The following is a 54,674-nucleotide window of genomic DNA, read 5'->3' as shown; positions in this document are numbered from 1 at the left end:
GCGGCGGGTAGTGATCATGGTTCTCCCCTTGGTGACGGGGTCGTGACGGGGTCTGTCGGCTGTCGTCTCTCACAGCCAGCCGAGGGGGCCCGCGGCCTTGACGTTGATCCGGACCGCGGGCTCGTGAAGGTAGGACAGGGGTGTCTCGGTGATCTCGATGATCTGCACTGTTTTGGGGTCGGCCCCAGCCTGGATGGCTCGCCGTGTCGCCTTCTCGCCGGCCTCCTCGATCGCCTTGCGCCTGCCGGCTCCGGCTGGTGCGAGAGTCTCCCACCTGCCGCTGACCAGCGCGATGGCGGCACCCACGGCGTTGGCCACGTCGGCGTGGTCGGGGCGCAGCACCTTGGCCGCCCCGGCGAGCCGGTCGGGCACCAGGAACGCTCCACCGCCGACGGCGACGACGGGCCGGTCCTTCCTGCCGAGCGACATCTGGTCGACCGCGTCCGCGATGATGCCGTCGGCGACGTCGATCGCCGACCTCAGCAGCGCGCGGATCCCGGAGTCGGGGGGCGGCGCCGTCCCCAGCGCGGCCCGGTCGGCCAGCACGGCCGCGTCGGTGAGTGTGGGCGTGGCGCCGCCGAAGGCCAGCGCCTCCGAGGCGATGCGGAAGCCCACCGAGACGGGGCCGACCGAGGGAGCCTGGGGCGAGCCGCCGACGATCGTGCCGCCGCCGACCGCGACGCTGAGGATGTCCGGCATCCGGAAGTTGGTCCGTACGCCGCCGATGTCGGTGGCGAAGGACGACTCCCGCGGGAAGCCGCGGACCAGCACGCCCAGGTCGGTGGAGGTGCCACCGACGTCGAGGACGATGGCCTCGTCCACCCCGGACAGGAACGCGGCGCCGCGGATCGAGTTGGCCGGGCCGGAGCCGATGGTCAGCACCGGGTAGCGGGAGGCGTAGTCGAGCGCCATCAGCGTGCCGTCGTTCTGCGCGAAGAAGGCCGCGACCTCCAGCCCGCGCTCGGCGAGTACGGCGTCCAGGGCCTGCGTCACCTCGCCCGCCGCCCGGTACAGGGCCGCGTTCAGCACGGTCGCGTTCTCGCGTTCCAGCAGGCCGAGCGAGCCGATCTCGTGGCTCATGGAGACCGCGACGCCGCTGCCCAGTTCGTGCCTGACCAGCTCGGCGACCTCCTGCTCCTGGTCACCGGACGCCGGGCTGAAGATGCCCGTGACGGCCACCGCCTCGGCCAGGCCGGCGACCGAGCCGAGAAAGCGGCGGATGGCCTCCCGGTCCAGCGGCGCGATGGCCGAGCCGTCCACGAAGTGGCCCCCGCCGACCATGATCGATCCGGCGGAGACGGCCGCGACGAGATCCGTGGGCCAGGCCGTCAGCGGGGGGACGGCGGTGCCGGCAGGTGCGCCGAGCCGGACGACGGCCACGCGTCCCAGCCCGCGCCGCTGCAGCACGGCGTTGGTGGCGTGGGTGGTGCCGAGCATGATCCGGCCCACCCGGCGCTCGTCCTCGCCCAGCTCGCCGAGGACGGCCGACAGGGCCTGCCCGACTCCGGTCCTGACGTCGGCGGTGGTCGGCTGCTTGGTGCGGGCGACGATGGTGTCGGCCCGGTCGAGCACGACCGCGTCGGTGTTCGTGCCGCCGACGTCGATACCGATCTTCAGGTCGCGTTCGAGATCAGAGGCCGACATGGGCGAGCTCCTCAACGGGTCGGTAGTCCAGGTGGTAGCCGAAGGCCCGGGGCCCGACGACGGCCAGGCCCTCCGGCGCCCGCCAGAGCGGGTGACACGCCCAGGCCAGCACGGCGACGCGCTGCCCGTAGCGGAGCGTCTCGGTCGAGATCGCCTCGGCGGTCTGCGCGTCGACGACCGTGATCAGATCGGGCACGCTCGCGCGGACCTCGCCGGACTCGAAGACCACCAGGTTCTCGTTCTGGATCTCGATGCGGACCATCCGGCCGCCGTCTGCGCCCGTGCCGTCGACCACGACCGAGCCGCGCACGAAGCCGCCGCCGGTGTTCCGCTCGACCTCGACGATCTTGCCGTCGATGAGGCGCCGCGCGTCGAGCCAGGTGGCCAGGGCCGCCACCGGGTCGCCCACGCCGGCGGCGGTGCTCCGCCCGATGGCCAGGGCGGTGGAGATGCTGCCGTCGATGACGGCGTCGCGGGCCTGGGCGGCGGTCATCAGGTAGTTGGCCATCATCGAGCTGGCGCCGCTGGCGATGCAGACCGCCCGCGCCTGCCGTTCGGCCCACATCGCGTCGATCGGCCGGAGCACCGTGACGTTGCCGACGACGTCGGCCATGACCACGACATCGGAGGTCAGGCCACGCACATGCATGGAGACCATCTGGAGCTCGGGGAAGGCCCGCCCCATGCCGTCCGCGTCGAGCAGGGGCAGGCCCAGGTGAGCCGCCCAGGCGACGGGTTCGACGCCGTTGCTGCCGCCGATCTCGCCGGCCATGATCGCCGCGATCGGCCGCCCGGCGATGCGCTCGACCTCGTCGCGCAGCCGCTTGGGCTGCTCCGCGCTCGCCAGCATCTCGTGCCCCACGGTCGGGGCGCCGATGCTCGACATGGAGACGATCAGCGCGTCGTCCTCCAGGTCGGTCACGCGGACGACCCGGACCGGGCCGTGCTCGCGCAGCGCCTGGAGGGCGCTGGGGATGGCGGTCTCGACCGAGCCGCCGCCACCTGTGCCGAGGATCGCACATCCTCGGGCGAGGGCCGGAAGGTCGTCCTCTGTCAACGGTTCCGGACTGTCACTGGCTGACTGCATGGGTAGATTGTGCGGGTCTGCCCAGCGAATAGCCCATATGGCGCCGCCATAAGAATGTGCCGCAAACTGTCGCCATGCCACAAACCGTTGCCGGGCTGTTGCGCCACCACCTCAGATTCGGCCTCAGACTCCTGGCCGGACCCACCACCGAGACGCCGATCCGGCACGTCGCCGCCGCCGACACGCTGGCCGACCTCGGCCAGGTCCTGCCCGAGAGCCTGATCGTCGTCCTCGGCGCCACGACGGAGCCCATCCCCCACTACGAGATCGACGTGGCGATCCGCCAGGCGACCACCCGCGACGCGGCGGGCCTGGTGTTCGCCGGGCTGCGGAGCCTGCCGCTCACCGCCGTCCGGCTCGCCGAGCGTGCGCACCTGCCGGTCCTCGGGCCGGACACCGGCCGGCAAGCGGGCGAGCTGCTGCTCGACATCGATCGCTTCGTGCGGGGCGGGGCATCGGACACACTGGCCCGCGCCACGTCGGCGATCCGCGCGGTGCTGCGAGCCGCCGACCTGGACGGGCCGGACCCGGTGCGCTCCCTGCTCGACGCGGCGGCCGAGGCGCTGGGCTGCCGGGTCGCCCTGGAAGAGACAGGACCGGTCGACCAGGCCGATCCCGGTGCGGTGATCGTCGGGCGGCACCCGGTGGCGAGGCTGGTGACCGGTCTCGACGATGAGGCGACCCAGGTGGCCATCCCGGCCATCGCCGCCGTCGTCTCCCGGATGCGGCAGCGCGAGCTCAACCACCGCTTCGCGCCCGCGCTCACCCGCGCCGGGCTCATCGTGCAGATGGTGCTGTGCGACCGGGCCCAGCTTCCGCAGCTGGTCGAGCAGGCCTTCCAGCTCGACTTCGAGGTGGAGCAGACGCACGTCGTGGCCTGGCTCAGGATCGAGGACGCGGCGGCGCCGGACGGAGCCTCGCTGGCACGCTCCAGGCAGCTGCTGGAGGAGGCGGAGCTGTCCGCGCTGCAGATCCTGCACTCCCGGCCCGGCACGTGGCACGTGGCGAGGCTGGGCGGTGACCTGGTCATCGTCGGCACGGGGCAGTCGGGCACGCCGCTCCACCGGCAGATGCGCTCAGAGGTCGGGCGGCTGATCGACATCCTGTGCGGGCGCGGGGACATGCTCGTCACCGGCGGGCTCGGCACGCCGCAGGCCGGGCCCGACGGCCTGCGGCACTCGGCGGCGGAGGCCAGGGTGGCCGCCGGCTCGGGAGGCGCCCACGAGCGGCGGGGCACTCTCGTCGAGACCGACGCCACCGGGCTGCGGCGGGTGCTCGCCGACCTCTACTCATCGCCGCTCAGCCGCAGCCTGCTCACCGAGATCCTGGCTCCGCTGGACGCTCTCGGCACGGCCCGCGCACAGGTGGGGGTGACCACGCTGGCGGCCTACTTCGACGCCCAGGGATCGCCCACCCGTGCCGCCGAGGCGCTCCACCTGCACCCCAACGCGGTCGCCTACCGGTTGCGATGGGTCACCGAGGCACTCGGGGTCGACCTCGCCGACCCGGACACGCGCTTCGCCCTGCAGATGGCGTGCCGCATGCGGCTGTTCAACCGTTGAGAGGTACGGCCGGCTCCAGCGGGTCGGTGCACGGGCCGGCCGCGTCCGTCAGCGCTCGTGGACGAACTCCCCGCCCACCATCGTGGCGAGCACCGGCACGTCCGCGATGCGGTCGGCGGGCACGCGCCGCGGGTCCTCACCGAGAACCGTCAGGTCCGCGAGCTTCCCGGCGGTCACGCTGCCCAGCCGGTCGTCCACGCCGCAGGCGCGTGCCCCGCCCATGGTGTAGGCGCGGAGCGCCTCCTCCACGGTGATCGCCTCGTCCGGCCCGACGAGCGCCCCGCCCGAAGAGCGGCGCTCGACCATGAACTGCATGGCACGCAGCGGCGCCCCCACGGTGACCGGGCGGTCCGAACTGCCCGCCAGGGCGACGCCGTGGTCGAGGAACCCCCGGCCCCGGTACATCCACGGGCTGCGCTTCTCACCCATGACACGCGCGTAGTCGTCACCGAAGAAGTAGAGGAAGCTCGGCTGGATCACGGCAGTGAGACCGGCCGCCGCCATGCGGGGCAGTTGGTCGGGCCGCACCAGACCGGCGTGCTCGATCCGGTGCCTGGCCTCGGGGCGGGGCCGGGCGAGCTGGGCGGCCTCCACGATGTCGAGGGCGGCGTCGACGGCGCTGTCGCCGATGGCGTGGATCGCCAGTTGCCATCCCGCGACGTGCGCCCCGATCAGCAGTTCGCGTAGCTCGTCGAGGTCCTCCGCCAGCGCGCCCGCCGTGTCGGTGCCCTCGTAGGGCTCCGTGAGAGCGGCCGTACGTGCCATCATGCCGCCGTCGAGCCAGGCCTTCACAGCGCCCAGCGACAGCCGATCTCCGCCGAAGCCCGAGCGCAGCCCCAGATCGAGCCCTGTCGTGATCCCGTCGGCGGCGTGGTCGGCCAGCGGGTGCAGCACCTCCGATGACACCATCAGCTGCACACGCAGCGGCAGGCGGCCGGTCTCCCACGCCTGCTGGTAGGCGGCCAGCTCGACCGGCGAGAAGGTGCCCAGGCCGGCGCCGATGCCCGCCTCGGCGCAGAAGGTGACGCCCTCGGCGAGGGCCTGCGCGGCGCTGATCTCCAGTGCGTCGACCAGCTCGGAGACGGGGTACGGCAGGCGGGCGTCGCGGGCGACGGCCATGGCGGCCTCCTCCAGCAGGCCGGTGGGCCGCCCGCCCGCATCCCGCACCACGCCGGGGCCGGCCGCCGCGAGCTTCTCGGGCGGCGTGCCGTCCAGGACGGCGCCGGAGACGACGCAGACGTGGCCGGACACATGGCGGACGTAGACCAGGCGTCCGGGCGCCACGCGATCGAGATCGTCCCGAGTGAGATGCGCGCCCAGCGGGCGGTGATCGTAGCCTGTCACGTCGATCCATGCGCCCGGCGCGGCGGCGCCCGCGGCCCGCTCGATCACCTCAAGGATTCCCTCGCGTGTCGTGACGCCGCCGACGTCCGTGGAGCGCATCGCGGTGCCGGTCCACAGCAGGTGCGTGTGGGCGTCCACGAAGCCGGGGAGCACCGTCCTGCCCGCCAGGTCGATCGTGCGGCGGGCCGGGAGCCCCTCGATCCCGGCGTCGACTCCGACGATCCGGCCCTGCCAGATGCCGACGCTGGAGGCGGTCGGGTGGTGGCCGTCCATGGTGAGGACGGTGCCTCCGGTGAGCTTGAGATCCAGTTCCATAGACGCTCCAGGTGTACTGTTACAGTTGCTTGATTGTATCAACACACCTCTCCGCCGGAAAGGGAGCCGATCGTGTGGACCCCGCCCGAATTTCGCCCGGACAGTCCTGCCCGGACCGCCAGGCTCATCCGTGAGAACCCCTTCGCCGTCATGACCAGCATGGGCGACGGCGTCCCCCTGGCCACGCACGTCCCCGTCATCCGACGCCCGGGCCCCGACGGCCCGCCCGCCGACGAGGTGCCTGTGGACGGGTCGATCCTGTACGGGCACATGGCCCGCGCCAACGCGCACTGGCACAGCCTCATCCGGTCCCCCTCCGCGCTGGTCGTCTTCTCCGGGCCGAACGGCTACGTCTCGCCGACCACCTACGGCGTGACACCGGCGGCCCCGACGTGGAACTACGCCGCCGTGCACGTCACCGGGCGGGTGCGGGTCATCGACGACGCCGACGCCACGATGGAGGTCATCCGGGCCACGGTGGCGGCCCTGGAGCGGGGGCGAGAGCCGCAGTGGGACCTCGGCCCCTCCCTGGGTTACGCCCGGCGCATCCTGCCCGGCGTCGTCGCGTTCGAGATCGATGTGCTGGAGGTGCGGGCCACCTTCAAGCTCAGTCAGGACAAGCCGGCCGAGCTGCGCGAGCGGGTGATCGCCGAGTTCGCCGCCAGCGGGCGGGGCACCGAGTCCGAACTCGCCGCTCTGATGACCGAGGTGGCGGGATGACCGAGGTGGCGGGATGACCGAGGTGGCGGGATGACCGAGGTGGCGGGATGACCGAGGTGGCCGGGGTGGGCCTGCCACGGTGACGGCGGGCGGACTCTCAGGCCAGGCGGCTGCGCCGCTCGGGCGCCAAGGACTCGGCGAGGTCGGCCGCGAGCCGTACGGCCTCCGCCGGGCTGAGGGCCGCGGTGGTGATGCGCACGAACGGCGGGCTGTCCATCCGGTGGGGCTCTCCCGGCCCCAGCTCCCAGCCCGCCTCGCGGAGCGTGCGCAGCACCATGGCCTCCTCCCGGACCGGGACGACCACGTTGAAGCCCGAACGCCCGAACGCCCGCACCCCCGCGACCGCCAGGGCCGCCACCATGGCCTCCCTGCGCTCGGCATACGCCGCGGACGCGCGGTCGATGAGCGCCCGCGTGCCCGGATCGGCCCACAGGCCGGCGACGAGCCCCTGGAGCAGGTGGCTCACCCACCCCGCGCCGAGCCGCTGCCGCCCCTCCACCCTGCTCGCCGTCCGCCGGTCGGCGGCCAGCAGCGCCACCCTCAGATCAGGCCCGAGGAACTTGCTCACCGAGCGGAGAACCGCCCACGACCGACGGCCACGAGTGAGCGTCACATAGTCGGCGCCTGAGATCAGCGAAGCATGGTCGTTCTCGACGACCAGGACGTCGGGGTGGCGCGCGAGATGACGACCGAGGTCGCGAGCCCGGTCGGCCGACAGCGCGGCCCCGGTGGGGTTCTGCGCGCGGGGCATCACCACGCAGGCCGCCACCCCTCGATCCAGGGCGCCGGACAACGACTCCGGCAGCACGCCGTGCTCGTCCACGCGGACGGGCAGCGGCACGAAACCCATCGCCCTGACCAGATCGAGCACGCCCGTGTGGCCCGGATCCTCCACGGCCACCCGGTCGCCGGGGCGCAGGTGCGCGGCCAGCACGCGCTCCATGCCGTCCATCGCGCCGCTCACCACGGCGATATGGTCGTCCGACACCTCCAGGTCGGCGAACAGTTGCAGGGCGACCTCGACCAGTTCGGGAAGGATCGTGGGCGCGCCGTACAGCGACTGGCCGGGTTCGAGGCGGTGGACGGCGGCGTGCAGCGAGGGCAGCAGGGCCGGGTCGGGGTTGCCGGAGGCCAGGTCCCGCACCCCTGCGCCGGCCCGCGTCGCCGACCGGGTGACCAGCGGCGGCCGCCACACGACGCGCGTGCCCCGCCCGGCCTCGGTCGAGACGACGCCTCGCTGCCGCAGCTCGCGGTAGGCCGTGCTCACCGTCGTGGGGCTCACGCCGAGCCGGGCCGCCAGCCCGCGGACCGACGGCAGCGTCGCCCCCGGGTCCAGCGCGCCGGACTCGACAGCCTCCTCGACACTGGTGGTGATCTCGCGGGCGGTGGACCCCGTGATGATCAGTTCCCTCGACATATGGCCTATCGTATGCGCCGCCGATCATCCGGTCCGGCGCCATGGCGGCGGCCGATGGGCACGATCAGCGTGGGCCGCTCACCGGGTCGGCGGTCACGGCGCCGTTCCGCCGATGTCGGGATCTAACGCTCGTCGTGGACGACGTCGCGGTGGATGCGCGACGGTGGCACGCCGTCGATCTGCAGCCGCCGCACCGTCTCGTGCACCATGGCGGACGGCCCGCACACGTACACCTCGTGCTCGGCCCAGGAGTGGAAGCGCTGCGTCACCTCCGGCAGGCGGCCGCGCATCCCGTCGTAGGCCGGCTCGTGCGACACCACGGGCACCACCCGCAGCCACGGGAACGACGCCGCCATCCGGAACAGGTCGGGCAGGTCGTACAGCTCGGCCGAGGTGCGCGCCCCGTACAGCAGATGGACGTGGTTGCGCCGGCCCGAGGCGATGATCTGCTCGATGACGGCCTTGAGCGGCGCCAGCCCGGTGCCGCCGGCCACGCACAGCACGTCGCGGTCGGCGTCGTCCGGCGGGGCCATGGTGCCCATCGGCGGGCCGATCATGATCGTGTCGCCGATGCGGGTGTCGCGGGTCAGCGCGGTCGAGACCCACCCGCCCGGGACGGAACGGACGTGCAGGCGGATGGTGTTGTCGGGGCGGGGCGCGTTCGCGATGGAGAACGTCCGCCACACGCGCGGCCAGCGCGCGGTCTGCACGGTCACGTACTGGCCCGCCGTGTACGGCAGGCGCTGCGAGGGCCGGAGCGTGATGACGGCGATGTCCTCGGTGCGCCGTTCGTGGTCGATGACGTCGGCCAGCCACCACGCGGGCATGACGGTGGCGGCCGAGTCGGCGGCCTCGATCATCATGTCGGCGGCGGTCCGGTAGGCCGACACCCAGGCGGCCTCGATCTCGTCGTCCCAGACGGCGGCGGCGAACCTGCGGACGGTGGCGAGCAGCGCGGCCCCGACCGCGTCGTAGTGGGCGGCGGTGACGCCGTACTTGCGGTGGTCGCGGCCGAGCTGGCCCAGGAAGGCCGCCATGCTGTCCGGGCTGTCCAGGCTCCAGACGATGCGGGTCAGGGCGCGGAACAGCCGGTCTCGCTGCCCATCCATGGCCGGCGGGAACATCCCGCGCAGGTGCGGGTTCGCGGCGAACAGCCGGCCGTAGAAATAGGCGGCCGCCTTGTCGGCCACGGGTTCGATGACGGAGAAACTCTCTTTTACCAGGCGCGGATTCAACGGCATTGCCTCATCAACCTCACCCTGTTGACCGGAATGGTATTCCGGTCGCTTCGTTCCACCTCCCTGACGGCTCCGGGTCGTGAGCGGACGGCGGGCCCCGGCACATCCGAACGCTCGAAATCGAGTCTTACACCACTACCTGGGCGTCACAACCGATTCACCCCACTAGGGGGCTAACTCGAACTATGCGTGACAGTAATGTGATGTGTGGGTACGACGGGGTCCTGATTTACGGTCACAAAAGATGAATAAGTCTTTTATTCGCGTTCATGGCATGAAGTGGTAAGGAGTAGTCGTGGTGAGCGGGACGAATCCGAGCCGGCGCAGGATCGGGCGGCTCTGGTCGGAGGCGTCCACGTGGAGGTAGCGGTGACCGCGCTCGGCGGCGATCCGCGCGCGGAAGCCGACCAGGGCCCGGTAGAGGCCCCTCCCGCGCTGGTCCGGGACCGTGCCGCCGCCCCACAGGCCCGCGAAGTCGGTGCCCGGCCGCAGTTCCATCCGCGCCGCGCTGACCGCCCGCCCGCCCGCCACGGCGACCACGGCGACCACCGCGACCACCGCGACCACCCCGGCCCCCAGTCCCGGCGACGTGCCCGGCGGTGGGCCCACCCCCAGGCCCGGCGACGTGCCGGGCCGGGCTCCCGGCCGCCGTCCCGGCTCCTCCGCCAGCAGCGCGAGCAGCCGGCTCCTGACCGCGTCGCGGCCGGTGCCGAACGCGTGCTCGTGCACCTCCGCCAGCAGTTCCACCCCGGCCGCGTCGGTCACCGGCACCAGTCGCACGTCACCGGGCGGGCGCCCCGCCTCGCCGTCGAGGGCCCGCACGACCGTCGCCGTCTCGGCCACCATGAGCGTCTCGGCGGGCTCCGGCTCGAATCCGGCCGCCAGCAGCCGCCGCCCCAGGTCACGCGGGCGGTCGTGGGCGTACAGCTTCCACTCGAACGCCAGCCCGCGCGCCGTGTAGTGCCGCACCTGCTCCGCGATGACGGCCTCCACCTCTCCTTCGCCGTACCCCTCCAGGTCCGACCAGAGCACCCCGTTCCAGTCGCCGGCCGTGCCCGTCTGCCGCACCACCCGCCCGGCCCGCTCCACCCGCGCGCCGGGCCCGTCAGGACGGGCCTCGCGCCGCATCTGGCGGTCGTACGTCGCCAGCGCCTCGTCGTGTTCCATCCCGCCAGCCCAGCACTGCCGTACCCCGCCCGGCAACGGCTTTTCCCGGGGGCCGGCGGCGTTCCGGGGCGTCTCGGGACGTCCCGGACGCCCGGGCGGGCAGGCGATCCGTGCGAGGGCTCCCACGGGCCGAAAGGTGTGCGCCATGATGGGGGCCAGTGGCCGCCGCCCGCGCCTCGCGGGCGGCGCGCGCCGCCCGCACGCCTGTGGAGGCCGCATGTCCCGACCGCTGATCGGCATCACCGCCTACTTCGAGGCCGCCCGCTGGAGCGACTGGGTGCGCGAGGCGGTGCTGTCGCCCCCGGCCTACGCCAAGGCCGTCGGCAAGGCGGGGGGCGCCCCCGTGCTGCTCCCTCCGCTCGACCCGCACGCCGCCGCCGACTACGTGCGCGGCCTGCGGGGGCTGGTGCTGGCCGGCGGCGTCGAGGTGGGCGCCGCGGCCTACGGCGGCGAGCAGGACGAGCGGGTGCCCGGCGCGCAGGACCACCGCGACCGCTTCGAGCTGGCCCTGGCACGCGCCGCCGTCGAGGCCGACGTGCCGATCCTGGCCATCGCCCGCGGCATGCACGTGCTCAACGTCGCCCAGGGCGGCACGCTCATCCCGTGGCTGCCCGGCTCGCTCGGCCACGACCGGCACGGCCGGGCCGGCGCCGAGCACGTCATCCAGGTCAGCGTGTCCAGCAGACTCGGCAAGGCGGTGGGCGACCGCGTCGAGGTGGTCGCGCCGCACGTCCAGTCGGTGCGGCGGCTCGGCGGCGGGCTGCTCGCCGTCGCCTGGGCCGACGACCAGATCGTCGAGGGCGTCGAGCTGCAGGGGCACCGGTTCGCGGTGGGCGTGCAGTGGCACCCCGAACGCGGCACCGGCGCCGCCCTCTTCGACGCCCTCGTGGACGCCGCCCGCTGATCACCAGCCGCGCGGGGGGCCACCAGCCGCGTCCGTCCGGCCGACTGCCGCCGGACCTTCCCGGCCGCCGGACCCTCCCGGCCGGCGGCTCGCACCGCTAGGCTCCCGCCATGCCGCTGCATCCCCAGGCGCGCGACCACGTCGCCCGCTACCCCTCGGACCTCGGCATCGACCCGGCCACGCTCGACCTGGAGCGGATCCGCGAGATGCGGGCCACCGACGGGCTGGCCGTCCACCGGGGCCCGCTCACCCGCCTGCCGTCCATCCGCGACGAGAGCGCCGAGGGCGTGCCGATCCGCGTCTACCGCGCCGACCCGGGCGACGGGCCGCTCCCGGTCCTGGTCTACCTCCACGGCGGCGGCTGGGTGTTCGGCAGCGTCCGGCGCAACGACGCGGCCGCTCGTGACCTGGCCGTCCGCACCGGCGCGGTCGTCGTGTCCGTCGACTACCGGCTGGCGCCCGAGCACCCCTTCCCGGCCGCGGCCGACGACGCCTGGGCCGTCGTCCGCGACGTGTTCGCCAGGCCCGCGTTCTACCAGTGCGACGGCTCCGTCGCGGTGATCGGCGACAGCGCCGGCGGCAACCTCGCCGCCGTGGCCGCCTGGCAGGCCCGCGACGCCGGCCTCACCCTGGCCCACCAGGCCCTCGTCTACCCGGTGCTCGACGTGGCGATGGACACGCCCAGCTACGCCGAGTTCGCCACCGGGTTCGGGCTGGACGCCAGGGAGATGGCGTGGTTCGTCGAGCAGTACGCCGCGCACGCCGACCCCGCCGACCCGCGCCTGTCACCGCTGCGGCTGCCGTCCGTCGAGGGGCTGCCGCCCGCCACCATCGTCACCGCCGGCTGCGACGTGCTGCGCGACGAGGGCGAGCGCTACGGCGCGCGCCTGGCGGAGGCCGGGGTGCCCGTCGAGGTGCGCAGGTTCGACGGCGCGGTCCACAGCTTCTTCGGCCTGCCCGGCCTGTTCGACCAGGCCGGCGAGGCCCGCGCCTTCCTCGCCCGCCGCCTGCGGGCCGACCTGGGGCTAGACGCCCGTGACCGGGGCGCGTCGTGACGGACAGGTGAGAGCCCCGCCCGCATGGGTAGGCGCAGGCCCATGGCAGACAAGGATGTCGCGGACCCGCCGTCGCGCCGGTGCGAGCGGATCACGGGCCTGGCCGGAGAGGCCGAGAACGCCGCCCCGACGGCCACGCCCCGACCCGCTCGGGCCCCGCGCCGGCGCCACGGCGCCGGGATCGCCAAGGAGGACCTGCTGCCCGGACCGTCAACCGCGGTCATGGACCGGACGCGGCCCGTGATCCACCGGTACCGGGCGAGCGGGGGTGAAGGGCGCCGACAACGGGGCCCCGGGCACCCGGCAGGCGGGGGAGTTGAGACCTAGCTCGTCCACCCCGGGTGCGCCCTTCACCTCTGAGCCGAGCCGTCCGGACGGGGGCGACGCGCGTGGAAGACGAACGCCGGCGGCGCGTTCCGCCACACCGTGCGGCTCGGCACCACCTCCTCGAACCGCTCGCCCAGCAGGGCCCGGAACCGCCGTGCCGAGCCCAGCGGGATGGCGTGCACGTACGAGAACGTGGTGAACGCGCCGGCCGGGCTCATCGCCGTGCACACCGCGCCGAGCAGGTGGCGCTGCGCGTCGGCCGGGAAGGCGGCCCACGGCAGCCCGCTGACCACCACGTCGGCCCGCCCGAGGCCGCGCTCGGTGAGCAGCGCCGTCAGGTCGGCGGCGTCGCCGTGCACCACGTCCACACCGGGGAAACGCCGCGCGAGCAGCGCGGCCATGGGGCCGTTGAGCTCCACGGCCAGATGGTGACCACGCCCGGCCAGCCGTCGCTGGATCTCCTCGGTGAACGGCCCCGTACCGGGGCCCAGCTCGACCACGGTGGGCTCCCCGCGCTCGGGCAGGGGCGTGCAGACCGACGCGGCCAGGCGGCGCGAGCTGGGCGCGAACGCCCCCACCGTCGCGGGAGCGCGCAGGAACTGGCCGAGGAACAACGCGGCGTCATTGGGCATGCTGCCACCGTAGGGACCGCCCCGGGGTCGGAAGATCGGCCGAGCGGCCAGTGGTCCGGCCACTTGGAGGAGGCGGAGTCATCCGCACGGAGGATCGGGAAAGTCCCGTTGTCCGGATAACGTGCCGTTATGCGATGGCGTGGTATGCCGCTCGACGTCCTGTTGGCCGTCTCCGGAACCGGACTGGACCTCCTGCTGTCGGGCAAGTCGGGGGGCGGGGCGCTCCTGCCCGCGTTCATGACCGTCCCGATGGCGTTGCTCGTGGGCGTGCCGCTCGCGTTCCTGCGCCGGTGGCCGTTGCCGGTGACCCTCTACCTGGCCGGGCTGCTGGTCTTCGCCGACATGGTCGGGTCGTTCACCTGCAACACCGCGCAGATGCTGCTGTGCGTGGCGATCGGCGTCGTGGCCCACCAGTACGACCGGTGGGCCGTCGGCGTGGCCCTGCTGGCCGCGGTGCCCGCCACCGTCGTCAACCTCCTGGACCCCGGTGTCTCGATCACCGTCAACACCTGGACGTTCTCCTTGCTCGTACCCCTCCTCCCGGTCCTCGTCGGCGTCTCCCTGCGCGGCCCCGCCGGGCGGCTGGACAACGGCGACCTCACTCCCGACCTGCTGCTGGCCGGCGCGGGCGTGGCCAGCGCGGTGCTGGGGACATGGACCGACTGGGACAGCGGCTCCATGCCGGTCTGGGTGGTGGGGCTGATCGCCGTCGCCGGCGGGCTGTCGCTCGGCGTGGCGCGCAGGCTGCCCGGGATGGTGTTCGTGCTGCAGGGGGCGCTGCTGCTGGTCGCCGACACCTACCGGCAGGAGGCGGTCAACACCTGCCTGATCCTCACCATGATCGCGCTGGCCGTGTTCGCCCTGCGGGTCGGCTCCTGGGTGTGGACGCTGGTCGCCTACCTGGCGGGCTGCCTACTGGCCGGCGCCGCCGTCGTCGTGCCCGGCACCGACGTCACGCCGTTCCGGGTGATCGTGCTGATGGCGCTGGTGATCACCCCCATCGCCATCGGCCGCTACCTCGGCGTCCGCCAGGCCGCGGCCCGCGCCGAGCGGCTGCGCGCCCGCGAGTCGGCGCGGCTGGCGGTGGCGCAGGTCCGCGCCGACCAGCTCGCCGAACGCGAGCGGATCGCCCGCGACGTGCACGACATCGTGGCCCACCACGTGGGCGCCATGGTGCTGCGGGCCGGCGCCGCCCGCTACGCCGCCCCGGAGGGGCCGGTCGCCGACGCCCTCGGCGACATCCGTGACACCGGCCACCAGGTGCTGGAGGACCTGCGGGGCCTGCTCGACGTGCTGTGCGCCCCGGAGTACACGCCCCCGTACGCCGCCTCCGACGAACCCGCGGGCACCCGCGCCGCCCCGGGGGCCGCCGGGCGGCCCGCCCCGGCCACGGGCCCGGACCGGCTTCCCGTCCCGTCGGTTCCGGCGGTGTCGTCGGCTCTCGTCGTGCCGTCGGCTCCCGCCGTCGCGTCCGCGGGGTTCGCGCGTCGTACCGGGATGCTCGCGGACCCCGCCGACGTCATGCGCGAGTCCGCCGAACGGGTGTCCGCCGCCGGGCTCGCCGTCGACCTCCGTCTCGACCCGGCCGCCGACCGCTCGCCGCTCGTCGCCCGCGCCTCCGCCGCGCGCATCGTCCAGGAAGGCCTCACGAACGTGCTGAAACACGCCGGACCCGGCACCGAGGTCCGCGTCGCACTGGCCGTCACGGACAGGGGCATGACCATCGAGATCCACAACGGCCGCCCGCCGGGCCACGTCGAACGGCTCCCGTCCTCCGGCCGCGGGCTGGCGGGCATGCGGGACCGGATCCGGGCGCTCGGCGGCACCCTCGCGGCCGGGCCGGACGGGGACGGCGGCTGGCGGCTGGCCGCGTTCCTGCCGGTGGCCAGGAGCGCCACGGCCCTGAGCCCGGCCCCCGGCGGTGACCTGGTGGGCAGGGACGCGGGCAGGGACGTGGGCAGGGACGCGGGCAGGGACGGGGGCGCCGCCGTCACGGTCGGCGGGGCCGGGGACGCCCGATGATCCGCGTCCTCGTCGCCGACGACCAGGCGCTCGTCCGGGCCGGGGTGCGGATGCTGCTGCAGGCCGCCGGGGACATGGAGGTCGTCGCCGAGGCCGAGGACGGCGCGGAGGCGGTCCGGCTCGCCCAACGGCACCTGCCGGACGTGATCCTCATGGACCTGCGCATGCCTCGCGTCGACGGCCTGGAGGCGATCAGGCGCGTCCTCGCCGCCCGGCCGGCGAGCCGGATCGTCGTGCTCACCACGTTCGCCGAGGACGCCAACGTGCACGCCGCGCTGCGCGCCGGCGCGGTCGGCTTCCTGGTCAAGGACGACGAGCCGGAACGCATGGTCGACGCCGTGCGCCGCGCCTCGGCGGGGGAGCAGCTGCTCGCCCCGTCCGTGCTGCGCCGGGTCGTGGAGGGGTTCCTCGCCGCCGGGGAGCGGCCCGCCGTGCCCGCTCCCACCGGGCTCACCGAACGGGAGCTGGAGGTCCTCGCCCTGGTCGGCACCGGCCTGTCGAACGCCGAGATCGCCGAGGAACTGCACGTCGGGGTGACCACGGTCAAGACCCACGTCGCCGCCGCGATGGACAAGCTGGGCCTGCGCAACCGCATCCAGGCCGCCGTCGTCGCGCACCGCAGCGGACTCGTGGACGCCGCGTTCCGGCCGGTGCGGCCCCAGCAGCATCCGCGCCGCTCCCTGGACTGAGGCCGGTACGCGAAGAGCCCAGGTGAGCCCGAAGCCGTCCTGGTGTCAGCCCGGAGTGAGCGCCGGCGGGGCCCGGTGTCATCCCCACGGTGGACCCGCGGATAAGCCGCCGGGCTGACGACCGGACCCGCCTCCGGCGACGACCATGTGGTCCTCCGTCACCTCTGGAAGGACCACACCATGCGCGACTCCGGCCGCGACATCTCGCACAACGCCGCCTACCACGCCGGCGCCGCCGACACCGCCCAGCAGGCGGGCACGCACGCGACCGCGGCCCCGCGGGACGGCGCCGCCCCGGCGCGGGCCGGTCAGGTGCCGTCCGGGCTGCTGTACGGGCTGCGCATCGCGGTCGTCGCGCACGCCGCCGCCCTGGTCGTGGCCGCCTCGCTGGCCGGCCAGGCGGTGCAGGCGGGCGGCGGCGCCATGGCCGAGAGCCACGTGATGGCCGGGATGCTGTCCCACCTGGTGGCGATCGTCCAGGTCGTCATCGCCGTGCTCGTCTGGCGTCCCGGGCGCGGCGCCGGCTGGCCCGCCCTGGCCAGCGTCGTGCTGCTGGTCGCCGAGATGGCCCAGCACGTCACGTGGGAGTCGCTGGGGGCCCACCTGCCGAACGGGGTCGTCATGTTCGGCCTGACCGTCGCCGTCCTCGTCTGGGCCTGGTCACCGGGAGCCGCCCGCCGCCGCTAACCTCGACCGTGTGTACGTCAAGATCTGCGGGCTGAGCGAGCCCGAGCACGTGACCGCCGCCGTGGAGGCGGGCGCCGACGCCATCGGGTTCGTGCTGACCGACAGCCCCCGCCGGATCGCGCCGGATCGGGCCGCCGCGCTCGCCGCCCTGGTGCCCGGCCACGTGCTGACCGTGGGGGTGTTCCGCGGCGAGGACCCGGCGACCGTCCGGGCGGCGGCGGTCGCCGCCGGTGTGCGGGCCGTCCAGTTGCACGGCCGTCACCCGCACGCCGACTTCACGGCGCTGAAGGACCTGGGCCGCACCCTGGTCAGAGCGGTCGACTCCAGCGCCGACCTGCGCTGTGGCGCCTTCGACGAGGACCTGCTCATCGTGGACGCGCCCCGGCCGGGCTCCGGCCTGCCCTGGGACTGGGCGGCCGTGCGCGGCAGGCCCACCGGCCGCTGGATGCTCGCGGGCGGCCTCAGCCCGGCGAACGTGGCCGAGGCCGTCGCCGCCGCCGCGCCGTGGGGGGTCGACGTGTCGAGCGGCGTCGAGGTGGCGCCCGGGGTGAAGGACTCCGCCCTCATCCGCTCCTTCCTTGAGCAGGCGCGCCGTGCCGCCTGAGCTGGCCAGGATCATCGCCTTCGAGCACGGCTTCGCCCAACGCCGGGCGGGCCGGGTCGTGGCGGTGCCCGGTGGTTTCGCCGTGCTCAACGACCGCTATCCCGGCTCGTACGACGACAACAGGCTGATCATCCGCCCGCCGGGCCTGCCGGACCCCTCCCCGGCCGCCGGCGGGGAGGTGCGGCCGGGCCCGGCGCCGCGGGCCGGTGAGGTGCTGCGGGCGGCGGACGAGGTGCTGGACGGCCGCGCCCACCGGCACGTGTGCGTGGACGACGACGAGCTCGGCGCCGCCTACGCGCCCGCTTTCGCCGCGGCCGGCTACACCCACGACATCAACCTGATCATGGTGTTCCGCGGCACGCCGCCGCGGGACCCGCGGCCGGCCGACCACCTCACCCTGGACGAGTTGCTGCCGGTGCTGCGCGACGACTGGCGCGAGACGCTGCCCGACGCGGACGAAGGCGTCGTCGAGGAGCTCGCCCGGCGTGTGGCCGAGCGGCTGCGCGGCGCCGACGTGGTGCAGTTCCGGGGCGTGCGCGAGGCGGACGGCCGGATCGCCGCCCGGGCCGACCTGTACGCGCACGACGGGGTCGCCCAGATCGAGAGCGTGTACACCGGCGCCCGTCACCGGGGCCGCGGGCACGCGCGCGCACTCATGACGGCCCTCCTGGCGGACGCCGCGGGCAACGACCCGATCTTCCTGGTGGCCGACGACGCCGACTGGCCCAAGGACTTCTACCGGCGTCTCGGGTTCGAGCCGCTGGCCCGCACCCACTCCTTCCTGCGTGTCTGACCGGGCGCGTCTGACCGGGCGCGCCGGGAGGGCCGCACAGGGAGGGCCGCGCAGGCGCGGCGGGCACGGCGCCAGACGGCCTGGCCGGGGCCGCTTGGAGTCACAGGTGACGCAGTAGGGTCTGCTGCGTGAGCGAAACTTCCGCCGAGGACCGGATCTGGACGGTTCCCAACCTGCTGAGCTTCCTTCGACTCCTCGGCGTGCCCGTCTTCCTCTGGCTCGTCCTCGGACCGAAGGCGGACGGCTGGGCGATCGCCGTGCTGGCGGTCGCGGGATTCACCGACTGGCTCGACGGCAAGATCGCCCGTGCCTTCGACCAGACCAGCAGGCTCGGCCGGATCATCGACCCGGCAGCCGACAAGCTCTACGTCTTCGCCACGATCCTGGCGCTGCTCGTCCGCGACGTCATCCCGTGGTGGCTGGTGGCCGTCATCCTCGGCCGCGAACTGTTCGTCGCCTGCTTCATCCCCGTCCTCCGCCGGCACGGATACCGGGCACTCCAGGTGCATTTCCTGGGCAAGGCCGCCATGTTCAACCTCATGTACGCCTTCCCGCTGCTCTTCCTCGCCTCCCACGCCGGCTGGTACGCCGACCTGGCGCGCGTCACGGGATGGGCCTTCGCTCTGTGGGGAACAGGTCTGTACTGGTGGGCGGGCGCGCTGTATGTGGTACAGGTACGCCGGCTCGTGACAGCGACCACAAGGGAGTGATCGTGTGAAGGCCGTCGTCATGGCGGGAGGCGAGGGCACTCGGCTGCGGCCGATGACAGCCAACCAGCCCAAACCGCTGCTCCCGGTGGCCAACCGCCCGATCATGGAACATGTGCTGCGCCTGCTCAAGCGGCACGGCGTCACCGAGACGGTCGTGACCCTGCAGTTCCTCGCCGCGCTCGTGCGCAACTACTTCGGCGACGGCGACGAGCTTGGCATGAGCCTGCAGTACGCCACCGAGGACATCCCGCTCGGCACCGCCGGCAGCGTGAAGAACGCCGCCGACCGGCTGCGCGACGACCCCTTCCTCGTCATCTCCGGCGACGCGCTGACCGACATCGACCTGACGGACATGGTCCGCTTCCACCGCGAGACCTCGGCCCTGGTCACCATCGGGCTCAAACGCGTCCCCAACCCCCTGGAATTCGGCATCGTCATCGTCGACGAGGCCGGGCGGGTGCAGCGCTTCCTGGAGAAGCCCACCTGGGGGCAGGTGTTCTCCGACACCGTCAACACCGGCGTGTACGTCATGGAGCCCGAGGTCCTCGACCACGTCGCCGGCGGCGAGCCGGTCGACTGGTCGGCCGACGTCTTCCCGCGCCTGCTCGACGCCGGCGCCCCCATCCACGGCTACGTCGCCGACGGCTACTGGGAGGACGTCGGCACCCACGAGAGCTACCACAAGGCCCAGGCCGACGCCCTGTCGGGGCGGGTCCGGCTGGACATCGGCGGCTTCGAGCTCTCGCCCGGCGTCTGGGTGGCCGAGTCGGCCTCGGTGGACCCCGACGCGGTGCTCAAGGGGCCGCTGCTGATCGGCGACTACGCCAAGGTGGAGGCCGGCGCGGAGCTGCGGGAGTTCACCGTGCTGGGCAACAACGCGGTGGTGCGCGAGGGCGCCTTCCTGCACCGGGCGGTCGTGCACGACAACGTCTACCTCGGCCCGGGCGCCCACCTGCGCGGCTGCGTCATCGGCAAGAACACCGACGTGATGTCCGGAGCCCGCATCGAGGAGGGCGCCGTCATCGGCGACGAGTGCGTCATCGAGCCCGAGGCGTACGTCTCCAGCGGCGTGAAGGTCTACCCGTTCAAGACCATCGAGGCCGGGGCGGTGGTCAACACCAGCGTCATCTGGGAGTCGCGCGGCCAGCGCAGCCTGTTCGGCCCGCGCGGGGTCAGCGGCCTGGTCAACGTCGAGATCACCCCCGAGCTGTGCGTACGGCTGGCCAGCGCGTACGCCACCACTTTGAAGAAGGGGGCCCATGTCGTCACCTCCCGCGACTCCTCGCTGGCCGCCAGGGCGCTCAAGCGGGCGGTGATCAGCGCGCTGACCGCCGGCGCCATCAACGTCCTGGACCTGGAGGCCGCCCCGCTGCCGGTGGCCCGGTTCCACACCGCCCGCGAGTCCGTCGCCGGCGGCATCGCGCTGCGCACCACCGCCGGCGACCCGCAGAGCGTCGACATCGTGATCATGGACGACCGGGGCGCCGACCTGCCCGCCGCCGCGCAGCGCAAGCTGGAGCGGGTCTTCTCCCGCCAGGAGTTCCGCCGCGCCTTCCCCGGCGAGATCGCCGAGCTCAACTACCCCGCCCGCGTCGTGGAGGACTACACCCACGAACTGCTGCGCCGCGTGGACATGACCGGCATCGACGGCATGAAGGTCGTCGTCGACTGCGCCGGCGGCACCTCCTCGCTCGTCCTGCCGACGCTGCTCGGCCGGGTCGGCGTGGACGTGCTCACCGTCAACGCCCGCCTCGACGACACCTCGCCCACCGAGACGCTGGCCGAGCGCCGCCGCGACCTGCAACGCCTGTCGGAGCTGGTCAGCTCCTCGCGGGCGGCGTTCGGCGTCCGGTTCGACCCCGTGGGGGAGCGGCTCGCGCTGGTGGACGAGATGGGCCAGCTCATCGGCGAGGAACGCGCCCTGCTCGTGGTCCTCGACCTGGTGGCCGCCGAGCGCCGGGCCGGCCGGGTCGCGCTGCCCGTCACCACCACCCGGGTCGCCGAGCAGGTCTGCCGCTTCCACGGCGTCCAGGTGCAGTGGACGCCGACCGCGCTCGACGCGCTCACCTCGGCCGCCGCGGGCCACGACATGATCTTCGCGGGTGACGGCAGGGGCGGCTTCGTGGTGCCGGAGTTCTCGCCGGCGATCGACGGGCTGGCGGCGTTCGTGCGGCTGCTCGGCCTGGTCGCCCGCACCCGCCTGTCGCTCAGCCAGATCGACGCCCGCATCCCCGTCGCCCGGCTGCTGAAGCGCACCGTGCCGACCCGGTGGGCCGCCAAGGGGGCCGTCATGCGCTCGGTCATCGAGGCCGTCGAGGCGGCCGCGGAGGGGCACCGGGTCGACACGACCGACGGGGTGCGGGTGGCGGGCGACGACGGAAGCTGGGTGCTCATCCTGCCCGCCGCCACCGAGCCCGTCACTGACCTGTGGGCCGAGGCGCAGGACGTCGACACCGCCCAGGCGCTCCTCGAACGCTGGGCCCGCGTGGTCGAGCGGGCGGCCGGCTGAGCCCTGAGAGGAATGTCACCCTCCGTGACGGGCCGCTGGGGTTCGCATAGAACCGTGCAAGATCGTATCGTGTAAGGGCGCGGCGGCATGGACCTGCGGGCTAGGGCGGCGGTAACTTTGTCACCGTCCGAACCTGTCGTCCAGCGCCCCGCCTTGACCTTTGCCGTTCAGCAGCGTAAGTTGCGGCATTCGCAAACTTGAAGAGCGAAGCGAGGCGCGCCCCGAGCACCGTCGCCGCGTCTTCGCGGTAGGAGGCCGAGCCGATCGATGCCGAGCGTCTACTGCACGCAGTGCGGGCACGCCAACCCCGAGGATGCCCGTTTCTGTTCCCGTTGTGGGTCACCGCTGACCAGACATGAGGTCGGCGCCGACACGACATCGACGATCTCCGTCGCGGGAATCGAGGCGTACGAGGCTGAGACCGGCAACATGCTGCTGGCCGAGCAGGCGCTGGTGGAGCAGCTCCCGCCCGGCGCGGCGTTGCTGACGGTGACCAGGGGCCCCAACCAGGGCAGCCGGTTCCGCCTCGACAAGGACCTCACCACCACCGGGCGCCACCCCGAGAGTGACATCTTCCTCGACGACATCACGGTCTCGCGCCGGCACGTCGAGTTCTACCGGCACCGGGGAGGCCAGTTCTCCGTGCGCGACGTGGGCAGCCTCAACGGCACCTACGTCAACCGCGAGCGCATCGAGGAGGTGCCGCTGCACTCCGGTGACGAGGTGCAGATCGGCAAGTTCCGCCTCCTGTTCCTCATGCGGAGCGCCGGCGGCGCATGAGTTCGCAGGCGGCACGCTCGCACATGAGCATCGGGGAGGTCCTCGCCCTCCTGCAGGGCGAGTTCCCCGACGTCACGATCTCCAAGATCCGCTTCCTGGAGGGTGAGGGGCTCATCGAGCCCGAGCGCAGCCCGTCGGGCTTCCGCAAGTTCACCCACCTGCACGTGGAGCAGTTGCGCTACATCCTCACCGAGCAGCGCGACCATTACCTCCCGCTGCGGGTGATCAAGGATCGGATGGCCGAGGAGCTCGGTCGGCCCCGGGCCGTCCCCGGCGCGCAGGAGACGCAGGAGGTGCGGCTGAGCCGCGCCGAGCTGCTGGAGGCGGCCGGGATCGACGACGAGACCCTCACCGAGCTGGAGGACTACGGCCTGCTCGCCGCGCACGCCCGGCGCTACGACCAGGACGCGCTGGAGGTGGCGCGCAGCGTCGGCGCGCTGGCCCGCTTCGGCCTGCACGCCCGGCACCTGCGCGCCGTCAAGGCGGCCGCCGAGCGCGAGGCGGGGCTGGTCGAGCAGACCGTCGCGCCGATACTCAAGCGGCGTGCGCCCGGCGCGATCGGCGAGGCCGACGAGGTGGCCCGCGAGGCCTCCACGCTGCTGCTCGACCTGCACGCCGCCCTGGTGCGGATCGGCGTGCGCACCGCGCTCGGCCGCTGAGCCGACCGAGCCGGACCCGGCTCGGTCGGCGGACGGCGGCCGGCCGGACGCGCGGCCCGGGGGCGGCCGGGCCGGACCGGACCGGGCCCCCTCCGGCGGGACATCAGGGGCCTGCCGGGTGTTACGTTGAATTGCAGAAGCGGACCAGCAATGAGCTGTGCCGGGTCACCGGCCAGTCGAATACGGAGCAGCCCGTGTTGCAGATGGAGGTCGTGGGCGTACGCGTTGAGATGCCCACAAACCAGCCGATCGTCCTGCTCAAGGAGGCACACGGGGAGCGGTTCCTGCCCATCTGGATCGGCATGACCGAAGCCACGGCCATCGCGCTGGCCCAGGCGGAGGAGCCGCCGCCGCGGCCGCTGACGCACGACCTGTTCAGGGACGTGCTGAGCGCCCTGGGCGTCGGCCTGCGTGCCGTCAACATCGTCGCCCTGCGCGACGGCATCTTCTTCGCCGATCTGGTGTTCTCCAACGGGGTGGAGGTGAGCGCGCGGCCGTCCGACTCGATCGCGCTCGCCCTGCGCACCGGGGCGCGCATCTTCGCCAGCGAGGAGGTCGTCCAGGAGGCCGGAGTGATCATCCCCGATGACCAGGAGGACGAGGTGGAGAAGTTCAGGGAGTTCCTTGACACGATCACGCCCGAAGACTTCGGCAGGGCGGGGTAGGTATTTCAGTGCATTTACGCTTCACGACGCGCCGAGCCGGATCGTTGACTGAGCATGGTCACAGTCCTACGGTGCAAGTGAAACCCGTGGTCGCCCTTTTACGAACCCCCAGATCAGGCCACGGGATGAGAGAAAGCCGGAGGTCCGCGTGGCGGTCAGCAGCGGCGAGGGAAAGACGGCCGGCCAGGAAGATTCGGTGCGGCGCGAGAGCGCCCGGCAGCGTGCCGGGGAGCAGGGCCTGCTCTTCGACGAGCAGCCGACGGCGTTGCCGGGTGACATCGGATACCGGGGCCCGACGGCCTGCGCGGCGGCCGGCATCACCTACAGGCAGCTTGACTACTGGGCGCGCACCGGCCTGGTCGAGCCCACGATAAGAGCCGCCCAGGGCTCGGGCTCCCAGCGGCTCTACAGCTTCCGCGACATCCTGGTGCTCAAGGTGGTCAAGCGCCTGCTCGACACCGGGGTGTCCCTGCAGCAGATCCGCACCGCCGTACAGCATCTGCGTGATCGCGGGGTGGCCGACCTCGCGCAGATCACGCTCATGAGCGACGGCGTCAGCGTCTACGAGTGCACCTCGGCCGACGAGGTGATAGACCTGCTCCAGGGCGGCCAGGGCGTGTTCGGCATCGCGCTCGGCCGGGTCTGGCGCGAGGTCGAGGGCAGCCTCGCGGAGCTGCCGGGGGAACGGGCGGCGGCCGCGGACAACGTCCCGGCCGACCACCCCGCTGACGAGCTGGCCCGGCGGCGACGGGCGCGCCGTCTGGGGTAGTAACCTGGAGAGCGCAAGGCTGACGACCCCGTGCGGGAGAGTCCCCGGGCCGGTCCCGGGGGCGCCGAAGGAGCAACCCTCCCCGGAATCTCTCAGGCACCTGTACCGCTCGGGTGAGGCGACTCTGGAAAGCAGCCGCGCCCGCCAGGCGCGTCTCACCGACGGTGCAAGCCCCTGACCGGGGTGAAGCTCTCAGGTCGAGATGACAGAGGGGGAGATCCGGCACACGTCCGCGCCCTGGCGCCGGTCTCCACAGCCTCGGGAGGCATCTCCATGACCGACCTGTCAGCTCCGCCGTTCTCGACCCGCCACATCGGCCCGTCGGAGCCAGAGCGGCAGCGCATGCTCGAGGCCGTGGGCTTCGAGTCCGTGGCCGACCTGGTGGCCGTGGCCGTCCCCGAGGCGATCAGGGCCAAGGACCGGCTCAAGCTTCCCGCCGCCGTCGGCGAGACCGAGGCGATCGCCGAACTGCGCGCGCTGGCCGGACGCAACCAGGTGTTCACTTCCATGATCGGCCTTGGCTACCACGACACCGTGACGCCCGCGGTGATCCGCCGCAACCTGCTGGAGAACCCCGGCTGGTACACCGCCTACACGCCGTACCAGCCCGAGATCTCGCAGGGCCGCCTGGAGGCGCTGCTCAACTTCCAGACCGTCGTCTCCGACCTGACCGGCCTCGACGTGGCCGGCGCGTCGCTGCTCGACGAGGCGACCGCCGCCGCCGAGGCGATGACGCTGGCGCGCCGGGCCGGCCGGGCCAGGAGCGACGTGTTCGTGGTCGACGCCGACGCGCTGCCGCAGACCAAGGCGGTGCTCGCCACCCGCGCCGAGCCCCTCGGCATCACGCTGGTGGAGCACTCCCTCGACGGCGACCTGCCCGAGTGCTTCGGCGTCCTGGTGCAGTACCCGGGCGCCTCCGGCCGGCTGCGCGACTTCCGCGCCGTGGCCGAGGCGGCGCACGCGGCGGGCGCGCTGGTGGTGGCCGCCGCCGACCTGCTGGCGCTCACCCTCGTCACCGCGCCCGGCGAGCTGGGGGCCGACATCGCGATCGGCTCCTCGCAGCGGTTCGGCGTGCCGTTCGGCTTCGGCGGCCCGCACGCCGCCTACATGTCGGTGCGCGAGGGCCTGCAGCGGCAGCTTCCCGGCCGTCTCGTCGGCGTGTCCGTGGACGCCGACGGCGATCCGGCCTACCGGCTCGCCCTGCAGACCCGCGAGCAGCACATCCGCCGCGAGAAGGCCACCAGCAACATCTGCACCGCCCAGGTGCTGCTCGCCGTCATCGCCGGCATGTACGCCGTCTACCACGGCCCCGAGGGCCTGCGCCGCATCGCCGCCCGCACCCACCGGCACGCCGCCGCGCTCGCCGAGGCGCTGCGCCGGGGCGGCGTCGAGGTCGTGCACGGCGAGTTCTTCGACACCGTGCTGGCCCGGGTGCCCGGCAGGGCCGCCGAGGTGGTCCGGCTCGCGGCCGGGCGGCGCGTCAACCTGTGGCCGGCCGACGACGACCACGTCTCCGTCGCCTGCGACGAGACGACCTCCGCTGGCCACCTGGAGCAGGTGCTGGCGGCGTTCGGCGAGGCCCTCGGCCGGCAGCCGGTCACCGGTGACGAGCTGGCCGGGCTGCTCGGCGACGCGGACCTCGACCGGCTGCCCGCCGTGCTGGCCCGCGAGTCCGCCTACCTGACCCACCCCGTCTTCCACAGCCACCACTCCGAGACCGCGATGCTGCGCTACCTGCGCCGCCTGCAGGACAAGGACATCGCGCTCGACCGGTCGATGATCCCGCTCGGCTCCTGCACGATGAAGCTCAACGCCAGCACCGAGATGGAGCCCATCACCTGGCCGGAGTTCGCGGCGATCCACCCGTACGCGCCCGAGGAGCAGGCCGCCGGCTACCTGGAGCTGATCTCCACCCTGGAGGACTGGCTGGCCGAGGTGACCGGCTACGACGCGGTGTCGCTGCAGCCCAACGCCGGCTCCCAGGGTGAGCTGGCGGGCTTGCTGGCGATCCGCGCCTACCACCGGGCGAACGGCGACGAGGGCCGCGAGGTGTGCCTCATCCCGTCGTCCGCCCACGGCACCAACGCCGCCAGCGCCGTCATGGCCGGCATGCGCGTGGTCGTCGTGGCCTGCGACGCGGGCGGCAACGTGGACCTGGCCGACCTCGACGCCAAGATCGCCAAGCACCGTGCCGAGCTGGCCGCGATCATGGTCACCTACCCGTCCACGCACGGCGTGTACGAGGAGACCATCACCGAGATCTGCGCCAAGGTGCACGAGGCGGGCGGCCAGGTCTACGTCGACGGGGCCAACCTCAACGCGCTGGTGGGGCTGGCCAAGCCGGGCGAGTTCGGCGCCGACGTGTCGCACCTCAACCTGCACAAGACGTTCTGCATCCCGCACGGCGGCGGCGGCCCGGGCGTCGGCCCGGTCGCGGTCCGCGCGCACCTCGCCGACTACCTGCCCGGCCACCCCCTGCGCGACGCGGACGCCGCGGCGGCGTCCGACCGGGTGGGCCCGGTCTCGGCGGCCCCGTTCGGCTCGGCGGGCATCCTGCCGATCTCGTGGGCGTACATCCGGATGATGGGCTCCGACGGCCTCACCGCGGCGACCGAGCAGGCCATCCTGTCGGCCAACTACCTCGCCCGGCGGCTCGCCCCCCACTACCCGGTGCTCTACACCGGGCGCGGCGGGCTGGTCGCCCACGAGTGCATCGTCGACCTGCGGCAGATCACCAAGGAGACCGGCGTCACGGTCGACGACGTGGCCAAGCGGCTCATCGACTACGGCTTCCACGCGCCGACCATGTCGTTCCCCGTGGCCGGCACGCTCATGATCGAGCCGACCGAGAGCGAGGACCTGGCCGAGCTCGACCGGTTCGTCGACGCGATGATCGCCATCCGCGGCGAGATCGCGAAGGTGGCCTTGGGCGACTACGACCGCACCGACAACCCGCTGCGCAACGCCCCGCACACCGCCGAGGCGGTCGCGGCCGACGAGTGGTCCCACCCCTACACGCGTACCGAGGCGGCCTACCCGGTGCCGGCGCTGCGCGACGGGAAGTACTGGGTGCCCGTGCGGCGCATCGACCAGGCCTTCGGCGACCGCAACCTGGTGTGCTCCTGCCCGCCGCTGGAGGCGTACGAGGACTGAGGCCGGGCCGCCTTCGCGCCGACGGCACGCCGTGCACGCACGGCGTGCCGTCGGCGCGTTCGGCGAGGACCGCGGGCAGGTGGTCCTCGCAGAACCGCGACCCGGCCCCGGAGGCGGCGCGGGGCCCGCCGCCCGAACACGGTACGCGGACGTCGGATGGCGTTCGCACCCACGGTCTCAGACCTTCCCCGGCAACCAGGCAGACATGATCGTCATAAGTCGTTAGGCTCGGGGCGATCGCCGCCGAAGGGGAGCCTTTCGTGACATCTTCAGAGCTGGAGACCCCGCCTCTGGACACCGCCCGCCGTCTGGCCGAGCAGGGCGATCTCGACGGAGCGGCGGCCATCCTCTCCGAGCTCGCCGCCGACCCCGACGGGCCCGACCGGGCGCAGGCCGCCGTCGGCCTCGCCGTCGTGCTGGAGGAACGGGGCGACGTCGAGGGCGCCCGCGCCGCCGCCCGGGCCGCGCTCGCCACCGGGCACCCCGAGTTCGCCGCCCAGGCGGCCTGCCACCTCGCCCAGGGCTTCGAAAGACAAGGACGGGCCGAACAGGCCAGGGGCGCCTGGCAGGCGGTGCTCGGCGTGGGCACGCCCGCCTACCTGCCGCTCGCCCACCTCGCGCTGGCGCGGCTCGCCGTCCAGGCCGGCGACGACGCCGAAGCCGAGCAGGCGCTCCGCCAGGCACTCGCGGCCGGTGAGACCGCCGGCGACGCCGAGTCGGCAGCGCACGCCGCCCAGCAGCTCGCCGGCCTGCTCCTGGAGCGAGGGGAGGCGGGAGAGGCCGCCGACCTGCTCCTCGATGCGCTCGCCGTCGCCCCGGCCGAGTCGGTGCCGCGGCTGCGGGTGCAGCTCGGCATCGCGCACCTGGAGCTGGCGTGCGCGGAGTTCGCGGCCGCCGTCGAGGACGGCGCCGACGCCGGGACGGGCGCGCTCGCCATCGAGCTGCTGGCCCGCACGCTGCCCCTGCGCGGCCGCGACGAGGATGCCGGCCAGGTGTGGGCGTACGGGCTCGACCACGAGGACGAGACCCTGGCCGCCGAGGTCCGCCTCCGCCTCGGCCGCGAGACCTGACCCCGCCCGCCCGAGACGTCTGTCAGCCGCCTTCGCTCGCCGCTGCGGCCGCTTCGACGCTCTTGCGCAATGCGGTCGCGATCGGCTCGACGGGGGCGGAAAGCTGCCGGATCCGGTCCCGGAGGGGGCGCGTCTCCCGCCAGGTGGGCGCCACCGTCTTGAGCCGCGCCGCGGTGGCCAGCGCCGCCAGGACGCGGACGTCCACGTCCAGGCGCCCGACCGGCCGGTCGCCGCGGATGGCCCGGCCGACGCGCTCGGCCAGTCTGCGGGACAGGTACGGCCTGCGCGGCGTGATCCGCTCGACCGGGAACAGCAGGATCCGGCGCCGCTCCACGCCGATCAGCCGGGCGGCCGCCAGCTCGTCGCGTACCAGGCGGACCGCCTTGCCGTTGTCCTTCTGCACCCACCGGCGCCACGAGCGGGGCGGCGAGGTGGAGATCTGCTCCCAGACCACGGCGCGCAGGGTACCCGGCTCGGCGGCCGGAGCGGTGAGAGCTCGCGCCTTGCCCGCCTCGTCCGCCAGGTTGCCCGCCAGCAGCAGCTCGGCGAGAGCGGCCGCGCGCAGCAGGTAGCCCAGCCCCTCGCGCTGGGTCAGCTTCTCCTTCCGCAGGTCGAAGGCCAGGAGGAAGGCCGATCGGGTCAGTGACTCACTCTGCTCCACTCGCGTCTCCATCCGCCCGCTCCTCCTCCCCCTCGTGATCCGCGCCGTCCTCCGGCGCCTTCCTCGGCCGTCCGCGTGGCCGCATCCGCCCCACCCCGTCGGGCAGGCGTCCGGCCTCGGCCAAGGCCCTGCGCAGCAGGAACTCGATCTGGGAGTTCGTGCTGCGCAGCTCGTCGGACGCCCACCTGGCCAGCGCGTCGTGAACCACCGGGTCCAGCCGCAGCAGGATCTTCTTCCGCTCCACGGTGATCAGTGGTAGAGCGTGCCCGTGTTGACCACGGGCTGGGTGTCGCGGTCACCGACCAGCACCACGAGCAGGTTGCTCACCATGGCCGCCTTGCGCTCCTCGTCCAGCTCGACCACGTCGTGCTCGGCGAGCCTGTCCAGGGCCATCTCCACCATGCCGACCGCGCCCTCGACGATCCGCTGGCGCGCCGCCACCACCGCGCCCGCCTGCTGGCGGCGCAGCATGGCGTGGGCGATCTCGGGCGCGTACGCCAGATGGATGATGCGGGACTCGATGACCTTCACCCCGGCGGACGACACCCTGGCCGCGATCTCCGTGGACAGCCGCTCGTTGATCTCGTCGGCGTTGTCCCGCAGGGACAGCCTGGGCTCGCCGTGCGCGTCGTACGGATAGCTGCCCGCGATGTGCCGTACGGCCGTCTCCGCCTGGATGGCCACGAACTCCACGAAGTCGTCCACCTCGAAGACCGCCTGCGCGGTGTCCTGCACCTGCCAGACCACCACGGTCGCGATCTGGATCGGGTTGCCGTCCGCGTCGTTGACCTTCGTCACGTCCGTCTCGTGGTTGCGGATCCTCGTGGACACCCGCCGGCGCACCGTGATCGGGTTGACCCACTGGAAGCCGGGGGTGCGCAGCGTGCCGACGTACCGGCCGAGCAGCTGCACCACCCTGGCCTCACCCGGCGCCACCGCGGTGAGGCCGAAGCACAGGAACGACCCGAGCAGGATCATCAGGCTGCTCACGATGACCATCCACATGCCGCCCGACCCGGTCTCGGAGGCGAGGATGACGATCCCCGCGACGAGCAGCGCGATCCCGGCCAGGGCCAGCGCCGTTGCCACTCCCAGCATCACGAACCCGTTGGCCGCCCGCACAGGGTGCTCGTTCGTGCGCGGTGCGGGCATGTCCACGACGGCGGCCTCAAGTGCGGCCTCGCCCGATGCGTTCGCCATCGTTCATCCCTTCTATGTGACTCCATCTTGATAGTAAAGTGATATCACTTTTTTGGCGACCCTGTCAGGCCCCTTCTTCGACAGACGCGGAGGGGCACGGGTGGCGGCACGGTTGAGCCGCGGGATGAGTTCGCCGTACGAAGCCCTGACGCCGGAGGTGGTGGGAGAGGCGCGCCGGATCGGCGGGCTCTTCAGTGTCGCGGCGCGGGAAGGGAGCGCGGGAAGGGAGTGGCGGCCGTGACGTCGCCGTGGCGGGGCTTTTCGGCCTGAGGTGGTGACGGCCTGAGGTGGTGACGGCCGGGGGGAGGGGCGCGGTCGTGACGGGTGGGAGCCGGGGGTCAGCGGCGGTGGAGCATGGTGGCCGCGGCCGCGACGTTGACCGCGATGATGGCGAGCCAGGCGATGAGCAGGCCCGTCGTCCCCGCGTGGGAGGCCGCGATGGCGGTCAGCGGCACGCCGAGCGCCAGCGAGCCCAGGGCGATCGGGGCCATGCCGCCGCTCGTGGGCTTCCGCGGTGCACCCGGGTGGGCGTCGAGCTCCGCCTGCACGCGGGCTGCGATGGTGGCGTCGAGCCGGGCCATGAACGACTCGACGAGCGCTGCCTCGTAGGCGGGGCCGAGGTCGCGGTGGGCGTCGAGGGTGGCCTGGAGGTCTTCGCGGAGGGGACGGATGTCCTGCATGCGGTCATTCTCCCCGCCGAGCGGCCCGCCGTCATCAGCCCTGAGAGCTAGTGCCGGATCGTCCGAAGGTACGGTTGCGCCATGAAGGTCATGACGCCGCGCGGTCCGGCGCGGGTCGAGGTCGACGAGGCGGCGCGGCCCCGGATGCTGCTGGTGCTGACCCACGGGTCGGCCGGGACGGTGGACGCGCCCGACCTGCTGGCGGTCCGCGACGCGGCGCTCGGTGTGGGGGCGAGCGTGGCCCGGGTGACGCAGCCGTTCAGGGTGGCGGGGGCGCGGGCTCCGGGCCCGGCGGCCCGGCAGGACGAGGCGTGGGGCGTGGTGCTGGCCGAGCTGCGGGCCCGGTGGCCGGGGCTTCCGCTGGTCCAGGGCGGTCGCAGCAACGGCGCCAGGGTGGCCTGTCGCACGGCCGCGGACGTGGGCGCGGCGGGGGTCGTGGCGCTGGCGTTCCCGCTGCACCCGCCGGGCAGGCCCGAACGGTCGCGCGCTGAGGAGTTGCGCGGCGCGGGCGTGGACGTGCTGGTCGTGAACGGCGACCGCGACCCGTTCGGCGTGCCCGACGCCGCCGACGCGGCGCGGCTGGTGGTGCTGCCGGGGGAGGGGCACGAGCTGAAGAAGGACCCGGCCCGGGTGGGCGAGGTGGTCGCCCCATGGCTCGATGCCCTGGCGCGCGCCCATAACGTCGGCGGGGAGCGTCCGGGGAGCCCCACCGGCTGGCCGTGAAGGCGGGGCGGCGGGGTCCGGGGATCGCGATGAGAGGCGGGACGCCCGCTCCGGGTCACCGGTGTGGACTCGGGGGAGCGGATGCGTCGGACCGCCAGGTGGGGCGGCGGTCGTGGAGAGGCGCGGCGGTCAGGCGGTCGCGACCACGCGGCGTGGGCGGGTCAGGCGGCTCCCACCACGGGCCGGTGCGGGGCGATGGCGGTGCCACCCGGCAGCAGCTCGCCGGTGTCCTCGAACAGGACCACGCCGTTGCACAGCAGGCTCCACCCCTGCTCGGGGTGGCAGGCGATGGTACGTGCGGCCTCGCGGTCGGGCGCCTCGGCGGACGGACAGACCGGGTCGTGCGGGCACATCGGCGTGCCTCCGATATCTCGTCGAAGCCCCCGCGGGAAGGGCGGGGGCGGCTCGGGTTCGTCGTTGTAGCAAGTGTGCGAGGTACGTCACACCATCCGACATAGTCCGTTAGGACGGTTGGAGGAGGATGTCGGGGAGGTGTGACCCTCGACACAGCGTGCCTTAAGCAGGATAACGGTCCAAGCTCGACACGCCACTACGTTTCGAGGCCTTTGAGCAATGCCTCCAGTCCCCGTTCGAAGTCGACGTCGGCCCGCTCGTCGCGGCGGACCCACTCGTCCACCTCGGGATCGGCCCAGCCGGACTGCTGCACCTCCACCGCCACGCTGCCGAAGACGAACGCGCGCAGCGCCCGCACGGCCTCGGCCGCGCCGGGCAGACCGGCGTCGGCGAGCTGCTCGGTCTGCTCCCTGATGGCGATGGCGGTGCCGCCCTTGGGTGGTTTGGTCAGGGCGAGCGCGAGCACGCCCGGATGGTCGCGCAGCAGCTCGCGGCTGGCCCGGCACCACGCCCTGGCGGTGTCCTGCCAGGTGGCCGCGGGCTCGACGTGGACCGCCGTGACGTGCTCGGCCAGCGCGTCCATCAGCGCGTCCTTGCCGCGCGGCAGGTGGTGGTAGATGGCCATCGCCTCCACCTGCAGGGCGTCGCCCAGCCGGCGCATGGTCAACCGGCGCAGGCCCTGCGTGTCGGCGATGTGCAGTGCGGCCTCGATGATGCGCTCCCGGGAGAGCGGCACGGGCGGCCTCTTGGCTGGCATGGAGATCATCTTACTATGTAAAGGGCGTCGGGCCGGTCCGATGGCGAGGCGTGGCGCGAAACGGCGTACCCTTGTCGCTGGTAAGCAGTGGGTGCGTGAAAGGGCAGATTCGATGGCGTTTTTCCGTCCGCGGGTGAGCCGGGAGGCCGAGGTCCGCTACCACGCGGATCTGGAGATCTCCAAGACGTTCCCCGAGTCGCTGGAGCAGGCCAGGCGGGCCGAGCGGACGCTGCGCGAGCTGAGGGCCGCCGACGCTGACGAGATCGAGCTGCTGGGCGCCGCGCTGGCGTTCGACAAGACGCTCACCGAGGCGCTGCGGGCCGCCGAGGCGGGGCAGTGGGCCACGTTCGGCGTCCGGTCCTACGACGACCGCATCGCGCGCCGCAAGGCGAAGGCCACCCCGGCCGGCGCCATGTGGACGGCGGAGGTCGAGCGGCTGCGCACGCTGCGCGAGGAGAACCGGATGTGGGGCATCCCGCGCCTGCCCCGCCCCGTCCCCGCCCAGCGTTAGACCTGCCGCGACGTCGTCGTCCGACCCCCGTCCGGCCGATCATGACGGTCATCGCGGTCGCCGTCCCGGTGGGCCGGGATCAGACGTCCTCCGGCGGGTGGTGGTCCGTGAGGGCGGTCCGGCCGTCCACGGCCCGTTCGACGGCGCGCTCCAGCGCGCGGGCGCGGCTGCTGCCGGCCTCGGCCGTGGCCTCGTCGAGCACCGCGGCGGGCGGGTCGGCCAGCACGAGACGGGCCAGCGCGAGCTGCTGGCGTTGCGCGCCCGTCAGCCGGTGGCCGCCCTCTCCGACGACCGTGGCCAGACCGTCGGGAAGGGCCTCGACCCAGGTGAGGGCGTCAACGGTCGCCAGGGCGGCACGGAGATCGTCATCGTCGGCTCCGGGACGGGCCAGCCGCAGGTTCTCGGCGAGGGGGCCGGCGAAGACGTGCACGCGTTCCTGCTCGACCTCGCTGCGGCGTTCGAGCGGCTTGCTGAGCAGGTGCCCCAGCCACAGCAGCGCCGGCGTGCCGAGCAGGACGACCAGCCCGAGCGGGACCGACATGCGCAGCAGGACCACGGTGGACACGGCCAGGCCGCTGATCGCGGCGAGCACCGCCATGAGCACCGCGCCGACGCGGCGGGCGTCCTCGGTGGCGATGCTCGTCAGCGCGCCGGGCAGGCGGCCGTCCTCGGCGCCGCCCTGGGGATGCAGCACCCGGCGGGCACGAGGGCCTCGCCCGCCTGGTGGACGGCGCCGAGCAGAGACCCGGACGCCAGCCTGCGCCGCTGGCCGGCGATCGAACGGAGCAGCACGTCACGCCCGGACTCCAACCGGCGCTCCTTCACGAAGATCGGTACTTAGGAGAGCCTACTTAACATCCCCGCCGGTTCGGGGGGTCGCCGGGCATGACGAAGCCCCGGCCGGTCCGGCCGGGGCTCCCTCAGTCAGGCGCTTCAGTCAGGCGCTTCGGTCAGGCGCCTCGCTGTCGCGAGCGGCAGCTCAGCTCGCCCAGTCGAGCAGCGGGCGGGTGTTGCTCGGGTGGCGCAGCTTGGACAGCGACTCCTTCTCAAGCTGGCGGATCCGCTCCCGGGTCAGGCCCAGGTGCTTGCCGATCTCGTCCAGCGTGTGCGGCTTGCCGTCCACCAGGCCGAACCGCAGCGCCATGATCTTCGACTCGCGCGGGGAGAGGTTCTCCAGCACGCCGCGTAGCTGGTCGCCGAGCAGTTGACGGTCGACGATCTCCGACGCCTCCGGCGAGTCGACGTCCTCGATGAGGTCGCCGATCGTGGTCTCGCCGTCCTCGCCGATCGTGGCGTTCAGCGAGATCGGCTGACGGCTGGTGCGCAGCAGCTCCTCGATCTGGTCGGGGGTCCTGTCCAGCTCGACGGCCAGTTCCTCGGGCGTGGGCTCGCGGCCCAGCCTCTGGTGCATGTCACGCTCGATGCGCGACAGCTTCGACAGCATCTCCAGCACGTGGACGGGCAGCCGGATGGTGCGCGCCGAGTCGGCGAAGCCGCGCTGGATGGCCTGCCGGATCCACCACATCGCGTACGTGGAGAACTTGAAGCCCTTGGTGTAGTCGAACTTCTCCACCGCCCGGATCAGGCCCAGGTTGCCCTCCTGGACCACGTCGAGCAGCGACATGCCGCGGTCGGTGTACTTCTTGGCGACCGAGACGACCAGCCGGAGGTTGGCCTCCAGCATGTGGTCCTTGGCCTCCTTGCCGTCGCGCACGACCATCTCCAGGTCGTCGCGGGCGGCGGGGGACAGGGCGGCGTCGGTCTCCAGCTTGTACTCGGCGTACAGGCCGGCCTCGATGCGCCGGGCCAGCTCGACCTCCTGCGCGGCGGTCAGCAGGGTGCGCCGGCCGATCGACTTGAGGTACGTGTGCACCGAGTCGCCCATGACGGACTGGTTGTCGTCGAGGTCGAGAACCTCGTCGGCGTCCACGTCGGTGTCCGCGACAGTGTCCGCGGCAGTGTCCGCGCCGGCGTCCTCGGCGACGAGGACGGGCCCGTCGGGCTCGGAGTCCGGGGAGGTGGCGGCCTCGGGGACGACGGCCTGCACCGCCTCGCGGGGCTCGGCCGGGGTCCGGTCCGTGGAGAGGCCCGCGGTGGAGTCCGCGGTGGGGTCCGTGGGAAGGTCCGGGGTGCGGTCGGTGCGCGCCAGGGCGGCGTCGGCCGCGGCCGCGCGCTTGGTGCTGGTCGTGCTGCCGGTCGCCTTCGCCGCGGTCCTGACGGCCTGTGCGGGCTGTGCGGTCTGTGTGGCCTGGGCGGTCTTGCGTGGGGTCCGCCTGGCGGGCTTGCCCAGGGACGGCTCGTCCTCCGCGGCAAGGCTGACGCCGGCTTCGGTGAGCTCGCGCAGGATCGACCGGCCCTGTACGGGGCTGATGCCGGCCTGCGCGAACGCGTCACGCAGCTCCGCGAGAGAAAGGTGACCCTGTGCTCGCCCTCGGTCAAGCAACTGGTCGAGGGTCGCGGGTGGGGTCGCCACGGCGGTTCGGGGCATGAGGACACCTCCTCCATACGGAGTCGAAGCGATCGGGCAGTTTGTGGTGGGGCGGCTCCGGCCGCTCAGCGCACCAGTATCAATAACGCCATTCGCCGCAGATTGTTCCCGCATGGACGAAAAAAGGGGCGGACCACCGCAAAAGTGACCCACCCCACCAGGGGATCTACTCTCCGACGAGGACGTCGCCCGGCTTCACCTCGGGCATCGGCATGGGCTGGGCGTCCTCCAGCCGGTCGTCCGACCAGTATTCGAGCACCTCGTCCGGCTCGGGGTTGACCTCCTGGGACACCACGACGTCGGCCGGCGCGCGGGTCGCCTCGGTGAGCTGGTCGACCGGCTGCGGCGGCTGCCCGGACGGCTGGGTCGCCCGCGTGCCCGGCACGACCGGCTGCTCGGACGGTGCGGCCTTCTCCACCACTGCTCGGGTCTGCCTGGCGACCTGGTCGAGCCTGCCCGCGGAAGCGGTCGCCGCGATGGAGACGCCGCCGACGACGATCACGCCGACGACCGCCGCGGATGCCCACAGCTTGCGGGTCTGGTCCATGAAGGCTCCCTCCTTGCTCTCCCCACTATGACGCATCCGAAGGTCACCGGGTTCCGGAGCGCAGCCGCTGGAGGTCGGGCTTACCGTTCGGCAGCAGCGGCAGACCCGGGACGACACGCAGGTCCCGCGGGGCGGCGTAGGCGGGCAGCCGGTCGGCGCAGTAGGCGCGCAACTGCGGGAGCGTGGGCGGCGCCGCCGGGTCGGCGGGCACCACGACGGCCACGACGACCTCGCCCCACTCGGCGTCGAGCCGTCCGACCACGGCGGCCTCGGCCACCGCCGGATGACCGGACAGCACCGCGGCCACCGCGCCCGCCACGACCTTCTCGCCACCGGTGTTGACGACGTCGTCGGCCCGGCCGAGCACCCGCAGCCTGCCCCCGGACAGCTCGCCCAGGTCGGAGGTGACGAACCACTCGCCGTCGCGCGGCACCGGCTCGCCCGACCGGTAGCCGGACAGCAGCACCGGCCCCGCGACGCGGATCAGCCCGTCATCCCCGATCTTGACGTCCACGCCGTCGAGGGGCCGCCCGTCGTAGACGCAGCCGCCGCAGGTCTCGCTCATGCCGTACGTCGTCACCACCCGGGCGCCGAGCGCACGCGCCTCGGCCAGCAGCCCGGGCCGGGGCGCCGCGCCGCCCAGCAGGATCGTCCGGAACCCCGACAGGTCGGCTCCCAGCTCGACCAGCCGGTGGAGCTGGGTCGGCACCAGGGAGACGTGGTCGGCGCCGGACTCCAGCACGAGCCGGGGGTCGAACCGCGGATGGATGATCGGCTCCGTCCCGCCGAGCATCGCGCGCACGAGCACCTGCAGCCCCGAGACGTGCGACGGGGGCAGGCAGCACAGCCACCGCTCGCCCTCGGCCGCCCCCAGGCGTCGCAGCGACGCCGCCGCCGAGGCGCGCAGCGCGCGCGCCGACAGCAGCACGCCCTTGGGTGCTCCCGTGCTGCCGCTGGTGGCGATCACCACGGCCACGTCGCCCGGCACCCCCGTGCCGTCGTCGCGGCGCGCGCCGCCGACGTGGGTCGGACGCAGCGCGGCGATCGCGGCCCCGGCCTGGCCGGGCGGAAGCGGCAGGACGGCCGGCCCGGCGCCGGACAGCGCGTCGTGGACCGCCGCGAACAGCTCCGGACCGGGCGGCAGCACCAGGGCGTGCAACGGGCGGTCCGGATGCGGCGACGTGCTGGGCATGCTCGTAAGGTTAGTGGCGCACAGCCGTGCCGACGGTGTCAGCCGCCGGCCCGCGCTGCGCGACACAGACCCAGCCCGCAGTCGAGACCCGATCTCCCTCGTGGCTTCGCCGGATCCAGGAGGCCGCCCAGTGAACCCCGCAACCGCGCTGGCCACGGTGCTCGTCGACGAGCTGGTGCGCTGCGGCCTCACCGACGTCGTGGTGGCGCCCGGCTCGCGTTCGGCGCCGCTCGCGCTCGCCTTCCACGCCGAGTCGCGGGTGCGGATGCACGTACGGGTGGACGAGCGGTCGGCGTCGTTCCTGGCGCTCGGCCTGGCCAGGCGCTCCGAGCGGCCCGTCGCGCTGCTCTGCTCCTCCGGCACGGCCACCGCCAACTTCCACCCCGCCGTCATCGAGGCGAGCGAGTCGGGGGTGCCGCTGATCGTGCTCACCGCCGACCGCCCGCCCGAGCTGCGCGCCACCGGCGCCAACCAGACGATCGACCAGGTCAAGCTGTACGGTGCGGCGACGCGGTTCTTCGCCGAGGTCGGCGTGCCCGAGGAGCGGCCCGGCCAGGTGGCCTACTGGCGTTCGCTGGCCTGCCGCGCCCACCAGCGGGCCGCGGGCCCCGCCGACCCCGGCCCGGTGCACCTCAACCTCGCCTTCCGCGAGCCGCTCATCCCCGACGGCGACACCTCCTGGTGCGAGCCGCTCGACGGCGCCGAGACCGGGCCGTGGGTGCGCGCCCGCGTGGCGCCCCCGCCCATCGCCCTGCACCTGCCGCCGACCCGGCGTGGCGTGCTCGTGGTCGGCGACGGCGCGATGAACGTGCGCCGCTACGTCGCCGCGGCCGGGATGGCCGGTTGGCCGGTGCTGTCGGAGCCCAACGGCGGCGCCCGCTACGGCGACCACGCCGTCTCCGCCTACCACTACCTGCTGGGCACCCCGGAGTTCGCCGACGCCCACGTGCCCGACGTCGTGGTGACGCTGGGCCGGCCGGGCCTGTCGCGCCCGCTGCTGTCGTGGCTGAAGCGCGCCCCCGAGCACATCGTGGTCTCCTCGGGGCTGGAGCGCTGGCCCGACCCGACCCGGTCGGCGACCCAGGTGGCGCAGGCGGTCGAGATCCCCGTCGCCTCCGGCGACGACAGCTGGCTGCACGCCTGGCGGCACGCCGACCGCACGGCGCGGCAGGCCGTGGACGAGGTGCTCGACGCCTCCGGGACGAGCGAGCCGCGCGTGGCCCGCGACCTGGCGGAGGCGCTGCCCAACGGGGCGCTGCTGTTCTGCGGGTCGTCGATGCCGGTCCGCGACCTCGACCAGGCGATGCGGCCCCGGCGCGGGCTGCGGCTGATGGCCAACCGGGGCGCCTCGGGCATCGACGGAGCGGTGTCCACGGCGATGGGGGCGGCGCTGGCGCACAACGGGCCGGCGTACGCCCTGCTGGGCGACCTGTCGTTCCTGCACGACCAGAACGGTCTGGTCCTCGGGCCGCGCGAGCCCCGGCCCGACCTGTGCCTGGTCGTGGTCAACAACGACGGGGGCGGGATCTTCTCGCTGCTGCCGCAGGCGGCGATCCGCGACGCGTTCGAGCGGGTCTTCGGCACGCCGCACGGGGTGGACCTCGGCTACGTGGCCGCCTCGACGGGCACGCCGTACACGCTGGTCGAGGACATCGCCGACCTGCCCAAGGCGCTGCGGGGGCACGGGCCGCGGGTGGTGGAGATCCGCACCGACCGCGAGGCGAACGTCGCGGTGCACGCCCGCCTGCGCGAGACCGCGCAGGCGGCGGTCCGCGCCGTCGTCGCCTGACGGGAGCTGCCGGCTGCTGTCCGGCCGGGCTCCGACCCGGCCGGTCCGCCGTCCCGGGCAGGCCGGGCGGCGGTGGCCCTGCCCGGGTCAGCGCTCGATGAGGGTGACCTCCAGGGAGTAGTGCGAGGCGCGGTAGACGTGCGAGCCGTGCTCGACCGCCCGGCCCTGGTCGTCGTAGGTGGTGCGGACCATCGTGAGCAGCGGGGCGCCGCGCCGCTCGTGCAGCAGTCTCGCCTCCGTCTGGCCGGCCGCCCGGGCGCCGATGCGCTGGTTGGCGACCCGCATCCGCACGCCCGCCCCGCGCAGCAGCTCGTACAGGCCACGGTCCTCCAGCGCGGCGGCGCCCAGGGGGGCGAGCCCCAGCGGCAGCCAGTTGTGCAGCAGGGCGAGCGGCTCACCGGCCGCGAAACGCAGCCGTTCGACGTAGAGGATCTCCGTGCCCGGCTCCACGCCGAGAATGGGGGCGATGTGCTCGTCCACCGGGCGCGGCTCCAGCGTCAGCACCTGCGTGGCGGGCTCCTGCCCGGCGCGGCGCAGGTCGTCGTAGAGGCTGGTCAGCTCGACCGAGCGCTTGACCTGCCCGTGCACCACCTGGGTGCCGACCCCGCGTTTGCGCACCAGCAGGCCCTTGTCCACCAGGTACTGGATGGCCTGGCGGATGGTGGGCCTGGACAGGCCGAGCTTGTCGGCCAGGAGGATCTCGTTGTCGAGCCGGGAGCCGGGGGCCAGGTCGCCCCGCCGGATCGCTTCGGCGATCTGCTCGGCCACCTGGAAATAGAGCGGCACGGGGCTGGATCGGTCCAGGTCGATCGCCAGATTCGCGGTCATGCCGATCAGCGTACCGAGGTCAGAATGTCCTGACAATCTGACGGCGGAGGCAGGCCGGACTGCCGCCGTTGTGCGCCGATTGTCCCCTTGTGGGCATGAGAGGTTTCTGGAGACCCGTACGTAAGGCCGAAGGAGAGATGGACGTGGCGCGATACCCGGACACGGAGTTGCTGGAGACCGCCGTCGAGGCGGCCAGGGCGGTGGGCCCCCGGCTGCGCAAGGCGTTCCGGTCCCGGCCGGCCGTGACCACCAAGGCCGACTTCCACGACCCGGTGACCGAGCACGACAGGGCCGCCGAGGAGACGATCCGCGCGGTGATCGACGGCCGCTGGCGGGGGAGCGCGATCGTGGGCGAGGAGGGCGGCGAGTCCGGCTCGGGCGACCTGTGCTGGTACGTGGACCCGATCGACGGCACCGCGAACTTCGCCGCCGGGCTGCCGTTCTTCTGCGTCTCCATCGCGGCCGCCGTGGCCGGGGAACTGGTGGCGGGTGTGGTGTACGACCCGATGCGCGAGGACGAGTTCACCGCCTCCGCCGCGGGCGCCTGGTGCAACGGCACGCCGCTCCGCAGCGTCGGAGCCGCGCGCGACCGGGAGGCGATGCTGCTGTCGAGCTACCCGACGCCCCAGGACATGGTGACCGGCCGGGAGGAGGCGCTGGGCCGCTACGGCAGGTTCCTGGCGTCGTTCGCCGCCGTGCGGCGGCCGGGCAGCGCGGCGCTGAAGCTGGCGCACGTCGCGGCCGGCTGGTCCGACGCCGCCTACGGCACGGGCGCCAGCCCCTGGGACGTGGCGGCCGGAGCCCTGCTCGTGCGCCGGGCGGGCGGCGTCTACCTGGGGGACCCGCTGACCAAGGGCGACTACCTGGCGCACGTGGGCGGCTTCGACCTCGGCTCGTCGGCGCTGGCCGAGGTGGTGCCCTGAGCGGTGGCGGCGTCGCGGCGGTAGTCGCCCGCGCGGCGCACGTGGTCGATCATGAGGCGTTCGGCTGCGGCGCCGTCGGCGGCGGCCAGGGCGTCCAGGATGCGTTCGTGCGCCTCCAGGTGCGGGCCGACCTGGGCGTCGTCCAGCCAGAGGGACGCCGTGGCGGGCACCGGGAAGCTGTTGCGTACCGACCGGGCGTGTCTGCCGAGGAAGGCGGGGCCGCCGATGTCGGCGATGCGCAGGTGGAAGAGCCTGCTCTGCTCGCCGAGCCGGTCGTTCCTGCCCGCGCCGGCGTCGTCGACCATCGCGGCGTGCAGCGCGCGCAGCCCGTCGAGCTCCTCGGGGGTGATCCGGGCGGCGGCCAGGCGCGCGCCGAGCCCCTCGACGACCGCGCGCAGCCCGTAGAACTCCTCCAGAGCGTCCTCGCCCAGGTCCACCACGGTCGCGCCGTGGTGCGCCTCGTAGCTGATCAGCCGGTCGTTCTCCAGTCGGCGCAGCGCCTCGCGCACCGGGGTCACCGAGACCCCGAGCCGGCGGGCGACCGCGCCCGCGCGCAGCGCCGTGCCGCCGGGGATGCGGGCGGAGCGGATCTCGTCGAGCAGCACGCTGTAGACGTAGTCGGCCTTGCTCATCGGCGGCCTGGGCTCGCTGGTCGGCATGCCCCAAGTGTCGTGCAATGTCGGTAAAGCTTGCACCTTTTCGTATTTCTTATACGTTATATGGCTATGACGAGTCTCGCCGGCCTGCGGGTCGTGGACGCCGCGACCCTGTTCGCCGGACCCTCCGCCGCGATGATGCTGGGCGACTTCGGCGCCGACGTCATCAAGATCGAGCACCCCCGGCGCGGTGACCCCTCACGCGGGCACGGCGCCGCCGTGGACGGCGTGGGCCTGTGGTGGAAGACACTCTCGCGCAACAAGCGCGCCGCCGCGGTGGACCTGTCGCACCCCGACGGGCAGCGGGTGCTGCGGCGGCTGGCCGAACGCTCCGACGTCCTGATCGAGAACTTCCGTCCCGGCACGCTGGAACGCTGGGACCTGGCCCCCGCCGGCCTGCTGGAGCTGAACCCACGCCTGATCGTGGCCCGCATGACCGGGTTCGGGCAGGTCGGGCCGATGGCCGGCCGGCCGGGCTTCGGCACGCTGGCCGAGGCGATGAGCGGGTTCGCGGCGATGACCGGGGAGCCGGACGGGCCACCGACCCTGCCGCCGCTCGCCCTCGCCGACGGCATCGCCGGCCTCGCCATGGCGTACGCCGTCATGGTGGCGCTCCAGGCCCGCGAGCGCACCGGACGCGGGCAGGTCATCGACATGGCGATCATCGAACCGATCCTCGGCCTGCTCGGCCCCCAGATGTCCGCCTACCGGGCGCTCGGCGCGGTGCCCCGGCGCACCGGCAACCGGTCCAGCAGCAACGCGCCGCGCAACACCTACCGCACCCGTGACGGCCGCTGGCTGGCCGTCTCCACGAGCGCCCAGCCCATCGCCGAGCGCGTCCTCACCCTCGTCGGCCGGCCCGACCTGGTGGCGCAGCCGTGGTTCGCCACCGGCAGCGGGCGGGTACGGCACGTGGACGAGCTGGACGAGGCCGTCGCGACCTGGATCGCCGAACGGGACGCCGACGAGGTCATCGCCCGGTTCGAGGAGGCGCAGGCCGCCGTCGCGCCCATCTACGACGTCACCGACATCGCCGAGGACCCGCAGTACGCGGCGCTCGGCACCTTCCTCGACGTGCCCGACGAGGAGCTCGGCACGGTCACCATGCAGAACGTGCTGTTCCGCCTGTCCGACACGCCGGGCGAGGTGCGCTGGGCGGGGCGGTCGCTCGGCCGGGACACCGACGAGGTGCTGGGGGAGCTCGACTACGGCGCGGCGGAGATCGCGGCGTTGCGCGAGGCCGGGGTGATCGCGTGACCGCCCCCGAGCATGCCGCCGAGCCCGCCGCCTCGCCCGCCCCCGCGCCCGCGGCCGCGCCCGTCCGGGAGCCCGCCGTCAGGGTCACCTGGCTGTACGTGCCGGGGGACCGGCCGGAGCGGTTCGCCAAGGCGGTCGCGTCGGGGGCCGACGTGGTCATCATCGACCTGGAGGACGCGGTGGCGCCCGCGCGCAAGGACGAGGCCCGCGCCAACGTGGCCGCCTACCTGCGCGAGCGCGGCGCCGCAGGCGCGGTGCGGGGTCGCGCCGCAGGCGCGGGCCCGCACCCGGCCGGGGTCGAGGTGCACGTACGGCTCAACGACCTGGCCACCCAGCGCGGCCTGGACGACCTGAACGAGCTGGTGGACCTGCCGGGGCTCGACGCCGTCCGGCTGCCGAAGGTGGAGTCGCCGCGCGCCCTCGACCTGCTCGACCACTTCCCGGTGCCGGCGTACGCGCTGCTGGAGTCGGCGGCGGGCATCGTGGCGGCCGCCGCCATCGCGGCACACCCGCGGGTGGCGGGCGTCGCGCTCGGCGAACAGGACCTGGCCGCCGAGCTGTCGATCACCGACGAGAGCGCACTCGCCCACCTGCGGCTCCAGGTCGTGCTGGCCGCCGCCGCGGCCGGGCTGCCGCCGGTGCCCCTGTCGGTTCATCCCCACGTACGGGACGAGCAGGGCCTGTTCGCCTCGTGCGTGGCGGGCAAGGCGCTGGGCCTGTTCGGCCGGGCGGCCATCCATCCCCGCCAGCTCCCGGTGATCAGGCGGGCGTTCGCCCCCACGGCTGAGGAGACCGCCCGCGCCCGGGAGATCGCCGACGCGGCCGAGCGCGCCGAACGGGACGGGACCGGCGCGGTGGCCCTCCCCGACGGGCGCTTCGTGGACGCCCCCATCGTGGCCCGCGCCCGCCGCACGCTCGCACTCGCCGCCCACCTCGCCTCTCCCGGCTCCGGTCCGCCCCAGCCGGCCCCCGCCTGATCTGCCGTGCCCCGACCCTGCCGTGGCCGGTCGGGGCCTGCCCGGTGCAGCGTGGTCGTGCCGGGTCACGGGTTCCAGCGCGACGACAGCTCGATGTCCTCCGGAGCCGGGCCGGGCAGCGGGCGATGGGCGGGCGGCTCGCGCAGGGAGTCGAGCACCAGTGCCAGGAAGCGGTGCCGCAGTTGTGAGGTGCGCTGCTCGTCGCCCAGCCTGAGCGAGGCGAACTGCTCGAAGAACAGCGCGATGTCGGCGGTCGTCACGTCCGGCCGCAGCACGCCCGCCTCGACGGCCCGCCGGTGCAGCTCGGTCGCCAGCTCGGAGGCGCGGACGGCGTCGCGGAACAGCTCCTCCGTGGGCTGGAACGTCCCGGCCAGCTTGATGGTGAGGGAGTTGGTGTCGGCGTCGACGATGCCGCGCATGTAGCCGGCGAACTCCTCCCACGGGTCGCCGCCCTCGCTCAGCACCCGCTCGCAGACCTCGATGTAGAGCTTGAGCCCGTCGCCGCAGAGCTTCTGCAGCAGCGCCTCCTTGCTGGGATAACGGCGGTACAGCGCGCTGATGCCCACGCCCGCGCGCTCGGCCACCGCGGCGATGGGCGCGCCGGGGTCGGCGGTGAAGACCGCCCGCGCCGCCTGGAGGATCAGCTCGTCGTTGCGCGCGGCCTGCGCCTTGCGGCCGCTCATGGGTGTGGTTGTCATGCCACCAGCATACGGGAACGGATAGTTCCGTTCTACTTTTGTGCACGCGTCGGCCGCTAAGTCCGTATGTCTATACAAACGGTGGGCATTGGGGTAGAACCGGGGCGAGCCCGTTGGTCCTTGGAGGTGTCCCATGAGACGTACCCCAATCGTGCTGGCCCTGATCGGAGCCCTGACCCTGACCGGCTGTTCCACCCCTGCCGAACCCGGCGCCGAGAGCGCTCCGGCAGGGTCCTCCGCCCCGGCCGCGGCCGGGAGCGACGGCAGGTTCGCTGTCATCACCCACGGCGCTCCCGGCGACGCCTTCTGGGACGTGGTGAAGAACGGCGCCGAGGCGGCCGGCCGGCGGTACGGCGCCACGGTCACCTACCAGGGCGACGGCGACCCCGCCAAGCAGTCGCAGCTCATCGACCAGGCGGTGTCGTACAAGGTCGACGGTGTCGTGGTGTCCCTGGCCAACCCGGACGCGCTCAAGGAGTCCGTCGGCAAGGCCGTCGCGGCCGGGATCCCCGTCGTGACGATCAACTCCGGCAGCGACTCCTCCAAGGCGTTCGGCGCGATCACGCACGTCGGCCAGTCGGAGGACGTGGCCGGGCGGGGCGCGGGCGAGCAGCTCAAGGCCGCGGGCGTGACCAAGCTGCTGTGCGTCATCCACGAGGCCGGCAACGTCGGCCTGGACCAGCGGTGCAAGGGCGCCGAGGAGACCCTCGGCGGGACGGTCGAGCGGCTGCAGGTCGACGTGAGCAACCTCGCGGACGTCACCTCCAAGGTCACGGCCAAGCTCCAGTCCGACCGGCAGGTCAACGGCATCCTCGCGCTCAACCCGGCCGTGGCCGTCGCCGCCCGCGACGCCATCGCCGACGCCGGGTCGCAGGCCAGGCTGGCGACGTTCGACCTGTCCGCCGACGTGGTCACCGCGATCAAGGGCGGGGAGATCCTGTTCGCCGTGGACCAGCAGCAGTACCTGCAGGGCTACCTGCCGATCACGTTCCTGACCCTGTACAAGGACAACCTCAACACCGTCGGCGGCGGCCTGCCCGTCAACACCGGCCCCGGCTTCGTCACCAAGGACAACGCCGAGCAGGTCGCCAGGCTCGCCGAGGCGGGCACCCGATGAGGAGGCGTCCGATGAGCGGGCGCCTGGCGCTCGGGCGTCCGGCGGGCGGGCGCCCTCCGGCGGGCGTCCGCGAGGAGGCGGCGTGACGTCGGTGGCCGGGCGCGCCGACGAGCGGGTCGCCGCCGGCGGGCTGCTGCGGCGCCTGCTCATCCGGCCCGAACTGGGCGCGGTCGTCGGGATGGTCGTGGTGTTCGCGTTCTTCGCCGGCCAGTCGGCGGTGTTCCGCTCGCCCGCGGGCATCGCCAACTGGCTCGACCCGGCCGCCACGCTCGGCATCATGGCGGTCGCCATCGCGCTGCTGATGATCGGCGGCGAGTTCGACCTGTCGGCCGGCGTGCTGACCGGCACCACCGGGCTGATCGTCGTCACGCTGGCCACCCGCTACGGGCTCGACGTGTGGTCGGCGATGCTCGCCGCGCTGGTCGTGGCGCTGGCCGTCGGCTTCTTCAACGGCATGGTGGTGACCCGGACCAGGCTGCCCAGCTTCATCGTCACGCTCGGCACGTTCCTCATGCTGCAGGGCGTCAACCTCGGTGTCACCAAGGCGCTGACCGGCACCGTGCAGGTCAGCGGCCTGCGCCGGGCCGCCGGCTTCGAGCAGGCCCGCACGGTGCTCGCGGGCACCGTCCAGATCGGCGGCACCTCCTTCCGGGTGGCCATCCTGTGGTGGCTGCTCGTCACCGCCGTGGCCACCTGGGTGCTGATGCGCACCCGCGCGGGCAACTGGATCTTCGCGGTGGGCGGCAACGAGCAGGCCGCCCGCGCGGTCGGCGTGCCGGCCGCCCGCACGAAGATCGCACTGTTCATGACGACGGCGTTCGCCGCCTGGCTGGTCGGCTCGATCCTCGCGCTGCGCTACACCTCCGTGCAGGCCAACATCGGTATCGGGCAGGAGTTCATCTACATCATCGCCGCCGTCATCGGCGGCTGCCTGCTGACCGGCGGGTACGGCTCCGCGATCGGCGCCTCGATCGGCGCGGTCATCTTCGGGATGGCCGACAAGGGAATCGTCTTCCTGGGCTGGGACGCCGACTGGTTCACGTTCTTCCTGGGCGGCATGCTGCTGCTCGCCACGCTCGCCAACCGCCTGGTCAGGCGGTACGCCGAGGAGGTGCGACGGTGATCCTGGAGACCCGCGGGATCGGCAAGACGTTCGGCTCGGTGCTGGCGCTGCGCGACGTCTCGATGGGCGTGGAGGCCGGCCGCGTGACGTGCGTGCTCGGCGACAACGGCGCCGGCAAGTCCACACTCATCAAGATCCTGTCGGGGGTGCACCAGCACGACACCGGCACGCTGCTGGTGGACGGCGAGGAGGTGCGCCTGTCCGGCCCGAGGGAGGCGCTCGACCGGGGGATCGCCACGGTCTACCAGGACCTGGCGATGATCCCGCTCATGTCGGTGTGGCGCAACTTCTTCCTCGGCTCCGAGCCGCGCAGGGGCCTGGCGTTCGACGTCGCCAGGGCCCGGCGTGTCGCCCGGGAGGAGCTGCTGGCCATGGGCATCGACATCCGCGACGTCGACCAGCCCGTGGGAACCCTGTCGGGCGGCGAGCGGCAGTCCGTGGCGATCGCCCGGGCGGTCCACTTCGGCGCCCGGGTGCTCATCCTCGACGAGCCCACCTCGGCCCTCGGCGTCAGACAGGCCGGCGTGGTGTTGCGCTACGTCGCCAGAGCGCGCGACCGCGGGCTCGGTGTGGTGTTCATCACGCACAACCCGCACCACGCCTACCCGGTCGGCGACCGCTTCCTGCTGCTCAACCGGGGGGCGAGCCTCGGCGAGTACGGCAAGGCCGACATCACCCGCCAGGAGCTGACGACGCTCATGGCCGGCGGCGCGGAGCTGGAGGAGCTGGAGCACGAGCTGAGACGCGAGGGGTAGCCGCTATCTGCGGCCGGTGGCGAGCGGCAGCATGACGTGGTCGACCAGGCGGCGGGCCAGCTCGCCGTCCACCGGCTCGCCGCTGACCAGCCCCCGGAAGAACAGCGTCGCCGGGCCGACCTGCCACAGCAGTTCGGTGTCGGCGGCGGCGTCCAGCTCGCCCCTGGCCCACGCCCGCTGGAAGATCTCCAGCGCCAGGCGGCGGCGCCGCTCGACGTAGTGCGCGTCCACCGCGGCGGCCAGCGGCGGGTTGTGGCGCATCTCCCCGACGAGGACCACGAGGACGTCGCCGAGCCGGTACAGGTCCTCGACCAGGAACTCCATGAAGGAGAGCAGGTCGGCGCGCAGGGCGCCCGTGTCGGGCGGCTCGGGGACGGGGGAGGCGGCGGCGGCGAACGCGGCCGCCGCCAGGTCAGCCTTGGTGGGCCAGCGCCGGTGCACCGTCTGCCGCCCGGCGCGGGCCCGCGCCGCGACGGCGTCGGCGCTCAGCCGCTCGTAGCCGCCCTCGGCCAGCACCTCCAGTGCCGCGCCGAGCAGCTCGGCCTCCCGCGCGGCGCCTCCTCGAAGGGGCGTCACGGACATGACTCCCACAGTAAGCGGGGAGGGGGCGGCCGGTAAGGGGCAGCCCTGCCGGACTGTGAGGTCCATCGAGACGTAGTCGGAGACGCCGCCGTGGTCGCCCGGCGAGCGGCGCGAATCTACGTTGTAAAGGCGCCCGGCGGGCGCACCGTCAGCGCAGGCCGGTGAAGAACTCCCGGACGTCTCGGACGAACGCCTCGGGCTGTTCGAGGGCGGCGAAGGTGCCGCCCCGGTCGTGCTCGACCCAGCCGACGATGTTGTTGTCCCGCTCGGCGAAGCGGCGGATCGGTCGCAGGATGTCCTTGGGGAAGACCGAGACGGACGTGGGCACCGTCGCCGGCTTCAGCTCCCACTCGACGCCGGTGTCCTGCTCGGTGTCGGGCGTCTCCACGAACGATCGGGCCGCCGAGCCGGCGGTGTTGGTCAGCCAGTAGAGCATCACGGTGGTGAGCAGCCGGTCGGTGTCGATGCCGCCGTCGCTCCACTCGTGGTAGACGCCGGCGAACCAGGACAGCAGCGCCACCGGCGAGTCGGCCATGCCGTAGGAGAACGTCTGCGGCCGGGCCGACTGGATGAGCTTGTAGCCGTACTGCTCGGTCAGGTAGCTCGCGCGGAACGCCATCCGCTCCTGCTCCACCTCGGTCAGGCCGTCGAGCTCGCCCGGTGCGCCGATGGGGAAGCAGATGATGCCGTTGCCGTGCATGCCGACGACCCGCTCGGGGGCGAGCACGCCGGTTTCGCGGGAGATCCAGGTGCCCCAGTCGCCGCCCTGCACGCCGAAGCGCTCGTAGCCGAGCCGCGTCATCAGCTCCAGCCACGCGCGGGCGACGCGGGTGGAGCCCCAGCCCATCTCGCGGGTGGGCCCTGACAGGCCGTAGCCCGGCAGGGACGGGATGACGAGGTGGAAGTCGCGGCTGAGCGGCTCGATCACGTCGAGGTACTCGACGGGGGAGCTCGGCCAGCCGTGTGTGACGAGCAGCGGCAGCGCGTCCTCGCGGGCGGAGCGGACGTGCAGGAAGTGGATGTGCTGCCCGTCGATCTCGGTGGAGAACTGGTCGTGCCGGGCCAGCTCACCGAGCGCGCGCTCCCAGTCGTAGCCGGTGCGCCAGTGGTGCACCAGTTCCTTGAGGTGGGCGAGCGGCACGCCCAGCCGCCAGCCCTGGCCGGGCACCTCGTCCGGCCAGCGCACCCGGTCGAGCCGCTCGTTCAGGTCGTCGAGGGCGCCCGCGGGCGCCTCGAAACGGAAGGGCCGGATGTCGTGGTGGGTCAACGCGTTCCTCCATCGTGTTCGGTACGCTGTACCGTACAGCATACGGTTGAAGGGCGCAACCCGCCTGCCCGGCACTCCCCGCCGCTTCTGTACGCTCTTGGGGTTTGTGTCGGGGGGCCGGGGGAGTCGCGTGCCGCTGGAACAGGTGCTGTTGCTGCTGCTGGCCGCGGCCGGGGCGGGCTGGGTGGACGCCGTCGTGGGCGGCGGCGGGCTGCTGCAGCTTCCCGCGCTCATGGTGGCCGGCGTGTCACCGGTGCAGGCGCTGGCCACCAACAAGTTCTCCTCCATCTTCGGCACCGCCTCCGCCGCCGTCACCTACGCGCGCACCACCAAGGTCGACCGGCAGGTGGCGGTGCCCGGAGCGGTCCTCGCGGTGGCGAGCGCCGGACTCGGAGCCTCGGCGGCGGCCGCGATCTCGGTGGAGGTGCTGCGGCCGGCCGTGATGGTGGTGCTCCTGGCGGTGGCCGCGTTCGTGACGCTCCGGCCCGCGCTGGGATCCGCGCCCCAGCCGCAGCTACGGACCCGCGGCAGGGCCGTGGCCGCCATCGCCGTCGGCGGCGTGGGCCTGGCCTTCTACGACGGGATCATGGGGCCGGGCACCGGCACCTTCCTGATCATCGCGTTCACCACGATCCTGGGCTGGGACTTCGTCTCCGCCTCCGCCACCGCCAAGATCCTCAACACCGGGACGAACCTCGGCGCGCTCCTCGTCTTCGGCTGGCAGGGCCACGTGCTGTGGGGACTCGGCCTGGCCATGGCGGCCTGCAACATCGCCGGAGCCCAGGTGGGCGCCCGCATGGCGCTCAGGCGGGGCACGGCCTTCGTCCGCGTCGTGCTGCTGTGCGTCGTGGTGGCGATGGTGATCCGGCTCGGCTGGCAGCAGTTCGCCTGACCACGACGAACCCGCCGGGCCGGCGGCCGGCCGCCCGCCGACCCGGCGGTCCTCAGCCGGAACGGGAGTCCTGCGCCCGGCGGGCGGCCACCACCACCGCGATGCCGAGGACGGCCAGCGCCAGGTTCGCGAACACCTCGTATCCCTCGAAGAGCGCCACCCTGTTCACCACCAGCCGGTTGAACGCGTTGAGCACGATCCCCATGAACGGCTGCACGGCGATCTCGTCGATGGTGCCGCTGACCCCTTCCAGGATCATGAGAATCCCCAGGAGGCGGATGGCGTTGCGCATGGACCCACGCTAGTGACGGCGGCCCGGCCGAGGATCGGCCATCCGGCTCGCCCGCCGAGATCCAAAGACGGTCCTTGGTCGCGGCGCCACCGACCAAAGTCGCGTCTCACACCGCCCGGGTCCCCAACGGCGTCCCGGGCCGCCCGCGCGGCGTCCGTAGAATGGCCGCCATGCGCGCCGGTCGCCTGCTCTCCCTCCTCCTGCTCCTGCAGACGCGCGGCCGGATGACCGCCCCCGAGCTGGCGGCCGAGCTGGAGGTGTCGGTCCGCACCGTCTACCGCGACGTGGAGGCGCTGGCGTCCGCCGGAGTGCCGGTCTACGCCGACCGCGGCCCGGCGGGGGGCTACCAGCTGCTCGACGGCTACCGCACGCGGCTCACCGGGCTGACGGCCGAGGAGGCGTCCTCGCTGTTCCTCGCGGGGCTGCCCGGTCCGGCGGCGGAGCTGGGGCTGGCCGAGGTGGCGGCCACCGCCGAGCTGAAGCTGCTGGCCGCGCTGCCGCCCGAGCCGCGCTCGCACGCCTCTCGGATGCGCGAGCGGTTCCTGCTCGACGTGCCCGGCTGGTACCGCACCGCCGACGACGTCCCGCACCTGGCCGAGGTGGCCGATGCGGTGTGGGAGCTGCGGCCGCTGGAGATGACCTACCGGCGGTGGGGCAGCCAGGAGGTCGAGCGGGTCGTCCACCCGTACGGGCTGGTGCTCAAGGGCGGCTCCTGGTACATGGTGGCGGCGCCGCCGGGGGAGCGGCCGCGCACCTACCGCGTCTCGCGCATCCTGACGGTGCGGGCGCTGCCCGGCCGGTTCGAGCGGCCCGCCGGGTTCGACCTGGGCGCGTTCTGGCAGGCCTACGCCCGGGAGTTCCGCGAGCGCATGTACACCGCCGAGGCCGTCATCCGGCTGGCACCCGGCATGGACGGGCTGCTCGCGTACACGTTGGGCGGCGACGTGGTGACCGCGGCGCTCGCCGCGGCCGGGGAGCCCGACGCCGACGGCTGGAAGACGCTGACCGTGCCGGTCGAGTCGCTGAGGCACGCCCGCTGGCTGCTGCTGCGCCTGGGCGCGGGCGTGGAGGTGCTGGATCCGCCCGAACTGCGCGCCATGATGGCCGAGGCGGTCGCCGACCTCGCCAAGCTCTACGGCTGACCCGCTCCTGGTCTACCGTGGACCCATGACGAACGACCTGGCGAGCCTCATGCGGCAGGCGCAGGACGACGACCCGTTGCGCGCCCTGCAGGCCACCACGGCGTTGCGCCACGAGCTGGAGCGCATGGAGGCGGTGCAGGTCCGCCGGGCCCGCGTGGCCGGACTGCCCTGGTCACAGATCGCCGACGCGATCGGCGTCAGCAAGCAGGCCGTGCACAAGAAGTACGGCCGCCGCTAGCCGGCCGCGCCGCCGAGCGAGCGGGCGAACCACCTCAGGGCGACGCTCCGGGAGTAGCCGAGGCGGATGCGTCTCGCGGCGAACCCATCCGCGACGTGCTCCGCGAAGTCCTGCAGGCCCAGCCGGACCTCGACGTCGTCGCCGTCGCCCAGGACGCCGAGGAGGCGATCCACCTCGCCGAACGACACACGCCGCACGTCGCCATCCTGGACGTGTGCATGCCCGGCGGCGGCGCCCACGCCGCCCGCGAGATCCGCCGACGCTGCCCCCGCACCAGGATCATGGCGTTCACCGCCTACGGCGACGCCGGCGCCGTCGAGGAGATGCGCCGCGCCGGGGTCTCCGAGTACCTCCTCAAGGGGCTCTCCAACACCGACATCGTCGCCGCCGTACCCCTGACCGCCCCCTGGCCGCCCCCTGACAGGCGCCTGACCGGCGTCGGCCGGCGGCCCCCGACGGTCAACCGGCGGACATCGAGTGACATGTGTCACACCCTGTCACAGCCTTCGACCGGGCGGTGTCTTGATGCCGAACCTCTGAGCAGGAAGGCATCCCGTGACCAAAAGCATCAAAGTGATCGTGATCGGCGGTGGATACGCAGGAGTCCTGGCGGCCAATCGGCTGACTCAGCGCGATGACGTGTCGGTGACGCTCATCAATGCGCGGCCGAGCTTCGTCGAGCGGATCCGCCTGCACCAGCTCGTGGGCGGATCCGACGACGCGGTCGTCGGCTACCGGGACGTCCTGGCCGGCGGTGTCCGGCTGGTGGTCGACACCGTGACCCGGATCGGGGCGGCCGACCGCAGCGTGACGGTCGCGACCGGCGGCATGATCGGCTACGACTACCTGATCTACGCGGTGGGCAGCGGCAGCGCCGCTCCGAACGTGTCCGGAGCGGCCGAGTTCGCCTATCCGATCGCGACTCTGGAAGAGGCGCGGCGACTGCGGCCGGCTCTCGACGCCGCGCCCGCCACGGCCGCGGTGACGGTGGTGGGGGCGGGCCCGACCGGCATCGAGATCGCCGCCGAGCTGGCGGAGCTGGGCCGCACCGTGACGCTGGTGTCCGGCGGGGTGCTCGGTCCGTACCTGCACCCGCGGGGACGGCGCTCGGTTGCCAAGCGGCTGGCCGCGCTCGGTGTGACCGTGCTCGAAGGCGCCGAGGCGAAGGTCACCGCGGTCGGGCGCGAGGCGGTGCGCCTCGGTGACGGTCACGAGCTGCCGAGCCAGGTGACCGTCTGGACCGCGGGGTTCGGCGTGCCCGACCTGGCCGCGCGCAGCGGGCTGAGCGTCGACGCGCTCGGCCGCCTGCTCACCGACGAGACGTTGACCAGTGTGGACGACGTGCGCATCGTCGCGGCCGGGGACGCGGCGGCGCCGTCGGATCTGCCCTTGCGGATGAGCTGCCAGTCCGCCACGAGAATCGGGGCGCACGCCGCCGACACCGTGCTTCGCCGCATCGCGGGCGACCAACCTGCGCCTCTCGACCTGGGATTCTTCGGCCAGTGCATCAGCTTGGGGCGTCGGGCCGGCATCTTCCAGTTCGCCCACCGGGACGACACCGCCAACAGGTTCCACGTGGGGGGCCGCCCGGGCGCGAAGCTCAAGGAGTTCGTGTGCCAGAGCACCGTCAAGCATCTGGCGAACGAGGCGCGCAGGCCCGGCTCACTCACCTGGGTCAAGGACGCCCATCGCCGGGAACTGCTGCGAACCCGACGCGGTGAGGCTTCGGGCGCGGCTGACCCTGCTGACCCGGCTGTCCGGCCGGGCATGCGTGGACGGTCCGGCCGGCCATGAGCAGACTTGGACCTTCGACGTCGGCTACAACGCTGCTGACGCTTCTCGCCACGCTCCTGTCCATGCCGGGCGGTCTCGCCGGAGCCGCCTCGGCCAGCGCTGATCCAAGCCCGGACATCATGTCCGGTCGCCTCGGCCGCGCTGGGCGGTGACCGCGTTGGGCAGGAACAGCGCCCCGAGCGCCAGCCCGATCAGCCCGGCGACGACTGGCGCGCCGGTCCACAGCTCGGGCACCGTGGGCAGGCCGCCCCCGGTGGCCGAGGCGACCCCGATGTACAGCGACCAGGTGGCCGAGGCCGACAGCCCGGCGAAGGCCCAGTAGGCGGCGCGCCGCTCACCTGATGGCCGCAGCCGGCGGATCAGCAGGTCGCTCACGAACCCGGCGACCACGAACGACAGCAGGATCGGCAGGTTGCGGAAGGCCGTCTGCGCGCCCGGCATGAGCACCATGACCGCGTACATGAGGGTCACCGAACCGAACGGCAACAGCCAGCGGCGCAGCAGGAGCAGCACCGGGCTGAGCATGATGACGTTGGTGACGACCATCGCGACGGCCACTCGATCGGCGCCCACGGCGACAGGTCTGGGGCCGGAGCCCTGTGGCGCGGCGCCCGAATCCTGCGCCATGGAGAACGCCTGGACGATTGCCTGGGGCCGGTAGTGCAAGGCGTCGCCGTACGACAGGAACAACGACACGAGCGTGGTGGCG

Annotated in this window: 57 protein-coding genes and 1 riboswitch (2 of these 58 cut by a window edge); of the genes, 31 read left to right on the top strand and 26 right to left on the bottom strand. The window is 73.4% G+C overall.

Annotated elements, in window-relative coordinates; all coding sequences use genetic code 11:
* The 3 genes in view from ACGF0J_RS13225 to ACGF0J_RS13215 are tightly spaced (at most 51 nt apart) and all read right to left on the bottom strand, a layout consistent with a single transcriptional unit that may run on beyond the window.
* On the bottom strand, window positions 1-18 hold the 5' portion of the coding sequence (locus ACGF0J_RS13225; protein ID WP_393145200.1) for an ABC transporter substrate-binding protein. Its footprint begins 1,626 nt before the window's first position; the window shows 18 of its 1,644 coding nt (coding positions 1-18); the start codon lies at window positions 16-18; its stop codon lies beyond the left edge, outside the window.
* A gap of 51 nt (window positions 19-69) precedes the next feature.
* Window positions 70-1,644 (bottom strand): hydantoinase/oxoprolinase N-terminal domain-containing protein, encoded by a 1,575-nt coding sequence (locus ACGF0J_RS13220; RefSeq protein WP_393145198.1) that lies wholly within the window; start codon window positions 1,642-1,644, stop codon window positions 70-72.
* Window positions 1,631-2,731 (bottom strand): DUF917 domain-containing protein, encoded by a 1,101-nt coding sequence (locus tag ACGF0J_RS13215; RefSeq protein ID WP_393145196.1) that lies wholly within the window; start codon window positions 2,729-2,731, stop codon window positions 1,631-1,633. Before ACGF0J_RS13215 ends, ACGF0J_RS13220 begins: the two co-directional genes overlap by 14 nt.
* A 74-nt stretch (window positions 2,732-2,805) precedes the next feature.
* On the opposite strand from ACGF0J_RS13215, the gene ACGF0J_RS13210 reads away from it, so the two are divergent.
* Complete coding sequence (locus ACGF0J_RS13210) at window positions 2,806-4,293, top strand: PucR family transcriptional regulator (RefSeq protein ID WP_393145194.1); 1,488 nt, start codon at window positions 2,806-2,808, stop codon at window positions 4,291-4,293.
* 48 nt (window positions 4,294-4,341) lie between these two features.
* Here ACGF0J_RS13210 and ACGF0J_RS13205 read toward each other — a convergent pair whose 3' ends face one another.
* Window positions 4,342-5,952 carry an amidohydrolase gene (locus ACGF0J_RS13205; protein WP_393145192.1) on the bottom strand — a complete coding sequence of 537 codons (1,611 nt, stop codon included), beginning with the start codon at window positions 5,950-5,952 and terminating at the stop codon, window positions 4,342-4,344.
* Between the two features lie 72 nt (window positions 5,953-6,024).
* On the opposite strand from ACGF0J_RS13205, the gene ACGF0J_RS13200 reads away from it, so the two are divergent.
* Window positions 6,025-6,672 carry an FMN-binding negative transcriptional regulator gene (locus ACGF0J_RS13200; RefSeq protein ID WP_393145190.1) on the top strand — a complete coding sequence of 216 codons (648 nt, stop codon included), beginning with the start codon at window positions 6,025-6,027 and terminating at the stop codon, window positions 6,670-6,672.
* 97 nt (window positions 6,673-6,769) lie between these two features.
* On the opposite strand, the gene ACGF0J_RS13195 is transcribed toward ACGF0J_RS13200, so the two are convergent.
* The 3 genes from ACGF0J_RS13195 to ACGF0J_RS13185 all read right to left on the bottom strand — a co-directional run bounded on the left by ACGF0J_RS13195 (window position 6,770) and on the right by ACGF0J_RS13185 (window position 10,494).
* Window positions 6,770-8,089 carry an aminotransferase class I/II-fold pyridoxal phosphate-dependent enzyme gene (locus ACGF0J_RS13195; RefSeq protein WP_393145188.1) on the bottom strand — a complete coding sequence of 440 codons (1,320 nt, stop codon included), beginning with the start codon at window positions 8,087-8,089 and terminating at the stop codon, window positions 6,770-6,772.
* 122 nt (window positions 8,090-8,211) lie between these two features.
* Entirely contained in the window at window positions 8,212-9,279 is a 1,068-nt protein-coding gene (locus ACGF0J_RS13190; protein ID WP_393145186.1) for a globin domain-containing protein, read from the bottom strand.
* A 315-nt stretch (window positions 9,280-9,594) separates the two neighbouring features.
* Complete coding sequence (locus ACGF0J_RS13185; RefSeq protein ID WP_393145184.1) at window positions 9,595-10,494, bottom strand: GNAT family N-acetyltransferase; 900 nt, start codon at window positions 10,492-10,494, stop codon at window positions 9,595-9,597.
* Between the two features lie 217 nt (window positions 10,495-10,711).
* Here ACGF0J_RS13185 and ACGF0J_RS13180 point away from each other — a divergent pair, with 217 nt between their 5' ends.
* Together ACGF0J_RS13180 and ACGF0J_RS13175 are read left to right on the top strand one after the other, a co-directional pair.
* Window positions 10,712-11,398, top strand: a complete 687-nt coding sequence (locus ACGF0J_RS13180; protein ID WP_393145182.1) for a gamma-glutamyl-gamma-aminobutyrate hydrolase family protein — start codon at window positions 10,712-10,714, stop codon at window positions 11,396-11,398.
* Window positions 11,399-11,508: 110 nt separating this feature from the next.
* Window positions 11,509-12,453: an alpha/beta hydrolase gene (locus ACGF0J_RS13175; RefSeq protein ID WP_393145180.1), complete on the top strand. Its 945-nt coding sequence runs from the start codon at window positions 11,509-11,511 to the stop codon at window positions 12,451-12,453.
* A gap of 350 nt (window positions 12,454-12,803) precedes the next feature.
* Here the strand turns inward: ACGF0J_RS13175 and ACGF0J_RS13170 are convergent, their stop codons facing one another.
* Entirely contained in the window at window positions 12,804-13,412 is a 609-nt protein-coding gene (locus ACGF0J_RS13170) for a class I SAM-dependent methyltransferase (protein WP_393145178.1), read from the bottom strand.
* Between the two features lie 129 nt (window positions 13,413-13,541).
* Between ACGF0J_RS13170 and ACGF0J_RS13165 the strand changes: the two genes are divergently transcribed.
* The 13 genes from ACGF0J_RS13165 to ACGF0J_RS13105 all read left to right on the top strand — a co-directional run bounded on the left by ACGF0J_RS13165 (window position 13,542) and on the right by ACGF0J_RS13105 (window position 28,522).
* Window positions 13,542-15,434, top strand: a complete 1,893-nt coding sequence (locus ACGF0J_RS13165) for a sensor histidine kinase (RefSeq protein WP_393145176.1) — start codon at window positions 13,542-13,544, stop codon at window positions 15,432-15,434.
* On the top strand, window positions 15,431-16,123 hold the full coding sequence (locus ACGF0J_RS13160; RefSeq protein ID WP_393145174.1) for a response regulator: 693 nt from the start codon (window positions 15,431-15,433) through the stop codon (window positions 16,121-16,123). Before ACGF0J_RS13165 ends, ACGF0J_RS13160 begins: the two co-directional genes overlap by 4 nt.
* Before the next feature lie 180 nt (window positions 16,124-16,303).
* Window positions 16,304-16,810 (top strand): hypothetical protein, encoded by a 507-nt coding sequence (locus tag ACGF0J_RS13155; RefSeq protein ID WP_393145172.1) that lies wholly within the window; start codon window positions 16,304-16,306, stop codon window positions 16,808-16,810.
* 10 nt (window positions 16,811-16,820) lie between these two features.
* Window positions 16,821-17,414 carry a phosphoribosylanthranilate isomerase gene (locus ACGF0J_RS13150; RefSeq protein WP_393145170.1) on the top strand — a complete coding sequence of 198 codons (594 nt, stop codon included), beginning with the start codon at window positions 16,821-16,823 and terminating at the stop codon, window positions 17,412-17,414.
* Window positions 17,389-18,207 carry a GNAT family N-acetyltransferase gene (locus ACGF0J_RS13145; protein ID WP_393145168.1) on the top strand — a complete coding sequence of 273 codons (819 nt, stop codon included), beginning with the start codon at window positions 17,389-17,391 and terminating at the stop codon, window positions 18,205-18,207. Before ACGF0J_RS13150 ends, ACGF0J_RS13145 begins: the two co-directional genes overlap by 26 nt.
* A 128-nt stretch (window positions 18,208-18,335) precedes the next feature.
* Window positions 18,336-18,917, top strand: coding sequence for a CDP-alcohol phosphatidyltransferase family protein (locus ACGF0J_RS13140; protein WP_393145166.1), 582 nt, complete (start codon window positions 18,336-18,338; stop codon window positions 18,915-18,917).
* Window positions 18,918-18,921: 4 nt separating this feature from the next.
* Window positions 18,922-21,426 (top strand): sugar phosphate nucleotidyltransferase, encoded by a 2,505-nt coding sequence (locus ACGF0J_RS13135; RefSeq protein WP_393145164.1) that lies wholly within the window; start codon window positions 18,922-18,924, stop codon window positions 21,424-21,426.
* Window positions 21,427-21,693: 267 nt separating this feature from the next.
* Window positions 21,694-22,206: an FHA domain-containing protein gene (locus ACGF0J_RS13130; protein WP_393145162.1), complete on the top strand. Its 513-nt coding sequence runs from the start codon at window positions 21,694-21,696 to the stop codon at window positions 22,204-22,206.
* A gap of 23 nt (window positions 22,207-22,229) precedes the next feature.
* Window positions 22,230-22,865, top strand: a complete 636-nt coding sequence (locus ACGF0J_RS13125) for a MerR family transcriptional regulator (protein WP_393145160.1) — start codon at window positions 22,230-22,232, stop codon at window positions 22,863-22,865.
* Between the two features lie 194 nt (window positions 22,866-23,059).
* Window positions 23,060-23,530, top strand: a complete 471-nt coding sequence (locus ACGF0J_RS13120) for a bifunctional nuclease family protein (protein WP_090771501.1) — start codon at window positions 23,060-23,062, stop codon at window positions 23,528-23,530.
* A 148-nt stretch (window positions 23,531-23,678) separates the two neighbouring features.
* On the top strand, window positions 23,679-24,299 hold the full coding sequence (locus ACGF0J_RS13115) for a MerR family transcriptional regulator (RefSeq protein WP_393145158.1): 621 nt from the start codon (window positions 23,679-23,681) through the stop codon (window positions 24,297-24,299).
* A gap of 23 nt (window positions 24,300-24,322) precedes the next feature.
* A riboswitch (glycine riboswitch) is annotated at window positions 24,323-24,417 on the top strand.
* 155 nt (window positions 24,418-24,572) lie between these two features.
* Window positions 24,573-27,452, top strand: a complete 2,880-nt coding sequence (gene gcvP, locus ACGF0J_RS13110; protein WP_393145156.1) for an aminomethyl-transferring glycine dehydrogenase — start codon at window positions 24,573-24,575, stop codon at window positions 27,450-27,452.
* A gap of 260 nt (window positions 27,453-27,712) precedes the next feature.
* The gene (locus tag ACGF0J_RS13105) at window positions 27,713-28,522 is read left to right on the top strand and encodes a tetratricopeptide repeat protein (RefSeq protein WP_393145154.1); all 810 of its coding nucleotides are present in this window, start codon (window positions 27,713-27,715) and stop codon (window positions 28,520-28,522) included.
* Window positions 28,523-28,544: 22 nt separating this feature from the next.
* Here ACGF0J_RS13105 and ACGF0J_RS13100 read toward each other — a convergent pair whose 3' ends face one another.
* From ACGF0J_RS13100 to ACGF0J_RS13085, 4 genes are all read right to left on the bottom strand, one after another.
* Entirely contained in the window at window positions 28,545-29,195 is a 651-nt protein-coding gene (locus ACGF0J_RS13100; protein WP_393145152.1) for a GPP34 family phosphoprotein, read from the bottom strand.
* A complete protein-coding gene (locus ACGF0J_RS13095) occupies window positions 29,170-29,433 on the bottom strand; it encodes a hypothetical protein (protein WP_393145845.1) in 264 nt (87 codons plus the stop codon). Before ACGF0J_RS13095 ends, ACGF0J_RS13100 begins: the two co-directional genes overlap by 26 nt.
* A complete protein-coding gene (locus ACGF0J_RS13090; protein WP_393145150.1) occupies window positions 29,433-30,383 on the bottom strand; it encodes an SPFH domain-containing protein in 951 nt (316 codons plus the stop codon). The genes ACGF0J_RS13095 and ACGF0J_RS13090 overlap by 1 nt, the downstream gene beginning before the upstream one ends.
* Before the next feature lie 338 nt (window positions 30,384-30,721).
* Window positions 30,722-31,063 (bottom strand): hypothetical protein, encoded by a 342-nt coding sequence (locus ACGF0J_RS13085; RefSeq protein ID WP_393145148.1) that lies wholly within the window; start codon window positions 31,061-31,063, stop codon window positions 30,722-30,724.
* Between the two features lie 81 nt (window positions 31,064-31,144).
* Here ACGF0J_RS13085 and ACGF0J_RS13080 point away from each other — a divergent pair, with 81 nt between their 5' ends.
* A complete protein-coding gene (locus tag ACGF0J_RS13080; protein WP_393145146.1) occupies window positions 31,145-31,786 on the top strand; it encodes an alpha/beta family hydrolase in 642 nt (213 codons plus the stop codon).
* Between the two features lie 161 nt (window positions 31,787-31,947).
* On the opposite strand, the gene ACGF0J_RS13075 is transcribed toward ACGF0J_RS13080, so the two are convergent.
* Both ACGF0J_RS13075 and ACGF0J_RS13070 read right to left on the bottom strand, forming a co-directional pair.
* Window positions 31,948-32,139 carry a DUF5999 family protein gene (locus tag ACGF0J_RS13075; protein WP_393145144.1) on the bottom strand — a complete coding sequence of 64 codons (192 nt, stop codon included), beginning with the start codon at window positions 32,137-32,139 and terminating at the stop codon, window positions 31,948-31,950.
* Window positions 32,140-32,336: 197 nt separating this feature from the next.
* On the bottom strand, window positions 32,337-32,897 hold the full coding sequence (locus tag ACGF0J_RS13070) for a TetR/AcrR family transcriptional regulator C-terminal domain-containing protein (protein ID WP_393145142.1): 561 nt from the start codon (window positions 32,895-32,897) through the stop codon (window positions 32,337-32,339).
* A gap of 112 nt (window positions 32,898-33,009) precedes the next feature.
* Between ACGF0J_RS13070 and ACGF0J_RS13065 the strand changes: the two genes are divergently transcribed.
* Complete coding sequence (locus tag ACGF0J_RS13065; protein ID WP_393145140.1) at window positions 33,010-33,408, top strand: hypothetical protein; 399 nt, start codon at window positions 33,010-33,012, stop codon at window positions 33,406-33,408.
* Window positions 33,409-33,487: 79 nt separating this feature from the next.
* Here the strand turns inward: ACGF0J_RS13065 and ACGF0J_RS13060 are convergent, their stop codons facing one another.
* From ACGF0J_RS13060 to ACGF0J_RS13040, 5 genes are all read right to left on the bottom strand, one after another.
* Window positions 33,488-34,102: an ATP-binding cassette domain-containing protein gene (locus ACGF0J_RS13060; protein WP_393145138.1), complete on the bottom strand. Its 615-nt coding sequence runs from the start codon at window positions 34,100-34,102 to the stop codon at window positions 33,488-33,490.
* The gene (locus ACGF0J_RS13055) at window positions 34,051-34,218 is read right to left on the bottom strand and encodes a hypothetical protein (RefSeq protein WP_393145136.1); all 168 of its coding nucleotides are present in this window, start codon (window positions 34,216-34,218) and stop codon (window positions 34,051-34,053) included. The genes ACGF0J_RS13060 and ACGF0J_RS13055 overlap by 52 nt, the downstream gene beginning before the upstream one ends.
* Before the next feature lie 169 nt (window positions 34,219-34,387).
* Window positions 34,388-35,896, bottom strand: a complete 1,509-nt coding sequence (locus ACGF0J_RS13050; RefSeq protein WP_393145134.1) for an RNA polymerase sigma factor — start codon at window positions 35,894-35,896, stop codon at window positions 34,388-34,390.
* Between the two features lie 166 nt (window positions 35,897-36,062).
* Complete coding sequence (locus ACGF0J_RS13045; RefSeq protein WP_393145132.1) at window positions 36,063-36,443, bottom strand: hypothetical protein; 381 nt, start codon at window positions 36,441-36,443, stop codon at window positions 36,063-36,065.
* 43 nt (window positions 36,444-36,486) lie between these two features.
* Complete coding sequence (locus ACGF0J_RS13040) at window positions 36,487-37,635, bottom strand: AMP-binding protein (protein WP_393145130.1); 1,149 nt, start codon at window positions 37,633-37,635, stop codon at window positions 36,487-36,489.
* A gap of 130 nt (window positions 37,636-37,765) precedes the next feature.
* Between ACGF0J_RS13040 and menD the strand changes: the two genes are divergently transcribed.
* Window positions 37,766-39,424, top strand: coding sequence for a 2-succinyl-5-enolpyruvyl-6-hydroxy-3-cyclohexene-1-carboxylic-acid synthase (gene menD, locus ACGF0J_RS13035; protein WP_393145128.1), 1,659 nt, complete (start codon window positions 37,766-37,768; stop codon window positions 39,422-39,424).
* An 87-nt stretch (window positions 39,425-39,511) separates the two neighbouring features.
* Here menD and ACGF0J_RS13030 read toward each other — a convergent pair whose 3' ends face one another.
* Window positions 39,512-40,252: a GntR family transcriptional regulator gene (locus tag ACGF0J_RS13030; RefSeq protein WP_393145126.1), complete on the bottom strand. Its 741-nt coding sequence runs from the start codon at window positions 40,250-40,252 to the stop codon at window positions 39,512-39,514.
* Between the two features lie 137 nt (window positions 40,253-40,389).
* Between ACGF0J_RS13030 and ACGF0J_RS13025 the strand changes: the two genes are divergently transcribed.
* On the top strand, window positions 40,390-41,175 hold the full coding sequence (locus ACGF0J_RS13025; RefSeq protein ID WP_393145124.1) for an inositol monophosphatase family protein: 786 nt from the start codon (window positions 40,390-40,392) through the stop codon (window positions 41,173-41,175).
* On the opposite strand, the gene ACGF0J_RS13020 is transcribed toward ACGF0J_RS13025, so the two are convergent.
* The gene (locus ACGF0J_RS13020) at window positions 41,112-41,834 is read right to left on the bottom strand and encodes a GntR family transcriptional regulator (RefSeq protein WP_393145122.1); all 723 of its coding nucleotides are present in this window, start codon (window positions 41,832-41,834) and stop codon (window positions 41,112-41,114) included. The genes ACGF0J_RS13025 and ACGF0J_RS13020 overlap by 64 nt on opposite strands.
* Before the next feature lie 66 nt (window positions 41,835-41,900).
* Between ACGF0J_RS13020 and ACGF0J_RS13015 the strand changes: the two genes are divergently transcribed.
* Entirely contained in the window at window positions 41,901-43,088 is a 1,188-nt protein-coding gene (locus tag ACGF0J_RS13015; protein WP_393145120.1) for a CaiB/BaiF CoA transferase family protein, read from the top strand.
* The gene (locus ACGF0J_RS13010; protein ID WP_393145118.1) at window positions 43,085-44,065 is read left to right on the top strand and encodes an HpcH/HpaI aldolase/citrate lyase family protein; all 981 of its coding nucleotides are present in this window, start codon (window positions 43,085-43,087) and stop codon (window positions 44,063-44,065) included. Before ACGF0J_RS13015 ends, ACGF0J_RS13010 begins: the two co-directional genes overlap by 4 nt.
* A 65-nt stretch (window positions 44,066-44,130) precedes the next feature.
* On the opposite strand, the gene ACGF0J_RS13005 is transcribed toward ACGF0J_RS13010, so the two are convergent.
* Window positions 44,131-44,763, bottom strand: a complete 633-nt coding sequence (locus tag ACGF0J_RS13005; RefSeq protein WP_393145116.1) for a TetR/AcrR family transcriptional regulator — start codon at window positions 44,761-44,763, stop codon at window positions 44,131-44,133.
* Between the two features lie 133 nt (window positions 44,764-44,896).
* Between ACGF0J_RS13005 and ACGF0J_RS13000 the strand changes: the two genes are divergently transcribed.
* The 3 genes from ACGF0J_RS13000 (at window position 44,897) to ACGF0J_RS12990 (ending at window position 47,758) form a co-directional block, all read left to right on the top strand.
* The gene (locus tag ACGF0J_RS13000) at window positions 44,897-45,880 is read left to right on the top strand and encodes a sugar ABC transporter substrate-binding protein (RefSeq protein ID WP_393145114.1); all 984 of its coding nucleotides are present in this window, start codon (window positions 44,897-44,899) and stop codon (window positions 45,878-45,880) included.
* An 82-nt stretch (window positions 45,881-45,962) separates the two neighbouring features.
* Window positions 45,963-47,003 (top strand): ABC transporter permease, encoded by a 1,041-nt coding sequence (locus ACGF0J_RS12995; protein ID WP_393145112.1) that lies wholly within the window; start codon window positions 45,963-45,965, stop codon window positions 47,001-47,003.
* Window positions 47,000-47,758, top strand: coding sequence for an ATP-binding cassette domain-containing protein (locus tag ACGF0J_RS12990; protein ID WP_393145110.1), 759 nt, complete (start codon window positions 47,000-47,002; stop codon window positions 47,756-47,758). Before ACGF0J_RS12995 ends, ACGF0J_RS12990 begins: the two co-directional genes overlap by 4 nt.
* Before the next feature lie 3 nt (window positions 47,759-47,761).
* Here the strand turns inward: ACGF0J_RS12990 and ACGF0J_RS12985 are convergent, their stop codons facing one another.
* Together ACGF0J_RS12985 and ACGF0J_RS12980 are read right to left on the bottom strand one after the other, a co-directional pair.
* On the bottom strand, window positions 47,762-48,340 hold the full coding sequence (locus tag ACGF0J_RS12985) for a TetR-like C-terminal domain-containing protein (protein ID WP_393145108.1): 579 nt from the start codon (window positions 48,338-48,340) through the stop codon (window positions 47,762-47,764).
* A gap of 148 nt (window positions 48,341-48,488) precedes the next feature.
* The gene (locus ACGF0J_RS12980; protein ID WP_393145106.1) at window positions 48,489-49,607 is read right to left on the bottom strand and encodes an epoxide hydrolase family protein; all 1,119 of its coding nucleotides are present in this window, start codon (window positions 49,605-49,607) and stop codon (window positions 48,489-48,491) included.
* Window positions 49,608-49,737: 130 nt separating this feature from the next.
* Here ACGF0J_RS12980 and ACGF0J_RS12975 point away from each other — a divergent pair, with 130 nt between their 5' ends.
* Window positions 49,738-50,499 carry a TSUP family transporter gene (locus ACGF0J_RS12975; protein WP_393145104.1) on the top strand — a complete coding sequence of 254 codons (762 nt, stop codon included), beginning with the start codon at window positions 49,738-49,740 and terminating at the stop codon, window positions 50,497-50,499.
* Window positions 50,500-50,551: 52 nt separating this feature from the next.
* Here the strand turns inward: ACGF0J_RS12975 and ACGF0J_RS12970 are convergent, their stop codons facing one another.
* Window positions 50,552-50,791 carry a hypothetical protein gene (locus ACGF0J_RS12970; protein WP_393145102.1) on the bottom strand — a complete coding sequence of 80 codons (240 nt, stop codon included), beginning with the start codon at window positions 50,789-50,791 and terminating at the stop codon, window positions 50,552-50,554.
* Window positions 50,792-50,961: 170 nt separating this feature from the next.
* On the opposite strand from ACGF0J_RS12970, the gene ACGF0J_RS12965 reads away from it, so the two are divergent.
* From ACGF0J_RS12965 to ACGF0J_RS12950, 4 genes are all read left to right on the top strand, one after another.
* Window positions 50,962-51,933, top strand: a complete 972-nt coding sequence (locus ACGF0J_RS12965) for a helix-turn-helix transcriptional regulator (protein WP_393145100.1) — start codon at window positions 50,962-50,964, stop codon at window positions 51,931-51,933.
* A gap of 25 nt (window positions 51,934-51,958) precedes the next feature.
* Entirely contained in the window at window positions 51,959-52,171 is a 213-nt protein-coding gene (locus ACGF0J_RS12960; protein ID WP_185084972.1) for a hypothetical protein, read from the top strand.
* Between the two features lie 95 nt (window positions 52,172-52,266).
* The gene (locus ACGF0J_RS12955) at window positions 52,267-52,809 is read left to right on the top strand and encodes a response regulator transcription factor (protein ID WP_393145098.1); all 543 of its coding nucleotides are present in this window, start codon (window positions 52,267-52,269) and stop codon (window positions 52,807-52,809) included.
* A complete protein-coding gene (locus ACGF0J_RS12950) occupies window positions 52,727-53,965 on the top strand; it encodes an NAD(P)/FAD-dependent oxidoreductase (RefSeq protein WP_393145096.1) in 1,239 nt (412 codons plus the stop codon). The genes ACGF0J_RS12955 and ACGF0J_RS12950 overlap by 83 nt, the downstream gene beginning before the upstream one ends.
* 117 nt (window positions 53,966-54,082) lie before the next feature.
* Here the strand turns inward: ACGF0J_RS12950 and ACGF0J_RS12945 are convergent, their stop codons facing one another.
* On the bottom strand, window positions 54,083-54,674 hold the 3' portion of the coding sequence (locus ACGF0J_RS12945; protein ID WP_393145094.1) for a hypothetical protein. Its footprint extends 470 nt past the window's final position; only the last 592 of its 1,062 coding nucleotides appear in the window; the start codon falls outside the window, past its right edge; it ends in the stop codon at window positions 54,083-54,085.

This window comes from Nonomuraea sp. NPDC047897 (genome assembly GCF_043204415.1).
Lineage (GTDB): Bacteria > Actinomycetota > Actinomycetes > Streptosporangiales > Streptosporangiaceae > Nonomuraea.
The sequence above is the reverse complement of the archived record's forward strand: the minus strand, read 5'-3'. Positions and strand labels throughout refer to the sequence as shown.

Coding starts and splice junctions, on each gene's coding strand:
- ACGF0J_RS13220 (WP_393145198.1), bottom strand. CDS start 1,644: ATGTCGGCCTCTGATCTCGAACGCGACCTGAAGATCGGTATCGACGTC.
- ACGF0J_RS13215 (WP_393145196.1), bottom strand. CDS start 2,731: ATGCAGTCAGCCAGTGACAGTCCGGAACCGTTGACAGAGGACGACCTT.
- ACGF0J_RS13210 (WP_393145194.1), top strand. CDS start 2,806: ATGCCACAAACCGTTGCCGGGCTGTTGCGCCACCACCTCAGATTCGGC.
- ACGF0J_RS13205 (WP_393145192.1), bottom strand. CDS start 5,952: ATGGAACTGGATCTCAAGCTCACCGGAGGCACCGTCCTCACCATGGAC.
- ACGF0J_RS13195 (WP_393145188.1), bottom strand. CDS start 8,089: ATGTCGAGGGAACTGATCATCACGGGGTCCACCGCCCGCGAGATCACC.
- ACGF0J_RS13185 (WP_393145184.1), bottom strand. CDS start 10,494: ATGGAACACGACGAGGCGCTGGCGACGTACGACCGCCAGATGCGGCGC.
- ACGF0J_RS13180 (WP_393145182.1), top strand. CDS start 10,712: ATGTCCCGACCGCTGATCGGCATCACCGCCTACTTCGAGGCCGCCCGC.
- ACGF0J_RS13175 (WP_393145180.1), top strand. CDS start 11,509: ATGCCGCTGCATCCCCAGGCGCGCGACCACGTCGCCCGCTACCCCTCG.
- ACGF0J_RS13170 (WP_393145178.1), bottom strand. CDS start 13,412: ATGCCCAATGACGCCGCGTTGTTCCTCGGCCAGTTCCTGCGCGCTCCC.
- ACGF0J_RS13165 (WP_393145176.1), top strand. CDS start 13,542: ATGCGATGGCGTGGTATGCCGCTCGACGTCCTGTTGGCCGTCTCCGGA.
- ACGF0J_RS13160 (WP_393145174.1), top strand. CDS start 15,431: ATGATCCGCGTCCTCGTCGCCGACGACCAGGCGCTCGTCCGGGCCGGG.
- ACGF0J_RS13155 (WP_393145172.1), top strand. CDS start 16,304: ATGCGCGACTCCGGCCGCGACATCTCGCACAACGCCGCCTACCACGCC.
- ACGF0J_RS13130 (WP_393145162.1), top strand. CDS start 21,694: ATGCCGAGCGTCTACTGCACGCAGTGCGGGCACGCCAACCCCGAGGAT.
- ACGF0J_RS13125 (WP_393145160.1), top strand. CDS start 22,230: ATGAGCATCGGGGAGGTCCTCGCCCTCCTGCAGGGCGAGTTCCCCGAC.
- gcvP (WP_393145156.1), top strand. CDS start 24,573: ATGACCGACCTGTCAGCTCCGCCGTTCTCGACCCGCCACATCGGCCCG.
- ACGF0J_RS13100 (WP_393145152.1), bottom strand. CDS start 29,195: ATGGAGACGCGAGTGGAGCAGAGTGAGTCACTGACCCGATCGGCCTTC.
- ACGF0J_RS13090 (WP_393145150.1), bottom strand. CDS start 30,383: ATGGCGAACGCATCGGGCGAGGCCGCACTTGAGGCCGCCGTCGTGGAC.
- ACGF0J_RS13085 (WP_393145148.1), bottom strand. CDS start 31,063: ATGCAGGACATCCGTCCCCTCCGCGAAGACCTCCAGGCCACCCTCGAC.
- ACGF0J_RS13080 (WP_393145146.1), top strand. CDS start 31,145: ATGAAGGTCATGACGCCGCGCGGTCCGGCGCGGGTCGAGGTCGACGAG.
- ACGF0J_RS13075 (WP_393145144.1), bottom strand. CDS start 32,139: ATGTGCCCGCACGACCCGGTCTGTCCGTCCGCCGAGGCGCCCGACCGC.
- ACGF0J_RS13070 (WP_393145142.1), bottom strand. CDS start 32,897: ATGCCAGCCAAGAGGCCGCCCGTGCCGCTCTCCCGGGAGCGCATCATC.
- ACGF0J_RS13065 (WP_393145140.1), top strand. CDS start 33,010: ATGGCGTTTTTCCGTCCGCGGGTGAGCCGGGAGGCCGAGGTCCGCTAC.
- ACGF0J_RS13050 (WP_393145134.1), bottom strand. CDS start 35,896: ATGCCCCGAACCGCCGTGGCGACCCCACCCGCGACCCTCGACCAGTTG.
- ACGF0J_RS13045 (WP_393145132.1), bottom strand. CDS start 36,443: ATGGACCAGACCCGCAAGCTGTGGGCATCCGCGGCGGTCGTCGGCGTG.
- ACGF0J_RS13040 (WP_393145130.1), bottom strand. CDS start 37,635: ATGCCCAGCACGTCGCCGCATCCGGACCGCCCGTTGCACGCCCTGGTG.
- ACGF0J_RS13030 (WP_393145126.1), bottom strand. CDS start 40,252: ATGACCGCGAATCTGGCGATCGACCTGGACCGATCCAGCCCCGTGCCG.
- ACGF0J_RS13025 (WP_393145124.1), top strand. CDS start 40,390: ATGGACGTGGCGCGATACCCGGACACGGAGTTGCTGGAGACCGCCGTC.
- ACGF0J_RS13020 (WP_393145122.1), bottom strand. CDS start 41,834: ATGCCGACCAGCGAGCCCAGGCCGCCGATGAGCAAGGCCGACTACGTC.
- ACGF0J_RS13015 (WP_393145120.1), top strand. CDS start 41,901: ATGACGAGTCTCGCCGGCCTGCGGGTCGTGGACGCCGCGACCCTGTTC.
- ACGF0J_RS13005 (WP_393145116.1), bottom strand. CDS start 44,763: ATGACAACCACACCCATGAGCGGCCGCAAGGCGCAGGCCGCGCGCAAC.
- ACGF0J_RS13000 (WP_393145114.1), top strand. CDS start 44,897: ATGAGACGTACCCCAATCGTGCTGGCCCTGATCGGAGCCCTGACCCTG.
- ACGF0J_RS12985 (WP_393145108.1), bottom strand. CDS start 48,340: ATGTCCGTGACGCCCCTTCGAGGAGGCGCCGCGCGGGAGGCCGAGCTG.
- ACGF0J_RS12970 (WP_393145102.1), bottom strand. CDS start 50,791: ATGCGCAACGCCATCCGCCTCCTGGGGATTCTCATGATCCTGGAAGGG.
- ACGF0J_RS12965 (WP_393145100.1), top strand. CDS start 50,962: ATGCGCGCCGGTCGCCTGCTCTCCCTCCTCCTGCTCCTGCAGACGCGC.
- ACGF0J_RS12960 (WP_185084972.1), top strand. CDS start 51,959: ATGACGAACGACCTGGCGAGCCTCATGCGGCAGGCGCAGGACGACGAC.